This window comes from Paenibacillus sp. 598K, assembly GCF_003851045.1.
Lineage (GTDB): Bacteria > Bacillota > Bacilli > Paenibacillales > Paenibacillaceae > Paenibacillus_D.
Window position 1 is genome coordinate 54,099 of record NZ_BFBX01000003.1, and the last position, 48,781, is coordinate 102,879.

The following is a 48,781-nucleotide window of genomic DNA, read 5'->3' on the forward strand; positions in this document are numbered from 1 at the left end:
GCCGCAGCCGCTGGCGGATCGCGCGGCTGCGCTGGCGGATCGCGCGCCGGGCCTGCCATCGGGCGGCCCGGCTGGCGCCGCTGCTGCGCACGCAGCCGAGGCCGGAAGGCCGGCTGCGGCGCAGGAGACGCTCAAGGGCGCGCTGCTGCAGCTCGCGGCCCGGGACGATGCGCCGCCAGCGCTACGCGAGGCGGCGCAGCAGCTATTGCAGCAGGTGACGGGTCAGCAGCTGCTGCTCTCGGCGGAGCGGGGCGGAGCGATGATGTCGCATCTGTCGATCTTCATCCCGCTCCACGCGCAGGACGGCAATCAGACGGCATCGGTCCATATCCAGACGCGCCGGGGACGCAAGGGCGAGATCGATGCGAGCAACTGCCGACTACTGTTTGACCTGCAGATGAAGCAGCTCGGAGATACGCTCGTCGATGTGCAGGTCGTCGACAAGATCGTCAGTCTGACGATCTGGAACGACCATCCGGCGATTGCTCGACTGCTCGAGACGTCTCGCGGCCAGCTCGCCGAAGCGATGACGCGCAGCGGCTACCAACTGCTTACGCTGCGCAGCACGCCGTTGCCGAGCGCCGAGGAACGGGAGGATGCGCAGGCCAAGAAGGGGGCGCTGGCGGGCAGCGCCCAGCTGCCGGATCGCGGCGGCTATGCCGCCAAGCCCTATCGGGGGGTGGACCTGCGCGCATGAGACAACCAAGGGACAGGGAGCAGGAGCCCAAGCAGGCTGTCGCGCTCAAGTACGACCCGGAGCATCAGGCGACGCCGGTGCTGATCGCCAAGGGGCGAGGACTGCTGGCCGACAAGATCGTCGCCAAAGCAAGCGAGCACGGCGTGCCGATTCAGGAGGATGCCTCGCTGGTGGAGGTGCTCTCGCAGCTGGATATCGACCAGGAGATCCCACCAGAGTTGTATACCCTCGTTGCCGAGGTGCTGAGCTTCATCTATCAATCGGATCAGAAGGCCGGGATGTGGGATGACTGAGCCGCCGCTTTCACGTGTTGCCATAGGCAAGCTGGGCGAGGGGGCGGCGCGCGATTACTTGGAAGCAATCGGCTGGCGCATCCGCGACGCGAACTGGCGATGCCGTTCGGGTGAGCTGGATATGGTCGCCGAGCTGCCGGAGGGTGAAGAGGCGCTCGTCTTTATCGAGGTTCGTACACGGCGGGAGGGCGGTCGCTTCGGCACAGCCGCCGAGTCTGTCGATTATCGCAAGCAGCTGAAGCTCCGTCGCATGGCTCAGATGTACATGTATAGCAAGCGGATGCAAGAGCGAAAGATCCGCTTTGATGTCATCACCGTCATGTTGGACAAGACGCACCAAGTGCAGGATATTCGTCACTACGAAGGCGCGTTTTAGGTGAAGGTCTACAGCACGAACAAGCCTCAGTCTCCCCACAATGTGGATCGAGACTGAGGCTTTGTCTGTTTCTCGACATACTCTTATACATAGATTTGCGATGCATAGTAAGTTGAGGTATAATCATTTTCATAGTCCAGGAACAAAGAAAGGAAGGGCAGCATGAAGATAAGCAAGGAGCTATTGAAGGGCAGCACCTCGATCCTGCTGTTGTCGCAGCTTGCGCGCGGCGATCTGTACGGCTACGAGCTGGTGAAGGAGATCGAGAAGCGATCGGAGGGTGTGTTTGCGCTGAAGGAGGGGACGCTCTATCCGCTGCTGCACGCGCTCGAGGCCGAGCAGTGGGTCGAATCGTACTGGTCCGAGCAGCAGGGACGCAAACGGAAGTATTACCGGATTACGGAGCGGGGACTTAAGGGACTGCAGGAGAAAAAACAGGAATGGCAAGCGTACAAAGTGGCTGTAGAACGGGTCGTCGGGGAGGGCTGGGCATGAAGCGATGGTGGAAGCGGATGACAGCGTCGCAAGCAGTAGTAGCGGAGTCTCGGTCAACGCATACCGTGTTGGATGGAGCAACGATTGGCTCACCGCCAGCTGCTGAGCAAGAGGCGCAAAGCCAGCCCGTCGCGGCATTTCTGCAGACGGTGTGCGAGCAGATCCGTACGAAGAAGGCGCATCGCAGCGTCCGTCGCGAGCTGGAGGGGCATATCGCCGATCTGGTGGAGGAGCTGATGGCAGAGGGCATGGAGCGACAAGAGGCCGAGCGAGTCGCCATTGCCCGGATGGGCGATGCGCGCGATATTGGACGGCAGCTCAATGAGGTACATAAGCCGGTCATCGAGTGGGGACTGATCGGTATCGTGGCTACAATGCTAGGTCTTGGTCTCTTCTATATGTACGTGGCTGAATTACAGTATTTTGTCAGTCAGTCGAATTTATTTGCAAAGCAAGCCGTATTTGCAGTCATTGGTCTTCTTATGGCAGCGATGATCTGGTGGGTGGATTATCGCAAGCTGCAAGCGCTGGGCGAGCCATGTTACGTTATTGCCATCGGCCTCTTGTTGTTACTACAATTCACTTCGCCGGTCAACGGATCAAAAGCCTACATGAATTTCTCTTTCATCTCCTTTAACGGCGCGCTGCTCTCCTTGTTCCTGCTCGTCATCTCGGCGGCAGCGATGGAGCCCGCTCGCGAGTGGACGCTCAGAACAGCGGCGATGCAACTGATCCTTCGATTAGGCGTGCCTTCCGTGTTGTTTATAATGACGAATACGAGGGCGTTGCTTGTTTTGTATGTGGCAGCTTTTTTTGTTCAGGTATGGTTCACCCGCAGATCAGCTCTTCAAGTGACCGCATTGATTACAAGCTCGGGCTTACTGGCATTGCCGGTCCTCTTCATGACGCATACGAGCGTTCACTTTTATTTGGAGCGGTTGACCGCATTCCTGAGACCTGACGATTTCGGGAATTATTTGCAGGTTAATTTTCAATCCGTCACAGAGCAAGCCGGTTGGCTTGGACATGGTCCCGTTGCTATGGAAAGGAGCCTCCCCCTCCTTGAAAGCGAAGGACTGTTTATGCTCATGATCCATACATACGGATGGCTGATGGGGATCGGGTTCGCCGCGCTGGTGTTAACCTTTATCGTCCGTGCTGCTATTATCGCCAGCAAGGTGCGCGATCCATTCGGCAAGCTGCTGATAGCAGGACTTGTCTCGACCATGGGTTTGCAGTTCGTATGGTCGATCCTGATGTCGCTTGGGTGGGCGCCATTCGCAGGTGTCTCGATGCCGCTGGTGAGCTACGGCGGAACCTCGCTGCTGCTACATATGCTGGCTATTGGTCTCATCCTCAGCGTAGCCAAGCAGCAGCGGACGTTATCCAGCGAACGTAGCCGCAGTCTGGTCGGCAAGCGGGTTTGACAAGTATCATAATTAGAAAGCAACACATTTGCTGGCTGTTCTTGGGCACGTTCGCTTCATTTGCAACGCCAGCTCCTTCGTTTTGATGTATGGAAAGAAAGGAAGAACAAGATGAAAATAAGCAAGGAGCTATTGAAAGGCAGCACCTCGATCCTGCTGTTGTCGCAGCTTGCGCGCGGCGATCTGTACGGCTACGAACTGGTGAAGGAGATCGAGAAGCGATCGGAGGGTGTGTTTGCGCTGAAGGAGGGGACGCTCTATCCGCTGCTGCACGCGCTCGAGGCCGAGCAGTGGGTCGAATCGTACTGGTCCGAGCAGCAGGGACGCAAACGGAAGTATTACCGGATTACGGAGCGGGGACTTAAGGGACTGCAGGAGAAAAAACAGGAATGGCAAGCGTACAAAGTGGCTGTAGAACGGGTCGTCGGGGAGGGCTGGGCATGAAGCGATGGTGGAAGCGGCCGGCAGCGAAAGCGTCAGAATCTCCTGCGTTGGCGTCCTTGATGCAGCAAACGGCGGAGGCGTCAGAGTCACGGATGACTGCAAACGCATCACAGACAGCTCCTGAGCAGGAGACGATGAGCCAGCCCATCACAGCATTTCTGCAGACGGTGTGCGAGCAGATCCGTACGAAGAAGGCGCACCGCAGCGTCCGCCGCGAGCTGGAGGGGCATATCGCCGATCTGGTGGAGGAGCTGATGGCCGAGGGCATGGAGCGACAAGAGGCTGAGCGAGTCGCCGTCGCCCGGATGGGCGATGCCCGCGATATTGGACGGCAGCTCAATGAGGTACATAAGCCGGTCATCGAGTGGGGACTGATCGGCATCGTTGCTACAATGCTGGGTCTTGGTTTGTTTTATATGTACGTTCTGGATCTCCGGATGGGCACGAGCTTTACTAACACGGATTTGTTTGCTGATCAAGTCCTGTTCGCCGTAATTGGCATTATTTTAGCTGGCGCAATTTGGCTTTACGACTATCGCAGCTTGGCTCGCAAATCCTGGCTACTCTATGCATTAGCTGTTGTACTTATGCTATACACGGCCTTTTTAGCCCCCGCAATGAATGGTTCGAGAGTGTTTATTGCTTTGCCGTTTGGGAGTATCCATGCGATGATGGCTGTGATGTTCCTTCTGATCGTCTCCAATGCCTCTGTGACGTCGGTTCGCGAGTGGACCTTCCAGAGAACAGGCGCAGAGTTATTGGCGAGGGTAGTCGTTCCAATTGTGTTTTTCGCTGCGACCAATGCTTTTGTGCTGCTTGCGCTCTATCTTAGCTCATCGTTAGTACAGCTGTGGATACTGAGGATCAGTTGGCAACAAAAGCTGGTAACTACTGCATCAGGCTTATCGGCTATGACGCTTCTGGCGCTTCTTAAACCTTATCATTTGGAACGCTTCCTCTCACAAATCTTCCCTTCGGCTGAGGGAGAGAATTTCGTTGTTTCATTGTTATCTGCACATATCAAAGAAGCAGGTTGGTTTGGTAACGGACCGGTGGCGCTTGACGAACGATTAGCAGGATTGCACAGCGAGGGTCTGTTTTCGGTAATGATTCATACGTACGGCTGGCTTATGGGAATCGGGTTTTCCGCGCTGGTGTTAACCTTTATCGTCCGTGCCGCTATTATCGGCAGCAAGGTGCGCGATCCATTCGGCAAGCTGCTGATCGCCGGTCTGGTCTCGATCATGGGTCTGCAGTTCGTCTGGTCAATCCTGATGTCGCTTGGGTGGGCGCCATTCGCAGGTGTCTCGATGCCGCTGGTGAGCTACGGCGGCAACTCGATGCTGCTGCATATGCTGGCTATTGGGCTCATCCTGAGCGTAGCCAAGCAGCAGCGAGTGTCATCCGGCGAACGTAGCAGCAGTCTGGTCGGCAAGCGGGCGTGATAAGCTAGCCTGTCCGTCCTTCTACGATTCTCTAAACGCTCGCCCTGTGGCGAGCGTTTAGAGATGGCGACGGATGGCTCGGCTATTGTTGCACGACTTACGGCATCTTCCACTCTGGAGCACCTTACGCCGCACTCCGCGGCGCTGCGCGTAGAGGTGCTTCTCAGGTCCTGCCGCGTCTGTACGCCTGTTGTCGTCTCACCTCAGCTCGCGTCGCAAGTCACGACACTATGCGTCCAAGCGCCTCTTGCGCCCTGTCGCCGCGCCCGCGCGCTAGTTCCCCTTCTCACCGCAGCTCGCGATCCAGGCAGCGGTACTGGATCGCCTCGGCGAGGTGCTCGGTGCGAATCGCCGAGGCGTCATCGAGATCGGCGATCGTGCGGGCGAGCTTGAGGACGCGGTCGTGCGAGCGCATGCTCAGGCCAAGCGCCTCATAAGCCTCGGCGAGCAGTGCTGTGGAGCCGCTATCCAGCGGGGCGGCCCGGTGCAGCGCCTCGCCCTCCAGCTCGCAGTTCCAGCTCACGCCCGTCATCTGCCGACGGGCGTGTTGGCGTTCGCGGGCGGCGAGCACACGCTCCTGCATCTGCGCCGAGCTCAGCCCCGGCTGGCTGGCCGTTGCGTCGGCTGGCCGGGGCACCTCGACCTGCAGATCGATGCGGTCTAGCAGCGGTCCGGAGATCTTGGCGCGATAGGAGGCGATCTTGAGCGGCGAGCAGACGCAGCGCTCGGGGTAGAGCGGATCGCCGTGATATCCGCAGTGGCAAGGATTCATCGAGGCCGCCAGCATCAGGTGCGAGGGGAAACGCACGACAGCGCGCGTCCGGGCGATCGTGACGCTGCGCTCCTCCAGCGGCTGGCGCAGCACCTCAAGGGCGTTGCGCGAGAACTCGGGCAGCTCATCGAGGAATAGCACGCCATGATGAGCCAGCGTCACCTCGCCGGGCTTGGGGATCGATCCTCCGCCGATGAGGCCGCCCGCCGAGATTGTGTGGTGTGGCGCGCGGAACGGTCGCTCCCGGACGAGCCCGGCTTGCGGCTGCTCGAGCTGTCCGGCGACGCTGCGTATCTTGGTCACCTCCAGCGCCTCCTGCTCCTCGAGCGGAGGCAGGATGCCCGGCAGCCGCCGCACCAGCATCGTCTTGCCGGTGCCTGGCGGGCCCAGCAGGAGGATGTTATGACGACCGGCTGCCGCCGTCATCAACGCTCGCTTGGCCTGGTGCTGGCCGAGCACCTCGTTATAATCGCCTGCCGCCCCTGCACCTGACTGAGCAGGGGCGGCAGGCGCGGCATCCTGGAGCGACGGCTCATATACCGGCAGCTCCTCCTCGGCCCCAGCGTGCAGCAGCTCGCTCAGGTGACTGACCGGATGCAGCGTCAGGCTGCTCAGGAGCGCTGCCTCTGCGGCATTGCCCGCAGGCAACAGCACCCGGCTCAGTCCCTGGCGTCGGGCCTCCTCGAGCATCGGCAGCACGCCGGGCACAGCCCGGATCTCCCCGCTCAAGGCGAGCTCGCCGAGGATCAGCAGCCGCTCGAAGCGCGCTCCCGCAAGCTGCGCGCTGGCTGCCAGGATGCCGATCGCGATCGCCAAATCATAGGCTGTTCCCATCTTGCGCAGATCGGCCGGGGCCAGATTGACTGTGATTCGCTCTAGCGGGAAGCGACAGCCGGCATTGCGGATCGCCGCCCGCACCCGCTCGATCGACTCGCGCACCGACGGGTCGGGCAAGCCGACGAGCGACACCTGCGGCAAGCCGCTCGCGATATCGACCTCTACCTCGATCAGCATTCCCTCGACGCCGAGCACGCTGGCGCTGCATAGCTTCATATACATAGACAAAGCACCCCCATCAGTATCGGATGAAGGTGCTTCCTTACGTTCCCATTTGTATGGCATTATCGTATCGCGCAATGCGTTATCTTGTCAACCGGGTATGCGGCTAGCGGTTTTAAGAGAGTATTTCGGGGGAGGTGGACAGTGTTGACCGGTCAACATCCTGCCTCTGCATTTACTCGTAGACGCGGAACAGCCCGTGCAGGAACCGATAGGTCGCCGGCGCCTTGACCGCGACATCCGCGCGGGTCTCGGGCGAGTAGAACATCATCGCCGACGCTTCGGCGAAATACTCCTCGGGATAACGCTCCTCGTAGCGCGTACCCGCAAACAACGACTGCGCTTCTTGCTCGAAGAGCAGTCGCCAGATGCGCGAGGCGGAGAGACGGCCCAGCACATGCGTATCGACCGCATGGAACGTCTCGTGCAGCTCAAGGTTGACGGAGCCGTGACCGCGCCCATGGTCGCTGTAGCCGATCCGCAGGATGACCAGCTTGCCGCCGATGCCGGGGATATCGTCCCATGTCAGACCGCTGTGCTCCCAGCCTCGCGGCGTCTGGCCGCGCAAGCCAAGCATCTCCGGCTCATCGGTCAGCCGTCCATTGATGAGGCGGATGCGGACATGCGCATCGATCAGTGCATCGAGCAATCCCTGCGGCAGCTCGAGGATCCGCGAGGCCATCCGCTCTGCCTCGGCCGCATCATAGGGTGCCAGCGGCGTCTCGAGCAGCTGCTGTCGGATCGCTGCATTCATGGCAGCGCTATTCGGCTCTCCGCTTGGGAGGTTGCCAGCGAGTAGCGAGGCGCTCGCTGGCAGCAGCGCCATCAGGAGGGCGATCAGCCGCAGCGCTGCGCCCGGGGACCATCTTTTCACGCTTCGTCTCACCTTACCCCGCACAGTATGAAATCCTCCCCAGTTTAAGGCGGTGACAGGAAGTGCACAATAGGTATAAAGGAGGAGAATATGAGCGTTGTCGACGTCATTTGCAACCGTTCTCTGAGAAAATGAATGCGATCTCAAAAAAAACTGACCAATCTTGTTGAAAACTAAGGAAAGCTCGGACGAAAAGTGATATGATAAATAAGGTTTGTGTACATATCAAGGATCCAGCTTCGGATAGGAGGATTTCGTGAATGAATATCCATGAGTATCAAGGCAAAGAAGTCCTGAAGCAATACGGTGTCGTGGTACCCGAGGGCAAAGTTGCCTTTACCGTCGATGAAGCGGTAGCTGCAGCAGAAGCTCTGGGAACGCCGGTTGTTGTGGTAAAGGCGCAAATTCATGCAGGCGGTCGCGGCAAAGCCGGCGGCGTCAAGGTGGCCAAAGGTCTGGATGAGGTACGCGCTTACGCAAGCGAAATTCTGGGCAAGGTGCTGGTCACGCATCAGACCGGACCTGAAGGCAAGGAAGTCAAGCGCTTGCTGATCGAGCAAGGCTGCGACATCAAAAAGGAATACTATGTCGGCGTCGTCGTCGATCGCGCCAGCGGCGCAGTCGTCATGATGGCTTCCGAGGAGGGCGGCACAGAGATCGAGGAGGTCGCTGAGCATTCGCCGGAGAAGATCTTCAAGGAGATCGTCGATCCAGCGGTTGGCCTGCAGCCTTACCAGGCGCGCAAGCTCGCCTATGCCATCAACATTCCTAACGAGCTTGTCAACAAAGCGGTCAAATTCATGATTGCGCTGTACACCGCATTCGTGGAAAAGGACTGCTCGATCGCCGAGATCAATCCGCTTGTCGTCACTGGCGACGGCGACGTGATCGCGCTCGACGCCAAGCTTAACTTTGACTCCAACGCGTTGTACCGTCACAAGGATATCGTGGCGCTGCGCGACCTCGACGAAGAGGACGAAAAAGAAATCGAAGCGTCCAAATTCGACCTCAGCTACATCGCGCTTGACGGCAACATCGGTTGTATGGTCAACGGCGCAGGTCTGGCGATGGCGACAATGGACATTATCAAATATTACGGCGGCGACCCGGCCAACTTCCTCGATGTAGGCGGCGGCGCGACGACAGAGAAAGTAACGGAAGCCTTCAAGATCATCCTCTCGGATGAAAAAGTGAAAGGCATCTTCGTCAATATTTTCGGCGGCATCATGCGCTGCGACGTCATCGCCAACGGCGTCGTCGAAGCGGCCAAGCAGATCGAGCTGGATCGTCCGCTCGTCGTACGTCTGGAAGGCACCAATGTAGAGCTCGGCAAAAAGATTCTGAATGAATCGGGACTCAATATCGTAGCGGCCGATTCGATGGCGGACGGCGCTCAGAAGATTGTAGCCCTCGTTAAATAAACCGCACGTCAACATACGAATTCATTTAGGGGATGTGAGCCTTCGATGAGTATTTTGGTAGATAAGAATACAAAAGTCATAACGCAAGGCATTACCGGAGCAACCGGCTTGTTCCATGCCAAAGGCGCGCTGGATTATGGCACGCAGATGGTCGGCGGCGTCACGCCGGGCAAAGGTGGCACCAAGGTTGAGATTACGCTGGAGAACGGCGAGGTCGTCTCGCTGCCGGTATTCAATACCGTCGCGGAAGCGAAAGCGGCAACCGGCGCAACGGCATCGGTCATCTACGTACCGCCTCCGTTCGCAGCTGACGCGATCATGGAAGCGGTGGACGCTGGCATGGAGCTGGCGATCTGCATCACGGAGGGCATCCCGGTGCTCGACATGGTGAAAGTGAAGCGCTATATGGAAGGCCGCGACACCATCCTGATCGGACCTAACTGTCCGGGCGTTATCACGCCGGATGAGTGCAAGATCGGCATTATGCCGGGCTACATCCATATGAAGGGCCATGTCGGCGTCGTCTCCCGCAGTGGTACGCTGACCTATGAAGCCGTCCACCAGCTCAGCACGCGTGGCATCGGTCAATCGTCGGCAGTCGGTATCGGCGGCGACCCGGTCAAGGGCTCCGAGTTTATCGACATCCTGAGCCGTTTCAACGACGACCCTGAGACGTACGCGGTCATCATGATCGGCGAGATCGGCGGCACAGCCGAGGAAGAAGCGGCCGAGTGGGTCAAAGCCAACATGACCAAGCCGGTCGTCGGCTTTATCGGTGGCGCGACGGCGCCTCCGGGCAAGCGGATGGGACATGCCGGTGCGATCATCTCCGGCGGCAAAGGCACCGCAGCCGAGAAGATCTCTACGCTGGAGGCATGCGGCATCAAAGTTGCTCCTACGCCGTCCGAGATGGGCTCGACGCTTGTGAGCGTCCTCGAGGAGCGCGGTCTGCTGGAGAAGTGCATTACCCGTCAAGGCTAATCGCATACTCATAATATACATGCGTGTGTGCTCGTTTGGCATCGCGCAGCAAAGGCAAGCAGCCTTTCAATTCCCTATATAGGGGCTTGAAAGGCTGTTTTTTTATCCTATAACTTAACAGGTCTCTTGCATTCTGCAACATTGTCAAGCAAAATAGGAAAAGGATGCAGGCTGACGGAGAGGAAAGTGTCCGAGATGAATGCTTCCATCTGGAATGAAAGACAAGTACTGTTTGCCATGCATGAGATGCAGGGCATAGGATGGCATACGATTAATAAGGCTGCGCAGCGCTCCCTCATGGCATGCGTTGCTTATGAAGCAGAAGACTGGGAGCGTCTGGATATCCGACCCGCGCAAGCGAGGGAGCTGGCCGCTCGCCTCCGACCGGGCTATGCGGCGGAGCGGGAGGCGCTGTATCGCAAGCTGGGCGTACAAATCATCACGCGTCTAGACCCGACGTACCCCGAGTGGCTGCGGGATATCCCACAGCCGCCGTGGGTGCTGTATGCGCTAGGGCGGACCGAGCTGCTGCAGGGACCGATGATGGCGGTCGTAGGGACGCGCGGACCGACAGCCTATGGCAAGCATATGGCCCGGGAGCTGTCGGGACAACTGGCAACACGCGGCATAACCGTCGTCAGCGGCCTGGCGCGCGGGATCGACCGTTGTGCGCACGAGGCTGCGCTGACGGAGCCTGGCGGCACGATCGCCGTGCTCGGTACGCCGATCGATACTGCCTACCCCAGGGAGCATACCGCGTTGCAGCGTCGGATCGGCGAAGAGGGACTCGTCCTCTCGGAGTATCCCATCGGCACGAAGTGCCATCCCGGCTTGTTTCCCATACGCAACCGGATTATCTCGGGCTTGTCGCTCGGCACGCTTGTGATCGAGGCTGCTGCCCGCAGCGGCTCGCTCATTACAGCCGATCAGGCGCTTGATATGAATCGCGAGGTGTTTGCCGTGCCCGGACCGGCCAACTCTCCCAAGAGCGCTGGCACCAATGCCTATATTCGCGATCTGAAGGCCAAGCTGACGCTCGGGGTGGATGATATTCTGTGCGAGCTTGAGGTGCCGCTGACAGCGTTCGGAGGGCTGCAGACGGCCTCTGAGGAGCCGGATGAAGAGGCGTCGTCTCTGACGGCCGAGGAGCGTCGAATCTACCGGTTGCTACAGGAGGAGCCGGCTTCGACGGACGCGTTGCATGCCAAGACGGGGATGCCGTTTGGACTTTTGCACGCAGTTCTGATAAATTTAACTATAAAACGTAAGATTGAGCAACATCCCGGTTCCATTTACTGTGCCTTGTAGAAGGCAACTAGGAGAGAGAGGAGGACGCTTGATGGCGGATTCACTAGTCATTGTCGAATCACCGGCAAAAGCAAAAACGATCGGTAAGTACCTCGGCAGCAAATATATCGTCAAAGCCTCTATGGGCCATATTCGAGATTTGCCGAAAAGCCAGATTGGCGTCGAGGTCGAAAATCAATTTCAACCCAAATATATAACCATTCGAGGAAAAGGAAGCATCCTCAAAGAGCTGAAGGATGCCAGCAAAAAGGTCAAGCGCGTCTATCTGGCGGCTGACCCGGATCGCGAAGGCGAAGCGATCGCTTGGCATCTGGCGCACTACCTGGAGCTCGACGAGACCGAGAGCTGTCGCGTCGTCTTCAACGAGATTACGAAGCAGGCGGTCAAGGACGCATTCAAAACGCCGCGCAAGATCAACATGGATCTGGTCAACGCGCAACAGGCGAGGCGTATCCTCGACCGACTCGTCGGCTACAAGATCAGCCCTTTATTATGGAAGAAAGTGAAGAAGGGGCTCTCTGCCGGTCGGGTCCAATCGGTATCGGTGAAGCTGATTATCGACCGGGAGAACGAGATCGATGCGTTCGTACCCGAGGAATATTGGTCGATCACAGCCAAGCTGAAGCACGGCAAAGCGGCTTTCGAGGCGAAGTACTATTCCATCGACGGCGAAAAGCGGGAGCTCGGCAGTGAAGCGGAGATGCAGCAAGTGCTTGAGGCGATGAAGGATGGCGCTTTTGAAGTGGCCGAGGTCAAGGAGAAGGAGCGCCTGCGCAACCCTGCGCCGCCGTTCATCACGAGCTCGCTGCAGCAGGAGGCTGCCCGCAAGCTCGGCTATCGGGCGGCCAAGACGATGTCCGTCGCCCAGCAGCTGTACGAGGGCGTCGATCTGGGCAAGGAAGGCACCGTCGGTCTGATCACCTATATGCGTACCGACTCCACGCGCCTCTCGCCGATCGCTCAGGAAGAGGCCAAAGTCTACATTACCGATAAGTATGGCGCCGACTATGTGCCAGAGCAGCCGCGCGTCTACACGAAGAAAAACGCCGGCGCTCAGGATGCGCATGAGGCGATCCGTCCGACGTCGCCGTTACGCGAGCCGGAGGAGATGAAGCCATTCCTCTCGAGAGATCAGTTTCGGCTCTACAAGCTGGTCTGGGAGCGGTTCCTGGCCAGCCAGATGTCTTCGGCCGTGCTGGACACGATGACCGTCGATCTGAACATCGGCTCCGTCGTCTTTCGGGCGACGGGCTCCAAGCTCAAGTTCCCCGGCTTCATGAAGGTGTACGTCGAGGGCAATGACGACGGCACGACCGAGGAAGACAAATTCCTGCCGCCGCTCGCCGTAGGCGATAAGGTGGAGCGGGAAGAGATCGAGCCGAAGCAGCACTTCACTCAGCCGCCGCCACGTTATACAGAAGCTCGGCTAGTACGCACGCTTGAGGAGCTGGGCATCGGACGCCCGAGTACGTACGCGCCGACCCTGGAGACGATCCAGAAGCGCGGCTACGTGGCGATCGAGGAGAAAAAATTCGTACCGACCGAGCTGGGCGACCTCGTCATCCAGTTGATGGAGGAGTTTTTCCCCGAGATCCTCGATGCGGAGTTCACCGCCCATATGGAGGACGACCTCGACCATGTCGAGGAAGGCAGCGAGGATTGGGTGAAGGTGCTGGCTTCGTTCTACTCGTCCTTCGAGAAGCGGCTGGAGGTCGCTGAGGAAGAGATGAAGGAGATCGAGATCCAGGATGAAGTGTCCGATGAGATCTGCGAGAAGTGCGGACGTCATCTCGTCTACAAGATGGGACGCTTCGGCAAGTTCCTCGCATGCTCCGGATTCCCGGAATGCCGCAATACGAAGCCGATCATCAAAGAGGTCGGCGTCGCTTGTCCGCAGTGCAAGGAAGGCAAGGTCATCGAGCGGCGCAGCAAGAAAGGTCGGATCTTCTACGGCTGCGATCGTTATCCCGAATGCGACTATGTGTCCTGGGACAAACCAGTCAGCAAGCCTTGTCCTTCCTGCGGCTCAGCGATGGTGGAGAAGCGCAACCGGAGCGGCGGAAAGCTCAAATGCACGTCGTGCGACCATACCGAGGAGCTGCCGGAAGAGCAGGAAGCGTGAGGCAATAGAAATCAAAAGCGTACTTTTTGAACCACCTCTCCATAAATTCAAGTTCAAAAAGTTCGGTTTTCAGCACCGAGAAGGTTGAAGGCAGGAGGAAATGAGGAGCGGAGCGTAGTGGCAGCTACGTGAGCACCTAAGCAGAGGCTTACGAAGCTAGTTTCCCTTGGAAACTCTCATCCGACTGCCTTCAAGATTCGATGCCGATTAAGCTTCAAGAGTTGCTTCGTGATCAAAAGCGTACTTTTTGAACCACCTTTAGGAAGTAGGGAAATGCATTGACATTGAGTGAAAATAAACCACACGTAACCGTCGTAGGCGCAGGACTCGCAGGCAGCGAGGCGGCGTGGCAGATCGCCTCGCAGGGCGTCCCGGTTACGCTATACGAGATGCGCCCGGTGAAGCGAACGCCGGCGCATCATACTGACAAATTCGCCGAGCTCGTCTGCAGCAACAGCCTCCGCGCCAATGGCCTGGCCAACGCCGTAGGCGTGCTGAAGGAGGAGATGCGGCGACTCGACTCGCTCATCCTCGCCAGCGCCGACCGCCATGCCGTGCCGGCGGGCGGGGCGCTCGCGGTTGACCGCGAGGGCTTCTCGGCGGCCGTCACCGGCGCGCTGCGCGAGCATCCGCTTATCGAGGTGCGCACGGAGGAGCTGACCGAGATCCCGAGCGAGGGGATCGTTGTCATCGCTACCGGTCCGCTCACGTCGCCTGATCTCTCGCAGCAGATCCAGCAGCTGATGGGCGAGGAGTACTTTTACTTCTACGACGCGGCAGCGCCGATCGTCGAGAAGGACTCGCTCGATATGAGCAAGGTATATCTGGCCTCCCGTTATGACAAGGGTGAGGCTGCTTACCTCAACTGCCCAATGACCGAGGAGGAGTTCGAGCGCTTTTACGAGGCGTTGGTCGAGGCCGAGACGGCAGAGCTCAAGGAGTTCGAGAAGGAGATCTACTTTGAAGGCTGCATGCCGATCGAGGTGATCGCGGGGCGCGGCAAGCAGACGCTGCTGTTCGGCCCGATGAAGCCGGTCGGGCTCGTCAATCCGCATACCGGCAAGCTGCCGCACGCGGTCGTCCAACTGCGCCAGGACAATGCGGCGGGCACGTTGTATAACCTGGTGGGCTTCCAGACCCATCTGAAGTGGGGCGAGCAGAAGCGCGTGCTCTCGCTGATCCCCGGGCTGGAGCAGGCAGAGTTCGTGCGGTACGGTGTGATGCATCGCAATACATTTATCAATTCTCCCCGGCTGCTGAAGCCGACCTACCAATTCAAGTCCAGAGACACGCTGTTCTTCGCAGGTCAGATGACGGGCGTCGAAGGGTATGTCGAATCGGCAGCCTCCGGGCTGCTAGCCGGCATGAACGCCGGACGGCTGGCCCAAGGGCTCGATCCGCTCGTGCTGCCGTCGGAGACGGCGCTCGGCAGCATGGCTGAGTACATCACGACCGCCGACTTCAAGCACTTCCAGCCGATGAACGCCAACTTCGGTTTGTTCCCGCCGCTCGGGCAGCGGATCCGCAACAAAAAGGAGAAAAACGAGCAGATCGCCAATCGCGCGTTAGAGGCGCTCGCTCGGTATCAGGAAGCTAATCTGCAAAGGGGGTAAAGCGGATGGAGATGCAGTTTCATGCGACGACAATATGCGCGGTGCGCCACGGCGGCAAAGCCGCAATTGCCGGAGACGGCCAGGTTACCTTCGGCAACAGTATGGTGATGAAGGGCACTGCTAAGAAGGTTCGGCGGCTGTATCGCGGTCAGGTTGTGGCCGGATTCGCCGGTTCGGTCGCGGATGCGATCACCTTGTTCGAGAAGTTCGAGGCCAAGCTGGAGGAGCATCACGGCAATCTGCAGCGGGCGGCGGTCGAGCTGGCCAAGGACTGGCGCTCGGACCGGGTGCTGCGCAAGCTCGAAGCGATGATGATCGTCATGGACGCAGGCGGCATGCTGCTCGTCTCGGGCAATGGAGAGATCATCGAGCCAGATGACGACGTGCTGGCGATCGGCTCCGGGGGCAGCTTTGCGATGGCGGCTGCGCGGGCGCTCAAGCGTCATGCGACCGAGCTGGATGCCAAGGAGATGGCCCGCTCTGCTCTGGAGATCGCTGCTGACATCTGCGTATTTACCAACCATAACATCATCGTCGAAGAAATCTAAAGAAGCGTCGGACAGGGCCTGAGATAGCGGAATCGACCTGCAGAAGATGGAGGGATAGCTAAGATGAGCAACGGATCATTGACACCGCGTCAGATCGTCGCGGAGCTGGATAAATATATCGTCGGTCAAAAACAGGCGAAACGTTCGGTCGCTATAGCGTTGCGGAACCGTTACAGACGCAGCCGGCTCGACGAGGCGATTCGGGATGAGATCGTGCCGAAGAACATCCTCATGATCGGACCGACCGGCGTCGGCAAGACCGAGATCGCTCGCAGATTGGCGAAGCTGGTGCAAGCGCCGTTCGTCAAGGTCGAGGCAACCAAATTTACCGAAGTCGGCTATGTCGGCCGCGATGTCGAGTCGATGGTGCGGGATCTGGTGGAGACGGCAATCCGTATGGTCAAGGTCGAGCGAACCGAGCAGGTCAAGGACAAAGCCGAGCAACAGGCCAACGAACGGCTCGTCGAGCTGCTGGTGCCTTCGACGAGCAAGGCGAAGCCGCAGCGCAATCCGTTCGAGATGATCTTCGGCAACCAGCAAAATCAGGAAGCAGAGCAGCCAAGCGAGACGGACACGTCGATCCTCGACCGCCGCAAACAGGCGAAAGCGCGACTCGATGCGGGCGAGCTGGAGCAGGAGATCGTCGAGATCGAGGTCGAGGACAATGCGCCGAATATGCTCGACATGCTCGCCGGCCAGGGCAACGAGGGCATGGGGATGAACATGCAGGAAATGTTCGGACAGTTCCTGCCCAAAAAGATGCGCAAGCGGAAGCTGCCTGTCAAGGATGCGCGCACCGTGCTCACCCAGCAGGAGGCGAACAAGCTGATCGACATGGATGACGTCATCCAGGAGTCGGTTACTCGCGCCGAGCAGTCGGGTATCATCTTCATCGATGAGATCGACAAGATCGCCGCGCCGTCTCGCGGCTCTGGACCCGATGTATCGCGGGAAGGCGTGCAGCGCGATATTTTGCCGATCGTCGAAGGCTCGACCGTGATGACCAAATACGGTCCGGTTCGTACCGACTATGTGCTGTTCGTAGCGGCGGGGGCTTTTCATGTCGCCAAGCCTGCGGACCTGATCCCGGAGCTGCAGGGGCGTTTTCCGATTCGCGTCGAGCTGAGCAGCCTGACGTTGGAGGATTTCGTCAGCATCCTGACCGAGCCCAAAAACGCGCTTACGAAGCAATACACCGCGTTATTGGAGACGGAAGGCATCGAGGTGCAGTTTTCCGAATCGGCGATCCGGGAGATCGCTTCGATCGCAGCCGACGTCAATCGCAATACTGAAAATATCGGCGCCCGCAGACTGCACACGATTCTGGAGAAGCTGCTTGAAGACCTGTCCTTCGAGGCACCGGATCTCAATCTGGAGCAGATGGTGATTACGCCGGAGTATGTGCGGGACAAAGTCGGAGATATTGCACAGAATCGCGATTTGAGTCAATATATACTGTAAGAGTGTTCACAGCGGCAACAGTGGCAAGACGTTGCTTAGATCGTAGGAGGCCAGGGCATGACTTTACTTGCAAAAACAAGAACGCTGAACCGGTTGCTGCAACGAGCGGCCGGCAAGGCGCTGAACTTCCGGGAGATGGCAGAGGTGCTATGCAGCACGATCCAGGCCGATGTGTTCGTCGTCAGTCGACGCGGCAAGGTGCTGGGCAGCGCGGCGGTCGGGGTGTGGGAGCATGAGCTGCTGCGCTCCTCGGGCGATGAGCTGCGGTTCCCGGAGGAGAGCAATGACCAACTGCTTCAGGTGCAGGAAACCGCAACGAACGTGCAGGCGGACGAACGGCTCAGTCTGTCGACGCCTGATGTTCGGATGAAGGGCATCCTGACGATTATTCCGATCCAGGGCGGAGGCGACCGCTTAGGTACGGTCGTGCTTGCACGCCAAACCGATTCGTTCGACGACGATGACCTGATCCTGGCAGAGTATGGCTCGACGCTGATCGGCATGGAGATATTGCGCGAGCGTGCCGAAGAAGTCGAGCTGGAAGCGAGAAGCCGCGCCGTCGTATCGGTCGCGGTTAGTTCCTTGTCCTTCAGCGAGCTTGAAGCCGTCGAGCATATTTTCGAGGAGTTGGGCAGCCGGGAAGGGCTGTTGGTCGCGTCCAAGGTAGCCGACCGGGTAGGCATTACCCGCTCGGTGATCGTTAATGCGCTACGCAAGCTCGAAAGCGCCGGCGTCATCGAGAGCCGTTCGCTCGGCATGAAAGGAACGTATATCAAAATCCTTAACGAGCAGTTGATCCATGAATTGAACAAAATAAAAATATGAGAGCTTCCTCATTCAACTCTCATTTCAAGAGTTGGAAGCGAGCGGCAAGTTGCTATGGAATTGGGATGTAATTAGGCACATAGCCCGAAGGGGCACCTTGCGGCAACTGATGATTATTTTGCGATAGTCATCATTATTTTTTTCAATATTATGCGAATCGTCATAAAAAAACAGGTATTTGTACCCTTGAACGCCCTATCCGAGATAAAAGATAGGGCTTTTTTCTTATTGTTATATAAATGGGAATTATGGAATATTATCTATGTGGCAAGGATCGACAAACATTTCTCATTATTTTAATAAAGATTTGTCGAAGAAAGAAGGAAAGATGTGGACGGTGTTGAATAGTATTAGTTACCGCATTATGGAGAAATGGGGGGTTCGTCATTGAAAGTGTTGAACGGCGCGGCATTTGACCGATTGCAGCAAGCGATCAAGGCTGCCGAACTCAGACAAGGCGTCATATCGAATAATGTCGCCAATGTCGACACGCCTTTTTTCAAACGATCGGAGCTTGTTTTTGAGGACTATCTCGAAAAAGCGATGGAACAGCCGCAAGGCAACGGGCTGCCGGTAAAAAGGACCCATGCCAGGCACATGATTCCTGGGCAATTGAGTCGATCGGCAGAGATGCAGGTCGTCACGGATCATTCCACAGCGATGAACAATAACGTCAATAACGTCGACGTTGACCGGGAGATGTCGCTGCTCGCCAAAAATCAGCTGCGCTACAATCTGTTGATCAGCCAGATGGGCCACGATGTAAAAATGATGCGAACCGCGATCGAAGGGAGAGTATAACGGATGAAGCTGTCGAACGGGTTTGATGCAAGCAGCTCGGCGCTGACCGCGCAGCGGTTCCGGATGGACATCATCTCCTCCAATATTGCCAATGCCGAAACGACCAGAGGTCGTCTGGTCAACGGAGTGTTCGAGCCGTATACACGCAAAATGGCAGTGATGTCACCGATCCAGCCGAAGTTCGCCGACATCCTCGGCAAGGAGATGTCGTCCGGCGGACAGGCCGGAGGCGTAAAGGTGACTCAGGTCATGGAGGATCGGACACCACCCAAGCTGGTCTATAATCCCAGTCATCCCGATGCAGATCCGCAAGGATATGTCAAAATGCCCAATGTCGACGTCCTCAAGGAGATGGTGGATATGATCTCCGCGACCCGCTCCTATGAAGCAAATGTCACAGCCTTGAATGCGACAAAAGCCATGTTTACCAAAGCATTAGAGATCGGCAGAGCCTAATATTACCCCGGGAGGAACGAGATCATGATAGGCAACCTTTTGCTGCAACCGGCAGCCGCTGCGGCCACGACGCAGCCGCACAACCTCCAGACCAAGACGACACCGGCCCAGATGTCCCAGGACTTCAGTCAGTACCTGAAGGAAGCCATCGACGGTGTTGCCGCCCAAGAGAAAGGGGTACATAACGTAACAGATCGTTTCATCGTCGGCCAAGCCGACGTATCGGAAGTCATGGTCGCTGCCAATCAGGCGCACCTCACGCTGCAATTGACCGCCCAGGTCCGCAACAAAGTCATCGAGTCCTACCAGGAAATCATGCGTATGCAGCTCTAATCCGGCATAGTCGAAGCAAAGAGAGGTGAAATCGTGAACGAGAGGATCGCCCAATATCGAGAGCGGGTGGCTAGGTATTGGATGAATTTTACGGGGAAACAAAAAATCATGTTGGGCGTTGCCGTTGGATTGTTGATCTTGTCGGTCATCGTGCTGACGTACCTGTTCTCCCGGACAGAATACGAGATGGTGTTCAAGGACCTCGACGCTGCCGATACGGCCGCGATTACAGAATATCTCCAAAGCAACAACGTTCTGTATGAGCTCGGGCCGGATGGCTCCAGCATCCTGGTGCCCAGCGCTGTCGCCTCCAAGATCAGAATGGAGGTTGGCGCGCAAGGGTTGATCCAGAACGGATCCATCGGCTTCGAATCCTTTGGGACCAGCTCCTCGACCTTTGGTCGGACCGACAATGAGTTCAACGTCATGTATCGAAACGCGCTTAACGGCGAGATTCAGCGACTCCTCAACGGGATGAAGGGTGTACAAAGCTCGCGCGTACTGATCAATCTCCCGGAAGAAACGGTGTTCATGACCCCCGGCGAGCCGGAGCGCGCATCGGCATCAATCAATATGCAATTCAAGCTTGGACATACGCCTAGCCAAGCAGAGATCGACGGCTACTTTAATCTCGTCAAGACGGCGGTGCGCAATCTGAGCGTCGAGGACATCACGATTACAAGTCCAGAAGGGGAGCTGTTCCCAAGCGAGCTGTCGGCGGGCAGCAGTCTGACGACCCAGCCGGTAGACGCCCAGTTCCAGATCCAGCGCAAGTTCGAAGGCGAACTGCGGAAGACGATCCAGAGCTACCTCGGCCGCATCTACGGTGTGGATCGCGTCAACGTAAGCATCATCAGCAGTCTGAACTTCGATCAAAAAAACTCGACGGAATCGCTCGTCGTGCCATTGCCAGAAAACAACAACAACGGCATCATCATCTCCCAGGCGGAGACGAACGCCTCGGCTACCGGATCGGATGCTGCGACAGGCGGCGTAGTCGGAACAGGCGAGACGGATGTGCCAGGCTATCAAGCGGCGGATGGAGCCGGGACTTCCAGCTCAGAGGAATCGTCCAGGACGACCAATTATGAAGTAAGTCGGATCACGAATCAAATCGTGTCGGCTCCTTATCAGGTCAAAGATTTGTCGATTAGTGTCGGATTGGCGACAGACACCATCTCGGAGGAGAGTCGCACCGAGCTTAATCGTTATCTCACCTCGATCGTCGTCGCGCAGCTGCGCGACTCGGGACAAAATGTCGATGACGCCAATCTGATGGCCCAGAAAGTATCGCTCTTCGCCCAGCCGTTCGTAAGTCTGGAGGAGGAGGGAGGATCGTCCGGACTATCGACGCCATGGATGATTGGTCTTGGTGCCCTGGCCCTGGTGCTGGTAGGCGGCGCGGCCTATATGATCGCAGCCCGCAGACGCAATCGTGCGCTCGCCGAAGAGCAAGCGCAGGAAGAGGAACTGCTGGAGACAGCGCAGGTCGAGTATCCGACGATCGATCTGGAGAACGTCGGCAACGAAAGTCAGGTTCGCAAGCAGTTGGAACAGCTCGCCAAGCGCAAGCCGGATGAATTCGTCAATCTGCTCCGCACTTGGCTCGTAGACGAATAGAGGTGACCACGATGGCCAAAACAATGCAAGGATTGACCGGACGCCAGAAGGCGGCCATCCTGCTGATCACGCTGGGACCGGAGGTCTCGGCCCAGATCTTCAAGCATCTGCGGGAGGACGAGATCGAGCAACTGACGCTTGAGATCGCCAATGTTCGCAAGGTGGACAGTCTCGACAAGGAGACGATCCTCGGCGAGTTCCATCAGATCTGCATGGCGCAGGAATACATCTCCCAGGGCGGCATCGCCTACGCGAAGACGATCCTCGAGAAGGCACTCGGCGAGCAAAAGGCGCTTGATGTCATCAACCGCCTGACGGCGACGCTGCAGGTGCGGCCGTTCGACTTTGCGAGAAAAGCCGATCCAAGCCAAATTCTGAACTTTATCCAGAACGAAAACTCGCAGACGATCGCGCTCGTGTTGTCTTATCTGCAGTCCGAGCAATCCTCGGCGATCCTTTCGTCGCTGCCGCAGGAAAAGCAAGCCGATGTCGCGCGTCGGATCGCGCTCATGGACAGCACGTCGCCTGAGGTCATCTCGCAGGTGGAACGTATCCTCGAGCAGAAGCTGTCTGCGACTGTTACTCAAGATTACACCACTGCAGGCGGTATTGAATCAATTGTTCAAATATTAAATGGCGTCGATCGCGGCACCGAGCGGACGATCCTCGACTCGCTGGAGATTCAGGACCCGGAGCTGGCGGAGGAGATCAAGAAGCGGATGTTTGTCTTCGAGGATATCGTCAACATCGACAACCGCTCGATCCAGCGGATCATTCGCGACATCGAAAATGCCGATCTGCAGCTGGCGCTCAAGGTGGCCAGCGAGGAGGTGCGCGATGCCGTATTCCGCAACATGTCGAAGCGGATGTCCGAAACCTTCAAGGAAGAGATGGAGTTTATGGGACCGGTCAGGCTGCGTGACGTCGAGGAGGCGCAGACGCGCATCGTAGCGACGATCCGCAGACTGGAGGAATCCGGCGAGATCATTATCGCTCGCGGCGGAGGAGATGATATCATTGTCTAATTTGATTAAATCCTCGCATGTCGTCCCGCTCGAGGAGCTGCGGCGGCTGCAATGGGAAGACCGCTATGCTGCGCTGTATCAGCCCCCAGTAGAGGAAGCGGCGGATACGGCGCCTGCGGGTCCGGACGCGGAGACGATCTCGCTCCGGGATCAAATTATCAGTGATGCGGAAGCCTTCGCAGCCGAGCGAATCCAGGAGGGCAGGGCAACCGCAGACCGCCAGCTGGCCGAAGCGCAGGAGACGATCGAGCAGTGGTGGGAAGCCCGCCGCAGCTCGGATCTCCAGGTAGTCGAGGAGGCGCGCCAGTCGGGTGCCGAGCAAGGCTATCGCGAGGGCTACGAGCAGGCACAGGCAGATATCGAGCAGCAGTGGCAAGGCATCATGGCCGAGGCCAGGCAGATGCTCGAGGATGCGTACAAGATGCGCGAGTCGATCATCCAGGAGGCGGAGCCGTTCGTCGTCGATCTGAGCTGTGCGATCGCCGAGAAGGTGATCGGCAAGCAACTCGCCGATATGCCCGAGCTGGCGCTCGAGCTGATCCGCAAGTCGCTGGCGCGGCGGCGGGAGCAAGGCGTCATTACGCTCTGCGTAGCTCCGGGCCAGCTTGCATTCGTGCAAGCAGCGCGCGAGGAGCTGGCGCTGGTCATCGATTCGCAAGCCGAGCTCCGTATTCTTCCGGATGCTTCGGTCAAGGATCGGGGCTGCGTCATTCGTTCGTCATTTGGCAGCATCGACGCTCGCATCGATACGCAGCTCGAGGAGATCAAGCGCGAGCTGACACAGCTGGCGCTGCAGGGCGAGGAGCGTGAAGCCGATGAATCGCCAAGCCTTTGATCTGTCGCGTTATACCGAGCATCTGCGGACGATCGATCCGGTGCGGGTCAACGGCAAGGTAACCCAGGTCATCGGACTGACGGTGGAGTCGGAGGGACCAGATGCCAGCGTCGGTGACGTCTGCCTCATCTATCCCGCCAAGGCAGCCAAGCCGATCAAGGCCGAGGTCGTAGGCTTTCGTGACAACAAGGTTATCTTGATGCCGCTCGGCGATCTGCAGTCGATCGGACCGGGCTGCGATGTCGTCGGTACCGGCAAGCCGCTCACCGTACAGGTTGGGTCGGAGCTGCTCGGCAAGGTGCTGGACGGTTTGGGGCAACCGCTCGACGGCTCATTCATCCCGAAGCGGATGCCGCATTACTCGACCAACAATCTGCCAGGCAATCCATTGGCGCGTCCTCGCGTACAGGAGCCGCTCAGCATCGGCGTGCGGGCGATCGACGGACTGCTCACGGTTGGCCGCGGACAGCGGGTCGGCATCTTTGCTGGCTCAGGCGTCGGCAAGAGCACGCTGCTCGGCATGATCGCACGCAACACCTCGGCTGACGTCAATGTGATCGCCCTGATCGGCGAACGGGGGCGCGAGGTGCTGGAGTTTATGGAGAAAGACCTTGGTCCTGAAGGCTTGGCGCGATCCGTGGTCGTCGTCGCGACCTCTGATCAGCCGGCCTTGATCCGGATGAAGGGAGCGCTCATCGCTACGTCGATCGCCGAATATTTCAGGGACCGCGGCTTGAACGTGATGTTGATGATGGATTCTGTCACACGTTATGCGATGGCGTTGCGGGAGGTTGGACTGGCGATCGGCGAACCGCCGGCGACGAGAGGGTATACGCCGTCGGTTTTCGCAGCGTTGCCCAAGCTGCTCGAGCGGGCCGGGACCGGACCAAGCGGCTCGATCACCGCCTTTTATACCGTATTGGTCGATGGCGACGATATGAACGAGCCGATCGCCGACGCGGTGCGGGGCATCCTGGACGGCCACATCGTGCTCAGCCGGGCGATCGCGCACAAGGGCCACTACCCGGCGATCGATATTTTGCAGTCGGTCAGCCGCGTCATGAAGGAGATCGTCACCGAGGAGCACCAGGACGCGGCCAACGAGCTGAAGCGGCTGCTCGCGGTCTATCGGGATTCCGAGGATCTGATCAATATCGGCGCTTACCAGAGCGGCTCCAATCGCGAGATCGACAGAGCGATTGAGTATATCGACCGGATTAATGGCTACACGCAGCAAAAGACGACGGAGAACGTCGGGTTGGATGATTCGATCCGTCGTTTGCTAAACGATTTTTACAGGAGCTGATCACGGACGATGGCGAAGTTTCACTACCCGTACCAAAAAATCGTCGATCTGAAATCGAGCGAGCGCACGCAGGCCGAATGGATCCTGTCCACGGCGCTAGGCAAGCTGCAGGACGAGGAGCGGACGCTCGATGAGCTGCGCCGGGAAAAGGCGCAAAGACAGGAAGAGATGATGCATTCGGCCAGTCGTGTCGTATCGTTATCTCAGCTGCGCATCAGTCAGGACTATATCCGTTTCCTCGATGAGTGCATCGAGCGCAAGCTTGATGACGTATGCAGCGCCAGACGCGATGTCGAGATCAGTCAGGGCAAGCTGACCGACAAGATGATGGACGAGAAGGTATGGTTGAAGGCCAGGGAGAAGTCAGCGTTCCGGTTCCGGCAGGAGCTGCTGCTTCGGGAGCAGAATGAGCTGGACGAGATGGCGTCGGTCCGCTACGTATCGCCGGCCCATTCCTAGCTGAGCCGCATCTGGCGGGTGTTGAGCATTTCCCGAGGAGGGGTGAAAGTGACGGAAGTAGAGGCTGAGAAAGGGTACAGCGGATGGGAACGGTTTTTATTTTTTATCGTGCCGATCCTGTTCACGGTGCTGCTCCTCGGCGCATTGGTAATTGTATTCAACGACGATCTTCGCAACAAAGCGCTCGCCTTGGGCAGCGAAATCCCGTTCGTCGGTTCCCTGCTGCCAAGCCCTCCGCAGACCGAGGAACAGATCGCCGCAGAGAAGGAAAAGGCGGCAGCGAAAAAGGACGACGATCAGCTAGGGGACCTGCAAGCATTGCTGCTCGCCAAGGAAGCCGAACTGACAGCAGCAACGGCGGCGGCGGCCAAGGCCGAGGAGCTGGCGAGCAACCTCCAGCGCGAGGTCGATCAGCTCAAGCGGGTCAGCGAAGAGCAGCAGCTCGACGACCAAGCCTATACGGACAATATTAAAAGCCTGGCTACCATGTATGCGCAAATGACGCCAAGCAAGGCGGCGCCGATCCTGCAGAGCATGACCACCGACGAAGCGGTGCTTATCCTTGGCGCGTTGCGGCCGGAGGATCGGGTACGGATCATGGAGAAGCTGTCGCCGACGTTTGCGGCCGATGTCACTGCCAAGATGAAGGACGCGATTCCGGCGAAGGACCAGCAGATCGCCGCGTTGCAGGCGCGGCTGGAGCAGCAAGACAAAGCATCGTCGCCGCCAACGACCCAGCTCGATGAGGCGCAACTGAGCGCTACCTTCTCCACCATGGATGCGAAAAGCGCTGCCGAGCTGCTGCTGAAGATGGCGGATCTGAGCCCGAGCAAGGTGTTGCGGATCTTGAATGCGGTCAATGCGAATGCCAGATCGTCGATCGTCGCAGAGATGTCTTCGCAGAACAAGGAGATTACGGCGCAACTGGTAGCGAAGCTGATGCCGGGCTAGATGGGACGCCGAGAAAGAGGATGAAAGGAGGTGAAACATAATGAATATGAGTGCAATACCAGCACCAATGGTCATCTCCACCGAAGCGGGAGCGCAAGGTCAGGCAACAGGTCAGGGCGCGGCGAGCGGCAATAGCGGCTTCGCAGGCGTGCTCACGCAGGTCGGCTCGGCCACACCCTCTACGGTCTCAGCAACCGCGACGACCGGGAGCAACATTGGCTTGCTGAATCTGCCCCATTGGCAGATGCCCCTCACGGAGGGCGAGGTAGGCGGATTGCTGCAGCTGCTGGTCCAGCAAATGCGCTACAGCGACAAGGATGCCGCCGATCTGGCTCCAGCGGAGGAAGCGCAATATGAAGCGGTCATGGAGCAAATCCAGGCGCTGCTCATCGCGATGGGGATGATGTCCCCGGCGCAGACGGGCACGTCAGGCGTAGCGACTCAGTCGCCAGACGCTGCGGACGCGCTCGGACAGACGGCTACTGAAGCGTTGCCGACCGATCGTCACCAAGCGGTGTTGAAGGCGGTAGCGGCGCTCCTCGATCAGGGCGATCCTGCTACGCGTCAATGGTTCAGAACGGCTGTCGAGCCGCAGCTGACGAAGCTGCAGGAGCTGCTCTCCAGACCAATCCAAGTCGCTCCGTCCCAAGACACATCCGAGGTACCGATAGAACAGAAGAGCCAACAGGCGTCGCTGCAGCCGACCTCGGTCATCCATGCCGGCTCTCATCTGCAGCGCTTGAACCAGTGGTCTGCGCCTGCCGCAGCACTGGCCGCATCCCAACAAGCGGAAGCCGCTCCTGCTGAAGAGCAGACAGAGCTGACTGCCAAAGCCGACAATGGCCACGCGATGACGGCGACGCTGCAGGATCAGGTGCGCTGGCAGCCGCAGCAGCTGAGACCGCTGGTCGCACAGCCGGTGCCTGTAGCGCAGTTCGCGGACACGATGAGCGGGATGGTCATGAAGCAATTCGATGTGACAACCGTCAATGGCATCTCCGAGGCGCGCATCTCGCTGTTCCCTGAGCATCTGGGACAAGTCGATGTGAAGATTACGATCGTCGGCGGCCAGCTGACGGCGATGTTCACGGCTGAGAACGGGATAGCGCGCGAACTGCTGGAGAACAGCATGCATCAGCTTCGCGGCGCCTTGCAGCAGCAAGGACTGCAGGTCGAGCGGCTGCAGGTGACGCAGAGCGAACAACCGCAGCAGCAGACGTTCCAGGAGCAGCGTCAGCCTGGCTCCGGTCAGCAGCATGCCTCCTCCGAGCAGCACAAGTCGCCGCGCGCCAGCGCAGCCGAAGACAGCTTTGAGGAAGAGCTGAGCCATGAAGCGGTACGGCAGGAGCTCGATTACGGCAGCGCGATTAACGTCACGGCTTAGAACGGAGGTGGAGCGTCAATGGCAGACATTCAAGGAACGAAAAACATTTGGCCCATATACAGCAAAAACAATGTGTCGCTGACGAAGCCGAAGGACGATACGCTGGGCAAGGACGATTTCCTGAAAATCCTCATCACCCAGTTGAAGTATCAGGACCCGATGCAGCCGATGCAGGACCGCGACTTCATCGCCCAAATGGCACAGTTCTCCTCTGTAGAGCAGATGATGAACATGGCCAAGGAGATGACTTACCTGCGGCATAACATGGGGACGGCCTCCAGCATGATCGGCAAGACGATCGAATGGAGCGAAATCGCAGAAACCGGTCAAAGCGTCCGCTACACCGGAGAGGTGAGCGCGATCGTCATGAAGGAAGGCATCCAGTACGCACAGGTTGGCGATTGGTTCGTGCCTGTCGAGGAGATCGAAACAATTACCGTCGCTAGCTCCAGCTCGAGCGAAGGGGTTGAGCCCGATGCATGAGTCGATCCGGATCGGCCAGTTGTTCCCCGCGCAGTCCGCTCCGCTTGGCGTTAAGTCAGCGACTGCCAAACCAGCGTCTGGAGCGACCGAATTCCAAAAGCTGCTGGATGAGACGGAGCTGCGCTTCAGTCACCATGCGGAGACGAGGATGAAGCAACGCGGCATTACGCTAAAGCCCGAGCAGCTCGAGAGCATCAAGACGGCGATCGATCAGGCAGAGGCCAAGGGTGCCAGAGACTCGCTTGTTATGATGAAGGATCTGGCGATGATCGTCAATGTGCCGAGTCGCACCGTCGTGACGGCGATGTCCGGTCAATCGATGCAGCATCATGTGTTTACCCAGATCGACAGCGCAGTTGTCATTCCATAAAAGAAAACGGGCTGGACCTAACGAGGGGGCCCGGGACTGTGGACCGATAGAAGCAGTCCATGAGCAACACTAACTATCTTTAATCCATAGGAGGCAGATTCCTTTATGTTGAGATCGATGTACTCCGGCGTGTCCGGCATGCGCGGCTTTCAGACGAAGCTTGATGTGATCGGCAACAATATCGCTAATGTCAATACGGTTGGCTTTAAGGCCGGACGGGTGATGTTCAAGGATATCCTAAGCCAGACGGTAGCTGGCGTGACAGCGCCGGTAGAGGGAGAGACCGGCGGCGTCAATGCCAAGCAGATCGGTCTGGGCGTGACGATCTCCGCGATCGATACGGTGCATACGCCGGGCAGCGCCATGACGACCAATGTGCCGACCGACCTGCGGATCGATGGCGACGGCTTCTTCGGCGTCAAAGTGAACGAGGATCAAGAGACGCCGTTCCTGACGCGCGCCGGCGACTTCAAGCTCGATGCCAACCGGCAGCTGGTCAATAGCGACGGACTGTTCGTCGTCGATGCGGAAGGCGGCATCATTACACTCGATGAAGCGGTGACGAGCTTCTCGATCTCCAGCAATGGCAATATTATCGCGGTCAATGCCGATGGTACGACCGAGCCGACAGACATCTTCATTGGCGTAGCGGTCGTGACCAATCCAGGCGGGCTCGAGAAAATCGGCGGCAATCTGTACCGAGTGACTCCAAACGCCACAGCGGGCGGAGAGTTCGAAATGGGCGCTGCCAACGACGTCGAGGCCGGCTCCGGCGCCATCGTCCCTGGCCAGCTGGAGATGTCCAACGTCGATCTGACCAGCGAATTCACAGAGATGATCGTCGCTCAGCGCGGGTTCCAGGCGAACTCCCGCATCATTACGACATCGGATGAGGTGCTGCAGGAGGTCGTTAATCTGAAACGTTAATCGTGAAAGCTCGATCAAAGGCTGAGGCGGCTCGCCGCCTCGCCTGATTTTACAGGGGGAAGATCATGATAACTGTAACGCGTCTGAATCACTCCAAGCTGACCGTCAATGCGCTGCTGATCGAGCTCGTCGAGGAAGTGCCGGATACGCTCATCACGCTGACGACGGGCAAGAAGTTTCTGGTTCTTGAGAGCGCCGAGCAAGTCATCGAACAGGTACAGGCTTACCTCCGCGCCATTGGTGTAAATGCAGCTTCAATAAAAAGCAATCTCACGGAGGAGTAGACGCGATGAAACGAATGTTGCCTTGGCTCATTACCATTTTGCTATCCATCACCCTCATTGCCATCGTTGCTGTTTTTCTGTACAACCAGTTTCTCAATCCAAGCTCGGCCTCCCCTGCGGAGCAGGCGGCAAACAGCGTGCAGGATGTCAAGCCGAATCAACTGAGCGCAGACAAGCGAGTGGAGCTGACGTCAGAGATTACCGGCATTCGGACGAATCTGTCCGAGCTGAATTTCCTTGTACAGATGAGCTTTGCGTTCCAGTTGGATTCAAAGAAAACAAAAGAAGGCTTCGACAAAATTAAAGAGATCGAAATTAAACCGATCATCGTGCGCACGCTGGCAGATATGACGTCAGAGCAGATGCAAGGCTCCAAAGGCAAGGATGAGCTGGCTGCCCGTCTGCTGAACACGATTAATCCGATCCTGCCAGAAGGCGGCAAGCTGACCAAAGTCGAGATTACGGAATTTTTCATGCAGCGTATCTAGCGTATCTAATGAAAGGAAAGCCCGTTTTCTTAACGTAAGAGGAGGAGAGAAAATGGTTGATGTCTTATCGCAAAATGAAATAGATGCGCTTTTGGCGGCTCTCTCTTCCGGCGAGATGGATGCGGAGGAGCTCAAAAAAGAAGAGACGCAAAAGAAGATCAGAGCTTACGACTTCAAACGCGCCGTTCGCTTCTCCAAGGATCATATTCGCAGCCTGACGCGCATTCACGAGAACTACGCCCGGTTTTTGACGACCTATTTCTCGGCTCAGCTGCGCACCTTCGTTCAGATCAACGTGGTGCAGGTGGAGCAGCTGCCTTATGACGAGTTTATCCGCTCGATCCCGAAGATGACGATACTGAATATCTTTGAGGCGGAGCCGCTCGAGGGCAGAATGGTGCTCGAGGTGCATCCCAATGTCGCCTTCGCGATGCTGGATCGGCTGCTCGGCGGTCAAGGCTCCGCGCCGTCGAAGATTACGGCGCTGACCGAGATCGAGACGATGGTCATGGAGCGCATCTTCAGCCGCGCCTTCGAGAGTCTCCAGGAGGCATGGCGTACGATCATCGATCTGTCGCCGCGTCTCGAGGCGCTAGAGACCAATCCGCAGTTTATGCAGATCGTCTCTCCCAACGAGACGATCGCCCTGATCTCGCTTAGTACCAAAATCGGCGAAACGACGGGGATGATCAATCTGTGTATCCCGCATGTCGTCATCGAGCCGATCATGTCGCGTCTCTCGGTGCACCACTGGTTCGTCTCGCAGAAAAAAGCGAGAGCGCCCGAGGAAGTCGAGATGCTGCAGGCGCGGGTGCACAAAGCGAAGCTGCCCGTCGTCGCCGAGCTTGGCATGTCGTCGCTGTCTGTGCAGGAGTTTCTGGGGCTAGCGGTCGGCGATGTCATCTCCTTGAAGAAGCATGTGGATGAAGGACTGCATATTAAAGTCGGCGACAAGTTGAAGTTTATCGGCAGTCCGGGGTCGGTCAAGGACAGACTGGCTGTGCAGATAGACGAGATTGTGAGCGAAGGAGTGGAAGAGGATTATGACGAGTAAGGACTATCTCTCTCAGGAAGAGATCGATGCTCTGCTGCGCCAGTCTGCCGGTGAATCGGAAGAGACGTCGGTCAGCTCGGAATCCAATGAAATCGACGCCTACATAAGCGAGATGGAACAGGATGCGCTTGGCGAGATCGGCAACATCACCTTCGGCAGCGCGGCTACGGCGTTATCGACGCTGCTCGGCCGCAAGGTCGATATTACAACGCCTAAGGTGTCGATCATCAAACGCGAGGATCTCGACACGGAATTCCCCAAGCCGCATGTGGCGGTGCATGTCCATTATGTCGATGGCTTCCAGGGCATCAACTCTCTCGTCATCAAGACGCGCGACGCGCAAGTGATCGCCGATCTGATGCTGGGCGGGGAAGGCGATGTGACCGCGCAAGAGCTGAACGAGATCCACATCAGCGCCGTCCAGGAAGCGATGAACCAGATGATGGGCTCGTCGGCGACGTCGATGTCGACCATCTTCAACCGGTTCGTCAATATCTCGCCGCCGGGCATTGATATTCTCGATGTGAATAGCGGGGAAGGGGTCAACAATCTGCCGCCGGTCGACGTGTTCGTCAAGATTTCATTCTCGCTGAAGATCGGCGATCTGATCGATTCGACGATTATGCAGCTGTTGCCGGTTTCCTTTGCCAAGGAGCTGGTATCGACGTTGATGGGAAGCGCGGGAATGACGGAGGAGGCCGTCCCGGCCGCCTACAGCGAGCCTGCCGCCGCTTCGGTGGAACAGCCGGCTGACTACGCGCCGCCAGCGCCAAGTGCGCCGCCTGCCGCAGCTGCGCATCAGCCGCCGCCGGCGATGCCGCCGCAGCAAGCGCAGACGCCGCCGTATTATCCGGAGGGGCAGCCTTACGGGGCGCCGATGATGCCGCCGCCGGGACCGCACACCTACGGTGGAGGACTCAATCGCAACACCAATGTGCAGCCGGTGCAGTTCGCCAATTTCCAAGGCCCGTCGTACGCGCAAGGGGATGAGACGAACCTAAATTTATTGCTCGACATTCCTCTCAAAGTAACGGTAGAATTAGGAAGGACACAAAAGCAGATCAAGGATATACTTGAGCTGTCCCAAGGCTCCATCATTGAGCTGGACAAGCTGGCCGGCGAACCGGTTGACATTCTCGTCAATAACAAGCTGATTGCCAAAGGGGAGGTCGTTGTTATCGATGAGAATTTCGGTGTTCGAGTTACGGACATTGTCAGCCAGTGGGATCGCATACAAAAATTACAATAACATCTAGGAGGAAGAAGAACGATGGCAAACCGCATTTTGATCGTAGACGACGCTGCATTTATGAGAATGATGATCCGGGACATTCTGACGAAAAACGGCTACGAGGTCGTCGGCGAAGCGCAAGACGGCGCACAGGCGGTGGAGAAATACAAAGAGCTGAAGCCGGATCTGATCACGATGGATATTACGATGCCTGAGATGGACGGCATCTCGGCATTGAAGGAAATCAAAAAAATGGATGGCAACGCCAAGGTCATCATGTGCTCGGCGATGGGCCAGCAAGCGATGGTTATCGATGCGATCCAGGCGGGCGCCAAAGACTTTATCGTCAAGCCGTTCCAGGCTGACCGCGTAATCGAAGCCATCAAGAAGACGCTCGGCGGCTAGGCCGTACGCTTATGCGCGCACCGGCGCTTCTGACCGGACTGTGGGCGGGCGGAGCCTGGACCGTCTTGCCGTCCTATGCAGCCTCGGCTTCTGTCCCGGACGGAGGCGGCGAGGAGCTGCCTGCGGAGCTGCTCACAGATACCAGTATGGCAGGCAGCTTGCTGTGGGTCATTGTCTCCCTGTTATTAGTTATCGGATTAATTATACTGTTTGTGAAGTTTTTGGCCCAGCGCAGCCGAACTTTCGGCAGCAACCGCGCCATGCGCACGCTTGGCGGCGTCGGACTTGGTCCGAACAAGTCCTTGCAGGTTGTCGAGCTCGGCGGCAAAGTGTACATACTCGGCGTAGGCGAGAACATCTCGCTGCTGGACAAGGTTGAGGACCCTGAGGAGGCGGAGGCATTGCTCGCCCAGTTGGAGCAGTCTCCGCCCGGAGCAGTCTCGCTAGGCGGTCTGCTCGGCCGCTTGCGTGGCCGGGCCGAGCAGCCTCAGCCCGGCGAGGAGCTGTGGCAGACGCCGGCTTCCTTCCAGGATGTGCTGGATGAGAAGCTGCAGCGTCAAGCTGAGCGCAAGCAGCAGGTCAGGACGCTGCTGGATGACTCTAAGCAAAGGGATCGGTTGGATGAATGAAGATTAAGCTGCTCTATACGACTGTTGCACTGCTGTTGCTGACACTCGCGATACCGACGATAAGCTTCGCCGAGCCTTTGCCCGACATTAGCATCCAGATCGGGGAGGGCGATGGCCAGCCCGGCACTTCGGCGCTGTCGATCCTGCTCTTGCTGACCGTGCTCAGCGTGGCTCCGGCGATCCTGCTCATGATGACGTGCTTCACACGGATCGTTATCGTGCTTGGCTTCGTCCGGACCTCGCTAGGCACCCAGCAGATGCCGCCCAACCAGGTGCTGATCGGTCTGGCGCTGTTCCTGACCCTGTTCGTGATGGCGCCGACGCTATCCCAGGTGAACGAGGTCGCTTTGCAGCCCTATTTGAAGGGTGAAGTGACGCAGACGGAGGCGCTGACGCAAGCCGCTGTGCCGATGAAGGACTTTATGGTCAAGCATACGCGAGAGAAGGATCTGATGCTGTTTCTGAATTATACCGGCACGGAGCGCCCTTCAAGCGTCGATGATATTCCGATTACGGTGTTGATTCCATCGTATGTGCTCAGCGAGCTGAAGACGGCCTTTCAGATGGGCTTCATGATTTTCATCCCGTTTTTGATCATCGATATGGTTGTCGCCAGCGTACTGATGGCGATGGGGATGATGATGCTTCCGCCGATCATGATTTCGTTGCCGTTCAAGATTTTGTTGTTCGTACTGGTAGATGGCTGGTACCTAGTTGTCCGGTCGCTATTGCTTAGTTATAGCCCTTAAATTCAGTCCTTTCAGGGAGGGAACGCGTGATGAGTCCGGATTTTATCGTCGGTCTCGCGGGCCAAGCCGTCTACACGGTACTGAAAGCCTCTGCGCCGATGTTGATACTCGGGTTGGCCGTTGGCTTGATCGTCAGCGTCTTCCAGGCGACGACGCAGATTCAGGAGCAGACGCTTGCTTTTGTGCCGAAGATTGTAGCGGTCCTGTTGGCGGTACTGCTGTTTGGGCCTTGGATTCTCAATGTGCTGGTCGATTTTACTTATAATCTTCTGAACAACTTGCACAACTATATCGGATAGGCTGTGGATCGATGGATCTCTTCCTACAGGCAGTGCCTATTTTTTTACTTGTTTTTTGTCGAATCACCTCATTTTTCGTCGTCGCGCCGATCTTTTCGACGCGTGGGGTGCCGGCGATGGCCAAGATTGGCCTCGGGTTTTTCGTCTCCTTGATGGTATTTCTGGCGATGGGGCAGGAGCAGATGCCCGCGCTTAATGCGGAATACCTGCTTGTCGTCATTCGGGAGATCCTGATTGGCTTGCTGCTAGGCTTTGTGGCCTATTTGTTTTTTACGATCGTGCAGACGGCAGGTAGCTTCATCGATCTGCAGATGGGATTCGGGATGGCCAATGTCATCGATCCGATGACCGGCGTGTCGACGCCGATGCTGGGCAATTTCAAGTTTATTTTGTTAATCCTGATCTTCCTGTCGATGAACGGCCATCATTATCTGCTCATGGCCATCATGCAGAGCTACGAATGGATCCCGCTCGGCAATGAGCTGTATGCCAAGATCAGTCAGGGCAATATCAGTACCTTCCTGGTCGAGACATTTGCCTATACATTTATGCTGTCGCTGCAGATGTCGGCGCCGCTCGTCGTGGCGATGTTTCTGACGGACGTCGGTCTCGGCTTTCTCGCCCGTACAGCGCCGCAGTTCAACGTATTCGTCATCGGCATTCCGCTCAAAATTTTGGTTGGCTTCCTCATCCTCGCCATGCTGATGCCAGGGATGGTCGCCTTGTTCGGCCAGATCTTCGAGCAGATGTTCAGAGCGATGGAACAATTGCTTCATCTCATCAGCGCAGATTCAGGGGGGACGACATGAGCAGGTATCGCTGGCAGTTGGACTTGCAGTTGTTCTCGCAGGAGAAGACGGAGAAAGCGACCCCCAAAAAGAAGCAGGAGTCCCGCAAAAAAGGCCAGGTTGCCAAAAGCATGGAAATTCCTGCTGCATTGATCCTGCTGCTCACCGTACTAAGTTTCGTTATGTTAGGAGGTTATTATAAAGAACGGTTGCTCGGCATGCTTGGCTATGTGCTGGAGCATCAGCTGGTTATGCAAGTGACGCCGCAAAATGTGATGCCGCTTTTCTCAAGCCTAATTGTGAATGGATTAATCCTGCTCGCGCCATTGTTCCTGATCGTCATGGTCATTGCTTTGGCAGGCAATTACGCGCAGATCGGTTTTTTGTTCACTGGCGATCCGCTGAAAATGAAGTTTTCCAAGATTAACCCGATTGAAGGGTTCAAAAAAATTTTCTCGATGCGATCGGTGGTAGAATTCCTCAAAAGCGTATTGAAGATGACCGTTATTGGCGTACTGGTCTATATTACGATATCGGGCGAGCTGGAAAATATTTTGCGATTGTCACAGGTGTCGGTAGATGCCATCTTTTCCTTTGCCGCATCGCTGACCTTGTCGCTGGGTCTGAAGATCGGCGGCGTCCTGCTCGGATTGGCCATCCTGGACTATATCTATCAACGCTATGATTACGAAAAAAACCTTCGCATGTCGAAGCAGGACATCAAGGATGAATACAAAAAAACCGAAGGCAATCCGGTCATTAAGGGCCGGATTCGCGAAAAGCAACGCCGCATGGCGATGCAGCGGATGATGCAAGAGGTGCCCAAAGCCGATGTCATCATCACCAACCCGACACACTTCGCGATCGCTCTGAAGTATGACTCGGGCGAGATGGAGGCGCCAGTCGTCATCGCCAAGGGGATGGACTATGTGGCACAGCGCATCAAGGAGGTTGGACGCGAGCATGGCATTGTGACGATGGAGAACAAGCCGCTGGCCAGAGCGCTCTATGACCGGACCGAGATCGGCGACGTCGTCCCAGCCGACCTGTTCCAGGCGGTAGCGGAAGTGCTCGCTTATGTATACAAGCTGAAACGCAAAACCAAATAGCGATGCCATCGTGAAGGGGAGGAGGAGAAGAGGATGAAGATCAAAGATCTGACCATCCTGATCGGCATCATCGGCATCGTCCTGATGATGGTTATCCCGGTCAACGTGCATCTGCTTGATGTGCTGCTCATTATCAACATTTCGGCGGCGCTGATGATTTTGCTGATCGCCATGAACACGCAAAGCGCGCTGGAGTTTTCGATCTTTCCGGCGATTTTGTTGATTACAACCTTGTTTCGGCTGGCGCTGACCGTCTCGACGACGCGCAACATTCTGGCTGAGGCCAATGGCGGCAAAGTGGTCGCAACGTTCGGCAAATTTGTCGCTGGCGGCCAGGTGGCGATCGGCTTCATCGTCTTCCTGATCCTCGTCGTCGTCCAGTTCATCGTCATTACCAAAGGCTCGGAGCGTGTCGCCGAGGTGGCGGCGAGGTTTACCCTCGATGCGATGCCGGGCAAGCAGATGAGTATCGACGCCGACTTGAACGCTGGCCTCATCAATGAGCAGCAAGCGCGCGAGCGGCGTCAGAAGATCGAACGCGAAGCGGATTTCTACGGTGCGATGGACGGCGCCTCCAAGTTCGTCAAAGGCGATGCGATCGCCTCGATCATCATTATGTTTATTAACCTGCTCGGCGGGTTTGTAATCGGTATGATGATCCATGGCATGGGATTCCAGGAAGCGCTGGAGGAATACTCGATCATGACGATCGGCGACGGTCTCGTCAGCCAGATCCCGGCGCTCCTCATCTCTACGGCTGCTGGTCTGATCGTCACTCGCGCCGCCTCCGAAGGCAATCTGGCGTATGATCTGACCAGCCAGGTGATGCGGTATCCGAAGCTGCTCTACATCGTAGCCGGTACGATCACGCTGCTCGGACTTGCAACTCCGATCGGCCCGGTGGCGACGTTGCCGCTGGCTGGCGTGCTTGTGTTCGCCGGATGGAAGATGTCCGGCAATCTCAACAAGCGCCAGCAGGAGGAGGAGCTCATGGAGGAGGAGCAGCAGATCGAGGAGGTCCGCAGTCCCGAGAGTGTCATCAGCCTGCTGCAGGTCGATCCGATCGAGTTCGAGTTCGGGTATGGCCTCATCCCGCTAGCCGATACGCAGCAGGGCGGCGATCTGCTCGACCGGATCATCATGATCCGCAGACAGTGCGCGCTGGAGCTCGGCATCGTCGTTCCGGTCATCCGGATCCGCGACAATATCCAGCTCCGGCCCAATGAGTATGTAATCAAGGTGAAGGGCAATACCGTCGCCAAGGGCGAACTGCTGCTTGGACATTATCTGGCGATGAGTCCAGGCTTCGACGACGACTCGATCATTGGCATCGAGACCAAGGAACCGGCATTTGGCTTGCCGGCGCTCTGGATCGACGAGGTGACCAAGGAACGCGCCGAGCTGTCGGGCTATACCGTCGTCGATCCGCCGTCCGTCGTCGCTACCCATCTGACGGAAGTGATCAAGAAGCATGCACACGAGCTGCTGGGCCGTCAAGAGACAAAGGCACTTGTGGACAATCTCCGCGAGTCCTATCCGGCGCTCGTCGAGGAGCTGATCCCGTCGGTGCTGGCGATCGGCGACGTGCAGAAGGTGCTGGTGAAGCTGCTGAAGGAGAAGATCTCGATCCGGGATCTCGTGACGATCTTCGAAAGTCTCGCCGATCACGGCCATTACACGAAGGACCCGGATATCCTGACGGAATATGCGCGCCAGGCGCTGTCCCGCCAGATTACCAACCAATACTCGGCATCTGGCGACACGCTGCGAGTCATCACGGTCGGCCCTTCGCTGGAGAAGAAAATCGCCGAGTCAGTGCAGCAGTCAGAGCAAGGCAGCTATCTCGCGCTCGACCCGCTGTCTTCGCAGCAGATCTACTCCAAGCTCAATGAGCAGGTGAGCCGTCAGCTGCAGTCGGGACAGCAGCCGATCGTGCTCGCATCGCCGACGATCCGAATGTACCTCCGTCAGATCATCGAACGGACGATGCAGGATATCCCGGTGTTGTCTTACAGCGAGCTGGAGCCGAGCGTTGAAGTCCAAAGCGTCGGGGTGGTGAATCTATGAGAGTGAAACGTTATATCGTCAACACTGTGCCCGAAGCGCTCCCGGTTATCCGCAGCGAGCTGGGCAAGGACGCAGTTATCCTCGGCACCAAGGAAATCTACGTCGGCGGCTTTATGGGGATGTTCCGCAAGAAGAAGATGGAGGTTATCGCCGCCGTCGAGAGCGAGTCTCCGGCAAATCCGCCGCCGCGCACAACGGCCAAAGGAACGGCAACCGCCGCCTATACGAGCGGAAAAGCGGCGACAGCCGCCGCGCCTGTCCCGACGATCCGTCCGGAGCCGCCGATCAAGCCGGCGCCGGACGAGACGCTCCCGTCTTCTGTCACGCCTCCCGCTGCGGCGATGGAGCCGCTCGAACGGCCAGCGCTATCCAAAGCGTCTGTCGCTCGACCGTCGATCGCAGATGACGTCGGACAACGTCTATTAATGGAAGAGATCCGCGAGATGAAGCAGATGGTCAGTCAGTGGTCCAAGCAACAGACGACCGAGCCGCTGTCCGAGCCGCTCCGCCTGCTGCGGCAGCGACTGCAGGATCAGGAGGTGGCAGAGACGTGGATCGACAGGCTAATCGCCGAGGTGCAGGCCGATCCGGCCTATGCTGAAGATGCTACGCTCTCGTCTTGCTGGGCAGTCGCTTCGCGGCTGCTGCGCGAATGGCTCATACCGCATGTCGATGCGGGGATCAATGAGCAGGTGCGCATTATCCAGTTCGTCGGACCGACCGGCGTCGGCAAGACGACGACCATCGCCAAGCTCGCCGCCGACCAGACGTTGCGCTACAAGCGCAAAGCCGGGTTCATTACCTCGGACACGTACCGGATCGCCGCTGTCGATCAGCTTCGCACCTATGCCAATATTCTCAATGTGCCGATGGAGGTCGTCTTCTCCCCGGCCGAGCTGAGCAAGGCGTTCAATCAGCTTACGGATCGCGATCTGATCATGGTCGATACGGCGGGACGCAACTTCCGCAACACGCTGTATGTATCCGAGGTGAACAGCCTGCTGCAGGCAGGAGAGGATTGTCTGACCTATCTGGTCCTTAGTCTGACCAGCAAGTCGAGGGACATGGCTGCGGTCGCCGAGCAATTCGCCACCTTTGGCGTCGAGCGGGTTATCTTTACGAAGCGGGACGAGACGGATACGATCGGGACCATCCTGAATGTCGTGCTGGCGTATAGCTACAAGGTCGCTTTTATCGCCAACGGCCAGACGGTGCCGGACGATATCGATCCATTCCGACCGGACAACTTTGTTCAACAGCTATTGGGGGAGATTCCCGATGAATGACCAGGCCCAAACCTTACGCAATATGGTGCTCGTCCAGGAGGATCCGGCTGCGCAGCGGCCGACACGGATCGTCACGGTGACGAGCGGCAAGGGCGGTGTCGGCAAGTCGAACTTCAGCCTGAACTTTGCGCTGGCGTTGCAGCAGGCGGGCAAACGCGTGCTCGTCTTCGACGCCGACATCGGCATGGCTAACATTGATGTGCTGATGGGCCGCAGCTCCACCTATAGCCTGTACCACCTGCTGAAACGGGAGAAGACGATCTGGGAAATCGTCCAGGAGGGGCCGCAGGGGTTGCATTATATCGCCGGCGGCTCGGGCTTCCGCGATCTGCTGGAGCTCGGATCCGAAGAGCTGGATTACTTCAGCGAGCAGATCGGCAAGCTGCATGGCCATTACGACCTGATCCTGTTCGATACGGGGGCCGGGCTCTCCAAGGAAACAGTACGCTTCATCACCTCGGCCCAGGAGACGCTCGTCGTGACTACGCCGGAGCCGACCTCGATTACCGATGCGTACGCGCTCATCAAGATGGTCCACAGCATGGAGGAGCCGGTCGCGTTCAAGCTCGTCATCAATCGCGCTGCGGATCGCAAGGAGGGCAAGCATACCGCAGACAAGATCGCGCTGGTCGCCAAGCAGTTTCTGCAGACGGATATTCCGCTGCTCGGGATTATTCCTGACGATAGCCAGGTGCCCAAAGCGGTCAAACGGCAGGTGCCGTTCTCAATCGCCTTTCCGGACGCCGCCGCCTCCAAGGCGATCCACGATCTGGCGCGTCATTTTGTCCATGGCTCGGCAGCGAACGTCGACGATTCGTCGCCTGGCGGAGGCGTCAAAGGATTTTTACTTCGTATGTTCAGTCGCAAAACTTGATCCTTTGAGAAGAATGGAGGGAGCCGCGAATGACACCACACCGTGTGCTCGTCGTCGATGACTCGCCTTTTATGCGCAAGATTATTACCGATCTGATCGTCCGCAACCGCGACTATGCGGTCGTCGCCACCGCCAAGACGGGAGCGGAGGCGGTAGAGGCGGCCAGACTGTGGAAGCCGGATATCATCACGATGGATCTCGAAATGCCGGAGATGAACGGGCTCGACGCCTTAAGAAGGATTATGGCGATCCAGCCGACGCCGATCATTATGCTCGCGGGCATCAGCGAGGACAACACAACCGAGACGATCAAAGCGCTGCAGCTCGGCGCCTTTGACTTTATCCGCAAGCCGTCCGGCGATGGAGCGACGAGCATCGAGAAGGTCGCCCAGCAGCTCCAGGACAAGCTGCGAGCAGCGATGTCCGTCAAGGCCAAGGCGACTCGACTGGCTGCCCCGACCGTGCGTCTGCCAGAGCCGCCGTCTCGTCCCGCACCGCCGCAAGCGAAGCCGGCGCCGCCTCAAGTTCCGTTTCGTCCGATAACGCCAGTGCCGCCAGCGCCGCCCGAATCGCCATCGCTCGAGAAGCCCGGTCAGGGCGGAGCGAGGAGGCAGACGGACAAGCCAACCTACAGCGTGTTCAGTCATGTCGTAGCGATCGGCACCTCGACAGGAGGTCCGCGGGCGCTTCATGAGGTCATCTCTTCGTTGCCCGCAGGGTTCGCCGCTCCGGTGCTGGTCGTCCAGCATATGCCGCCGCGCTTCACCCGTTCGCTGGCAGATCGTCTCGATTCATTCAGCGAGGTGCTGGTCGTCGAAGCGGAGCAAGGGATGCGCGTCAGAGGCGGGACCGTCTATATCGCTCCTGGCGGGTATCATATGGAGCTGGCCAAGGACCTGAGCGGCTATTACATACATTTGCATGAACAAGCGCCAAGGCACGGACATCGTCCCTCCGTGGATACGATGTTCGAGTCGCTGATCCCCCGCACCGAGTTAAAACGTCATGCCGTATTGATGACGGGCATGGGCAGCGACGGCGCAATCGGCATGAAGCAGTTGCTGGAGCACGGCGCTGTATCGGCAGTGGCCGAGGCTGAGGAAACGTGCGTCGTCTACGGGATGCCGCGATCGGCGATCGAGCGGGGCGCCGTGACGAAGGTATTGCCGCTGACGCAGATTGCCCGGCATCTGGTAGGGCTTGTCGACTGAGCGGCCGCCTGACCGCTAGTCCGTAGCAAGATCATCCCAACAGGAGGTGTACTGGAATGGATATGAATGCGTATCTGTCGATGTTTATCGACGAGTCCAACGATCATCTGCAGTCGCTCAACGAGAATTTGCTTCGCCTCGAGAACGAGCCGGAGGACCTTAGCATCGTGCAGGTCATCTTCCGCTCGGCTCATACCCTCAAAGGCATGTCGGCCACTATGGGATTTGAGGACCTGGCCTCGCTTACGCATGAGATGGAAAATGTGCTCGACCTGGTGCGCAACAGCAAGCTGAAGATGGATAACTTCATCTTCGATACGTTGTTCAAAGGGCTGGACGCGTTGGAATCGATGGTGCAGGACATCGTCGGCGGCGGCACCGGCAAAGCCGACGTAACCGCTATCGTCCAAGCGCTGCAATCGATCGTCAAGGGCGACTACAGCAAGCCAGCCGAATCTGCGGGAGCTGCCGGCAATACTGCGGCAGGCGGAGGCTCGGGAGGGCTCGACGAGTTCCAGACGTCGATCATGCAGCAGTCGATGGAGAGCGGCCACAACGTGTACCATATCCAGGTCACAGTCCGCGAGGATTGCGTGCTGAAGGCGGCGCGGGCGTATATGGTGTTTGATGTGCTGGAGCGCGGCGGCGAGGTGATCAAGTCGGAGCCTTCCGTCGAGCAGCTGGAGCAGGAGAAGTTCGATCGGGAGTTCATCGTCTTCTACATCTCCCAGCTCTCGGCAGAGGAGCTGCAGACCCAGATTCAGACCGTCTCGGAGATCGAGAGCGCCTCGGTGACATTGCTCGATGCCGAATCGCTCTCGCTGCTGGCCAAGCCGTCGCTGCCAGCCTCGCCGCAGCCGCAAGAGATCGAGGCGAGCGCAGAGGCGGTCGGCCAGGTTGCTGCCGCCCGATCGCAGAGCGCAGCGACGGCTGCGCCGGCAGCGGTTAGCCGGACGATCCGCGTCGATATCGATCGGCTCGATACATTGATGAACCTGTTCAGCGAGCTGCTGATCGACCGGGTCCGCCTGGAGCAGCTGGCCGGAGAGATCCGGCGCAACGATCTGATCGAGACGGTGGAGCATATGGCCCGCGTGAGCGGCGACCTGCAGAACATCGTCCTCAAGCTGCGCATGGTGCCGGTCGACTCGGTGTTCAACCGGTTTCCCCGGATGGTTCGCGATCTGGCCAAGTCGCTCGACAAAAAGATCGATCTCGTCATTGCAGGAGCCGAGACCGAGCTGGATCGTACGGTCATCGACGAGATCGGCGATCCGCTCGTCCATCTCATCCGCAACTCGCTTGATCACGGCATCGAGCAAGTCGCGGATCGCACAGCCGCAGGCAAGCCGGAGACAGGGACCGTACATCTGCGCGCGTACCATAGCGGCAACCATGTCTTCATCGAGATCGAGGATGACGGCAAGGGCATCAACCGCGACACGGTGCTGAAGATTGCTATCAAAAACGGCGTCATCGCGCCGGAGCAGGCAGACAGCATGAGCGACGAGGAAGTGTATATGCTGCTCTTCGCGGCGGGCTTCAGCACAGCGGACAAAATATCGGACATCTCCGGGCGCGGCGTCGGTCTCGATGTCGTGAAGTCCAAGATCTCCTCGCTGGGCGGTCATGTGAGCGTCACGTCGACCTTGGGCAAGGGAACACGGTTCTCGATCCAGCTGCCGCTGACGCTGTCGATCATCTCGGCGATGCTGATCAAGCTCGGCTCGGAAAAATATGCGGTGCCGCTGTCGTCGATTGTCGAGACCGCGATCATCAAGCGCGAGTCGATCCGCAATATTCACGGCAACCGGATGATCGAGTTCCGCGGCGCAATTATCCCGATCTTGTCCTTGAGCCGAATTCTCGAATCGCCGGACTTCTCCGAGGATCAGGAGGAGGAGTCCGAGGTGGTCATTATTCGCAAAGGCGAGAAATGGGCCGCCGTCATCGTCGACGACTTTATCGGTCAGAGCGAAATTGTGCTCAAATCGCTCGGCAATTACTTGACAGGCATCGAGGCTGTCTCCGGCGCCACGATCCTGGGCGACGGTCAAGTCGCACTCATTATCGATCCGAACGCACTTATCAAATAGGAGGCTATGCACATGGGCGAGGAATTGAAGGTCATCGTTTTTGCACTGGCGACCGAGGAATACGGCATCGAGGTGGATAAAGTCCGGACGATCGAGCGGATGATGCCGATTACGCGTGTTCCCAAAACGGTTGATTTCATCAAGGGCGTCATCAATCTGAGAGGCGTGGTCATTCCGGTCATCGATCTGCGCGGCCGCTTCGGACTGGGCGAGACCGAGCCAACCGAAAATTCGCGGATCATCATCGTCGCTGTCAATGATCTGGAGGTTGGCTTTATCGTCGATGCGGCCAACGATGTCATCGACATCGACTCGGATGCGATCGATACGCCGCCTGAGGTCGTCGGCGGCATCAAGGCCAAGTATCTCCGAGGCGTTGCCAAGCTCGGCGACGGTCGTCTGCTGGTCATGCTCAATCTGTCCGAGGTGCTGAACAAGAGCGAGATCATTCGTCTCGAGCATCTTGAGGAATAGGCCGTGAATCTCTTCCATAAGCTTCATGACTTCAAGTTGGATGTGCTCAAGGAAGTAGGCAATATCGGCGCAGGCAATGCCGCCACCGCGCTGTCCCGGCTGCTCGACAGGCCGATCGATATGTCGGTGCCGCGTGTCAGTCTGATCCAGTTTGACGAGATCGCCGAGCGGGTCGGCGGATCGGAGCAGGTCGTTGTCGCCGTGTTTTTGCGAGTGGAGGGCGAGGCGCCGGGCAATCTGTTTTTCATCATCGAGCAAAAGTCGGCCAAGGCGATGCTGAATACGCTGCTCTCCATTCAGGTGGAGAGCGAGGACGAGTACACGGAGATGGAATATTCGGCGCTCTCGGAGATCGGCAATATATTGGCGGGCTCCTACTTGTCATCGCTAGCTGATTTTACCAAGCTCACGATGATGCCGACCGTGCCTTCGATCGCCGTCGACATGGCTGGCGCCATCCTCAGCTTCGGATTGCTGCAGTATGGACAGATGGGCGATAGCGCGCTGCTTATCGATACGGCATTTCTGGAAGGCGGAGAAGCGATGGAGGGTCATTTTTTCCTCATCCCCGATCCCGAATCGTTCGAGAAAATCTTCCAGTCACTGGGCGTGCCGAACGAATGACGATCGAACAAAAATTGATCAAGGTAGGGATGGCCGATCTGGGAACGGCAGTAGAGGGAGAGGTCATCCGTACGACCGGACTCGGCTCCTGCGTCGGCCTGACCTTGTATGACCCGAGGACCCGTCTGGCCGGTCTTGCCCACATCATGCTGCCGACGTCCTCGATTGCCCGCGAGTCCACGGTCAATATCGCTAAATATGCAGACACCGCTGTTCCCGAGCTGATCCGAAGATTGGTCTATGCGGGAGCTGCTGCGGATCGTCTGGTTGCCAAGATGGCTGGCGGGGCGCAGATGTTTGCCTTCACCGGCCAATCCGAGACGATGCGGATCGGACCTCGCAACGTAGAGTCCTGCAAGCTTGCTTTGTTGTCCTATGCCATCCCGATCATCGGCGAGGACACAGGCGGCAATTACGGCCGCACGATCGAGCTCGACTGCAGGAGCGGCGTCCTGTCGATTCGCAGCGTTCAATACGGCTCAAAGGAGTTGTGAATGTGGTTGGCTCGATGCGATGGAATATTGTACTGTCGGCGATCGGCGCTATCCTGACGATGCTGTTCTCGAGCGGAGTCAACGGGCTGGCCGTAACGATGCTGCGTGGCTTGTATGCGGCGATCGCATTTTTTATATTGGCTTTTCTGTTGCGGCTGGCGCTGGGGTTGATCATCGGGCCGCAGTCGTCGGCAGCGCAGACGGAGCTGGCAGATGGCCGAGGCACGGTGCTGGATATGGCTACGCCGGATGATGAGGACGATCTGAACCGCTTGTTACGCGCCCAGATGGAGGAGAGCGATTCGGACGAGGCGAGCGCGGCGCCGGAGCAAGTCGAAGCGTTCCGGCCCTTGTCGCCGCCAAAGCTGGTGTCGAAGCAACAGAATCCCGAGCAGTTGGCCGATGCGCTGCGCAAGCTCCAGGATTCGGACGGGGACAAGTGACGACGAGCTTGCGCAGACCCCCAACGACGGATATCGTCCATACAATGACAAGCTGATCTCCGGAGAGGCTTCAGGAGGGTGAGACGATGAATGAACAAAAATCAAAACCGCCGCATTTGTCCAACATCGACGTGTGGCAGCGATTCAAGAAGAACAATAATCTCGAGGCCAAAAAACAATTGATCGAGCAATACCTTCCTTTGGTGGATTATGTCACGAACCGGATGGCCATTGGCTTGCCCAAAAATGTATCCAAAGACGACCTCGCGAGCAACGGCGTTATGGGTTTGATTGACGCGATCGAGAAATTCGATTATGAGCGGGGCTTACAATTCGAAACCTACGCATCCTGGCGAATCCGAGGCGCAATGATCGATGGCCTGAGACAAGGCGATTGGGTGCCGCGTTCGGTTCGCGAGAAAGCGAAAAAAATAGAAGAAGCCTATCAGCATCTCGAACAGCATTATCTTCGCTCGGTGACGGATGCCGAGATTAGCAGCTATCTGCAAGTAAGCGAAAAAGAATTTGTACATATGCTGCAAGAAATCGCGGTGACAACGGTATGCTCGCTCGAGGATCCGATCCGCGAGGAGGATGCGGAGACGCGCTTGTCGCTGCTGGTCGACGAGAAAGCCAAAAATCCGGACTACAAAGTGCATGAGCAGTATATGAAGGATTCCATCGTAAAGGGGATTGAACGGCTTACCGAAAAAGAGCGGATCGTCATCTCACTATTTTATTACGAGGAGTTGTCTTTAAGCGAAATTGCCGAGGTCATGTCGCTTTCTCCCTCACGAATCTCACAACTTCATTCCAAGGCGATTCTCCGCTTGCGCGGGGCAATGGACAAGTATAGAAACCAATTGATGGAGTATTAGGAGGGAGATAGCGATGGTAATGAAGGGGGACCAGGGACTGGATTCCTGTCTGGCAGTTGAAATCGCGCAAGACAAATTGTCGGCCTATCTGCTCGTGCATCGTCTGGAAGAGGGGACGGAATGCACCTTCCCGGAGTTGGAGAAGTGGCTGAGATCGCATGGCATCGTGTTCGGCGTCGATCTGGCGAGGATAACGGAGCTGTCGGCCAACCTGCGTAGCCACCAGGGCAAAAAATATGTGATCGCAAGAGGCGAGTCGCCGCGGAACGGCGAGGACGGCGTCATCCAGTTCGCTTATGATCTCGACGCTAGCCAGTCGCGTCCAAAGCAGCAAGCCGACGGCAAGGTGGATTATCGCGAGGTGAATCAGCTGCGCAATGTGCAGCGCGGCCAGCTAATCGCGCGCAAGACGGCAGCGACGCCGGCGGTGCCGGGTACGGCCGTGACCGGCGAGAAGCTGTTCGGCAAGGACGGCAGGGAAGCGCGCTTCAAAATCGGCAAAAACGTCGTCCTCGGGCCCGACGAAATGTCGCTATATGCAGCGATCGAGGGCATGGTCACGCGTACGGAGCGGGACAAAATCAATGTCTTCCCCGTCTACGAGGTGAACGGCGACGTCGATTACAAAATCGGGAACATCGATTTTGTCGGCACGGTCGTCATCCGGGGCAATGTGCTGAGCGGCTTCCGCGTGCGGGCGGCAGGCGATATCCGAGTGATCGGCGGCATCGAAGGGGCCGAGCTGGAGTCGGACGGCTCAATCGAGATTACCGGCGGCATCCTCGCAGGCAACAAGGGATACGTCAAGGCAGGGCGCAACGTGAAGATGTCCTTCGTCCAGGATGGCAACATCATCGCAGGCGAAGACGTGCTCGTCTCGCAGAGCATCATGCACTCCCATATCCGAGCAGGACGGAATATCGTCTGCTCCGGGGCAAAAGCGCTGCTCGTCGGCGGTCTGGCCCAAGCGGGCGAGTTGGTCAGCGCGCGGACGATCGGCAATACGATGTCTACGGCAACCGTCATCGAGGTCGGCGTGCGGCCCGAGCTGCGCGAAGAGCTGACGGACCTGCGGCAGCAGCTGCGCAGCAGCGCGACCAATCTCGACAAAACCGAGAAGGCGCTCGTCCTGCTCGACCAACTGGCGGCGCTCGGCAAGCTGTCTCCTGAAAAGCTCGCAATGCGCACCAAGCTGACGGCGACCAAGCGCCAGGCGCTGGAGGAGCAGCAGGGCTTAAAGGAACAGATCCTCGAGCTTGAAAAGACGTTGGAGGACACTGGGAAAGCCCGGGTCGATGCGATCAACATCGTCTATGGCGGCACCAAAATCGTCATCGGTCACTATACCCGATTCATCAAGGACCCCTCTCAGCGCGTCACGTTCCGATACGCAGACGGGGATATCGCCATGTTGCCGTATCAATAGGAGGGAGCTTCGATGACCTACCGATCGTTGGACTTGCAGATGTCGATACCGCGCACCCCGGAGGCGGGCGGTATCCAGAGTCAGATGATGAACCGGCCCAGTCTCGAGCAGCAGCAGCTGGCCTCAGAGACGACGAAGACCGCAGAGCAGCTGCGGCACAAGAGCGGCGAAGTGGGCGAAGCGGCGGAGACGGCGATCCAGGACGAGCAGCACGGGCACCCGGGTGGCCGGGACATGAAGCAGAACCACAGCGAAGCAGAGCAGGAAGAGGCCAAGGACGCCCCGCCGGCGCCGCATCCATACAAAGGCAAGCATATCGACATTTCATTATAAGAGGTAGTGCAAAAGAACACGAACTAAAAAGCAACGGCAGGTGAGCACGATGTTGGATACGTGGCAGTATGTGGTGCTGCTCGGCGGCTTTGCGCTGGTGATGGGGCTGCTGATCCCCCGCAAAAAACAGCAGACGACAGATAACAGCGCGCAGCTGGTGGAGCAGGCGCTCGACCAGTTTATGGCTTCCTCGGAGACGGATCACCGCGAGCTGGTGTCGGTCGTATCGAAGGCGCAGAGGGAATGGCAGCAGGCAGCTGCGGCGAGAGACCATCGGATCGCCGAGCTTGAGCGCCGCTGCGCCTTGCTGGAGCAGCAGCTGCATCATCAGCAGGCGCTGCTCGAGGAGCGCTTGCAGACGTTGCAGACGCAAGGTCGGCAAGCCAACGCGCCTGTCTCTCCTGGAACGGCCGGCGCTGCATCGGCTG

52 protein-coding genes and 1 pseudogene are annotated in these 48,781 nt (G+C 57.8%); 51 read left to right on the top strand and 2 right to left on the bottom strand.

What is annotated here, in order from left to right:
- The 7 genes from fliK to PA598K_RS01065 form a co-directional block, all read left to right on the top strand.
- Window positions 1-697: flagellar hook-length control protein FliK (fliK, locus tag PA598K_RS01035; protein ID WP_148091911.1), on the top strand; the 697-nt coding region annotated here is incomplete at its 5' end.
- A complete protein-coding gene (locus tag PA598K_RS01040) occupies window positions 694-990 on the top strand; it encodes an EscU/YscU/HrcU family type III secretion system export apparatus switch protein (RefSeq protein ID WP_128655053.1) in 297 nt (98 codons plus the stop codon). The genes fliK and PA598K_RS01040, both read left to right, overlap by 4 nt.
- The gene (locus PA598K_RS01045) at window positions 983-1,366 is read left to right on the top strand and encodes a YraN family protein (protein ID WP_128655054.1); all 384 of its coding nucleotides are present in this window, start codon (window positions 983-985) and stop codon (window positions 1,364-1,366) included. Before PA598K_RS01040 ends, PA598K_RS01045 begins: the two co-directional genes overlap by 8 nt.
- A gap of 162 nt (window positions 1,367-1,528) precedes the next feature.
- The gene (locus PA598K_RS01050; protein ID WP_128655055.1) at window positions 1,529-1,861 is read left to right on the top strand and encodes a PadR family transcriptional regulator; all 333 of its coding nucleotides are present in this window, start codon (window positions 1,529-1,531) and stop codon (window positions 1,859-1,861) included.
- Window positions 1,858-3,288, top strand: a complete 1,431-nt coding sequence (locus tag PA598K_RS01055; protein WP_185601404.1) for an FtsW/RodA/SpoVE family cell cycle protein — start codon at window positions 1,858-1,860, stop codon at window positions 3,286-3,288. Before PA598K_RS01050 ends, PA598K_RS01055 begins: the two co-directional genes overlap by 4 nt.
- A gap of 111 nt (window positions 3,289-3,399) precedes the next feature.
- Window positions 3,400-3,732: a PadR family transcriptional regulator gene (locus PA598K_RS01060; RefSeq protein ID WP_128655055.1), complete on the top strand. Its 333-nt coding sequence runs from the start codon at window positions 3,400-3,402 to the stop codon at window positions 3,730-3,732.
- Window positions 3,729-5,177 carry an FtsW/RodA/SpoVE family cell cycle protein gene (locus tag PA598K_RS01065; RefSeq protein WP_185601406.1) on the top strand — a complete coding sequence of 483 codons (1,449 nt, stop codon included), beginning with the start codon at window positions 3,729-3,731 and terminating at the stop codon, window positions 5,175-5,177. The genes PA598K_RS01060 and PA598K_RS01065 overlap by 4 nt, the downstream gene beginning before the upstream one ends.
- A 286-nt stretch (window positions 5,178-5,463) precedes the next feature.
- Here the strand turns inward: PA598K_RS01065 and PA598K_RS01070 are convergent, their stop codons facing one another.
- On the bottom strand, window positions 5,464-7,008 hold the full coding sequence (locus PA598K_RS01070; RefSeq protein WP_128655058.1) for a YifB family Mg chelatase-like AAA ATPase: 1,545 nt from the start codon (window positions 7,006-7,008) through the stop codon (window positions 5,464-5,466).
- A 175-nt stretch (window positions 7,009-7,183) separates the two neighbouring features.
- Window positions 7,184-7,882, bottom strand: a complete 699-nt coding sequence (locus tag PA598K_RS01075) for an anthrax toxin lethal factor-related metalloendopeptidase (RefSeq protein WP_128655059.1) — start codon at window positions 7,880-7,882, stop codon at window positions 7,184-7,186.
- A gap of 260 nt (window positions 7,883-8,142) precedes the next feature.
- On the opposite strand from PA598K_RS01075, the gene sucC reads away from it, so the two are divergent.
- The 44 genes and pseudogenes from sucC to PA598K_RS35870 form a co-directional block, all read left to right on the top strand.
- Window positions 8,143-9,303 (top strand): ADP-forming succinate--CoA ligase subunit beta, encoded by a 1,161-nt coding sequence (gene sucC / locus PA598K_RS01080; RefSeq protein ID WP_128655060.1) that lies wholly within the window; start codon window positions 8,143-8,145, stop codon window positions 9,301-9,303.
- 45 nt (window positions 9,304-9,348) lie between these two features.
- Entirely contained in the window at window positions 9,349-10,284 is a 936-nt protein-coding gene (gene sucD, locus PA598K_RS01085; protein WP_128655061.1) for a succinate--CoA ligase subunit alpha, read from the top strand.
- Between the two features lie 195 nt (window positions 10,285-10,479).
- Window positions 10,480-11,592, top strand: coding sequence for a DNA-processing protein DprA (gene dprA / locus PA598K_RS01090; protein ID WP_128655062.1), 1,113 nt, complete (start codon window positions 10,480-10,482; stop codon window positions 11,590-11,592).
- A gap of 31 nt (window positions 11,593-11,623) precedes the next feature.
- A complete protein-coding gene (gene topA / locus PA598K_RS01095) occupies window positions 11,624-13,714 on the top strand; it encodes a type I DNA topoisomerase (RefSeq protein ID WP_128655063.1) in 2,091 nt (696 codons plus the stop codon).
- Between the two features lie 278 nt (window positions 13,715-13,992).
- Entirely contained in the window at window positions 13,993-15,327 is a 1,335-nt protein-coding gene (gene trmFO / locus PA598K_RS01100; protein WP_376739027.1) for an FADH(2)-oxidizing methylenetetrahydrofolate--tRNA-(uracil(54)-C(5))-methyltransferase TrmFO, read from the top strand.
- Window positions 15,328-15,332: 5 nt separating this feature from the next.
- Window positions 15,333-15,875: an ATP-dependent protease subunit HslV gene (hslV, locus tag PA598K_RS01105; RefSeq protein ID WP_128655064.1), complete on the top strand. Its 543-nt coding sequence runs from the start codon at window positions 15,333-15,335 to the stop codon at window positions 15,873-15,875.
- A gap of 63 nt (window positions 15,876-15,938) precedes the next feature.
- A complete protein-coding gene (gene hslU / locus PA598K_RS01110) occupies window positions 15,939-17,336 on the top strand; it encodes an ATP-dependent protease ATPase subunit HslU (protein WP_128655065.1) in 1,398 nt (465 codons plus the stop codon).
- 57 nt (window positions 17,337-17,393) lie between these two features.
- On the top strand, window positions 17,394-18,161 hold the full coding sequence (gene codY / locus PA598K_RS01115; RefSeq protein ID WP_128655066.1) for a GTP-sensing pleiotropic transcriptional regulator CodY: 768 nt from the start codon (window positions 17,394-17,396) through the stop codon (window positions 18,159-18,161).
- A 387-nt stretch (window positions 18,162-18,548) separates the two neighbouring features.
- Window positions 18,549-18,962 carry a flagellar basal body rod protein FlgB gene (gene flgB / locus PA598K_RS01120; RefSeq protein WP_128655067.1) on the top strand — a complete coding sequence of 138 codons (414 nt, stop codon included), beginning with the start codon at window positions 18,549-18,551 and terminating at the stop codon, window positions 18,960-18,962.
- Window positions 18,963-18,965: 3 nt separating this feature from the next.
- Window positions 18,966-19,418, top strand: a complete 453-nt coding sequence (gene flgC / locus PA598K_RS01125; protein ID WP_128655068.1) for a flagellar basal body rod protein FlgC — start codon at window positions 18,966-18,968, stop codon at window positions 19,416-19,418.
- 24 nt (window positions 19,419-19,442) lie between these two features.
- The gene (gene fliE, locus PA598K_RS01130; protein WP_128655069.1) at window positions 19,443-19,751 is read left to right on the top strand and encodes a flagellar hook-basal body complex protein FliE; all 309 of its coding nucleotides are present in this window, start codon (window positions 19,443-19,445) and stop codon (window positions 19,749-19,751) included.
- A 33-nt stretch (window positions 19,752-19,784) separates the two neighbouring features.
- Window positions 19,785-21,371, top strand: coding sequence for a flagellar basal-body MS-ring/collar protein FliF (gene fliF, locus PA598K_RS01135; RefSeq protein ID WP_128655070.1), 1,587 nt, complete (start codon window positions 19,785-19,787; stop codon window positions 21,369-21,371).
- Between the two features lie 11 nt (window positions 21,372-21,382).
- Window positions 21,383-22,396 (top strand): flagellar motor switch protein FliG, encoded by a 1,014-nt coding sequence (fliG, locus tag PA598K_RS01140; protein ID WP_128655071.1) that lies wholly within the window; start codon window positions 21,383-21,385, stop codon window positions 22,394-22,396.
- Window positions 22,389-23,231, top strand: a complete 843-nt coding sequence (locus PA598K_RS01145; protein WP_128655072.1) for a FliH/SctL family protein — start codon at window positions 22,389-22,391, stop codon at window positions 23,229-23,231. The genes fliG and PA598K_RS01145 overlap by 8 nt, the downstream gene beginning before the upstream one ends.
- Window positions 23,212-24,537: a flagellar protein export ATPase FliI gene (gene fliI, locus PA598K_RS01150; RefSeq protein ID WP_128655073.1), complete on the top strand. Its 1,326-nt coding sequence runs from the start codon at window positions 23,212-23,214 to the stop codon at window positions 24,535-24,537. Before PA598K_RS01145 ends, fliI begins: the two co-directional genes overlap by 20 nt.
- A 9-nt stretch (window positions 24,538-24,546) precedes the next feature.
- On the top strand, window positions 24,547-24,996 hold the full coding sequence (gene fliJ / locus PA598K_RS01155) for a flagellar export protein FliJ (protein ID WP_128655074.1): 450 nt from the start codon (window positions 24,547-24,549) through the stop codon (window positions 24,994-24,996).
- Window positions 24,997-25,044: 48 nt separating this feature from the next.
- Complete coding sequence (locus PA598K_RS01160) at window positions 25,045-25,947, top strand: magnesium transporter MgtE N-terminal domain-containing protein (RefSeq protein WP_128655075.1); 903 nt, start codon at window positions 25,045-25,047, stop codon at window positions 25,945-25,947.
- Window positions 25,948-25,987: 40 nt separating this feature from the next.
- Window positions 25,988-27,331, top strand: a complete 1,344-nt coding sequence (locus PA598K_RS01165) for a flagellar hook-length control protein FliK (protein WP_128655076.1) — start codon at window positions 25,988-25,990, stop codon at window positions 27,329-27,331.
- 18 nt (window positions 27,332-27,349) lie between these two features.
- Window positions 27,350-27,814 carry a flagellar hook capping FlgD N-terminal domain-containing protein gene (locus tag PA598K_RS01170; protein WP_128655077.1) on the top strand — a complete coding sequence of 155 codons (465 nt, stop codon included), beginning with the start codon at window positions 27,350-27,352 and terminating at the stop codon, window positions 27,812-27,814.
- Window positions 27,807-28,184, top strand: coding sequence for a TIGR02530 family flagellar biosynthesis protein (locus tag PA598K_RS01175; RefSeq protein WP_128655078.1), 378 nt, complete (start codon window positions 27,807-27,809; stop codon window positions 28,182-28,184). Before PA598K_RS01170 ends, PA598K_RS01175 begins: the two co-directional genes overlap by 8 nt.
- A gap of 105 nt (window positions 28,185-28,289) precedes the next feature.
- Window positions 28,290-29,111 carry a flagellar basal body rod protein FlgG gene (gene flgG / locus PA598K_RS01180; protein ID WP_128655079.1) on the top strand — a complete coding sequence of 274 codons (822 nt, stop codon included), beginning with the start codon at window positions 28,290-28,292 and terminating at the stop codon, window positions 29,109-29,111.
- A 65-nt stretch (window positions 29,112-29,176) separates the two neighbouring features.
- Entirely contained in the window at window positions 29,177-29,395 is a 219-nt protein-coding gene (locus PA598K_RS01185; protein WP_128655080.1) for a flagellar FlbD family protein, read from the top strand.
- Window positions 29,396-29,400: 5 nt separating this feature from the next.
- Entirely contained in the window at window positions 29,401-29,883 is a 483-nt protein-coding gene (locus PA598K_RS01190; RefSeq protein WP_128655081.1) for a flagellar basal body-associated FliL family protein, read from the top strand.
- A gap of 52 nt (window positions 29,884-29,935) precedes the next feature.
- Window positions 29,936-30,937: a flagellar motor switch protein FliM gene (fliM, locus tag PA598K_RS01195; RefSeq protein ID WP_128655082.1), complete on the top strand. Its 1,002-nt coding sequence runs from the start codon at window positions 29,936-29,938 to the stop codon at window positions 30,935-30,937.
- Window positions 30,927-32,186, top strand: coding sequence for a flagellar motor switch phosphatase FliY (gene fliY / locus PA598K_RS01200; protein ID WP_128655083.1), 1,260 nt, complete (start codon window positions 30,927-30,929; stop codon window positions 32,184-32,186). Before fliM ends, fliY begins: the two co-directional genes overlap by 11 nt.
- 21 nt (window positions 32,187-32,207) lie before the next feature.
- A complete protein-coding gene (locus PA598K_RS01205; protein WP_128655084.1) occupies window positions 32,208-32,573 on the top strand; it encodes a response regulator in 366 nt (121 codons plus the stop codon).
- A gap of 11 nt (window positions 32,574-32,584) precedes the next feature.
- Window positions 32,585-33,202 carry a flagellar biosynthetic protein FliO gene (locus PA598K_RS01210; protein WP_128655085.1) on the top strand — a complete coding sequence of 206 codons (618 nt, stop codon included), beginning with the start codon at window positions 32,585-32,587 and terminating at the stop codon, window positions 33,200-33,202.
- The gene (gene fliP, locus PA598K_RS01215) at window positions 33,199-33,951 is read left to right on the top strand and encodes a flagellar type III secretion system pore protein FliP (RefSeq protein WP_128655086.1); all 753 of its coding nucleotides are present in this window, start codon (window positions 33,199-33,201) and stop codon (window positions 33,949-33,951) included. The genes PA598K_RS01210 and fliP overlap by 4 nt, the downstream gene beginning before the upstream one ends.
- 29 nt (window positions 33,952-33,980) lie before the next feature.
- A complete protein-coding gene (gene fliQ, locus PA598K_RS01220; protein WP_128655087.1) occupies window positions 33,981-34,250 on the top strand; it encodes a flagellar biosynthesis protein FliQ in 270 nt (89 codons plus the stop codon).
- A gap of 11 nt (window positions 34,251-34,261) precedes the next feature.
- A complete protein-coding gene (fliR, locus tag PA598K_RS01225) occupies window positions 34,262-35,059 on the top strand; it encodes a flagellar biosynthetic protein FliR (RefSeq protein ID WP_128655088.1) in 798 nt (265 codons plus the stop codon).
- Window positions 35,056-36,147, top strand: a complete 1,092-nt coding sequence (gene flhB / locus PA598K_RS01230; RefSeq protein WP_128655089.1) for a flagellar biosynthesis protein FlhB — start codon at window positions 35,056-35,058, stop codon at window positions 36,145-36,147. Before fliR ends, flhB begins: the two co-directional genes overlap by 4 nt.
- A 33-nt stretch (window positions 36,148-36,180) precedes the next feature.
- On the top strand, window positions 36,181-38,214 hold the full coding sequence (flhA, locus tag PA598K_RS01235; protein WP_128655090.1) for a flagellar biosynthesis protein FlhA: 2,034 nt from the start codon (window positions 36,181-36,183) through the stop codon (window positions 38,212-38,214).
- Entirely contained in the window at window positions 38,211-39,500 is a 1,290-nt protein-coding gene (gene flhF, locus PA598K_RS01240; RefSeq protein WP_128655091.1) for a flagellar biosynthesis protein FlhF, read from the top strand. The genes flhA and flhF overlap by 4 nt, the downstream gene beginning before the upstream one ends.
- Complete coding sequence (locus PA598K_RS01245; protein WP_128655092.1) at window positions 39,493-40,374, top strand: MinD/ParA family protein; 882 nt, start codon at window positions 39,493-39,495, stop codon at window positions 40,372-40,374. The genes flhF and PA598K_RS01245 overlap by 8 nt, the downstream gene beginning before the upstream one ends.
- Window positions 40,375-40,403: 29 nt before the next feature.
- Window positions 40,404-41,585, top strand: a complete 1,182-nt coding sequence (locus tag PA598K_RS01250; RefSeq protein ID WP_128655093.1) for a protein-glutamate methylesterase/protein-glutamine glutaminase — start codon at window positions 40,404-40,406, stop codon at window positions 41,583-41,585.
- A gap of 56 nt (window positions 41,586-41,641) precedes the next feature.
- Window positions 41,642-43,681 carry a chemotaxis protein CheA gene (locus tag PA598K_RS01255; RefSeq protein WP_128655094.1) on the top strand — a complete coding sequence of 680 codons (2,040 nt, stop codon included), beginning with the start codon at window positions 41,642-41,644 and terminating at the stop codon, window positions 43,679-43,681.
- 12 nt (window positions 43,682-43,693) lie between these two features.
- On the top strand, window positions 43,694-44,155 hold the full coding sequence (locus PA598K_RS01260; RefSeq protein WP_128655095.1) for a chemotaxis protein CheW: 462 nt from the start codon (window positions 43,694-43,696) through the stop codon (window positions 44,153-44,155).
- Window positions 44,156-44,158: 3 nt separating this feature from the next.
- On the top strand, window positions 44,159-44,779 hold the full coding sequence (locus PA598K_RS01265; protein ID WP_128655096.1) for a chemotaxis protein CheC: 621 nt from the start codon (window positions 44,159-44,161) through the stop codon (window positions 44,777-44,779).
- Window positions 44,776-45,273, top strand: coding sequence for a chemotaxis protein CheD (locus tag PA598K_RS01270; protein ID WP_128655097.1), 498 nt, complete (start codon window positions 44,776-44,778; stop codon window positions 45,271-45,273). The genes PA598K_RS01265 and PA598K_RS01270 overlap by 4 nt, the downstream gene beginning before the upstream one ends.
- A 2-nt stretch (window positions 45,274-45,275) precedes the next feature.
- A complete protein-coding gene (locus PA598K_RS01275) occupies window positions 45,276-45,716 on the top strand; it encodes a hypothetical protein (protein WP_128655098.1) in 441 nt (146 codons plus the stop codon).
- 86 nt (window positions 45,717-45,802) lie between these two features.
- Window positions 45,803-46,594 carry a FliA/WhiG family RNA polymerase sigma factor gene (locus PA598K_RS01280; RefSeq protein ID WP_128655099.1) on the top strand — a complete coding sequence of 264 codons (792 nt, stop codon included), beginning with the start codon at window positions 45,803-45,805 and terminating at the stop codon, window positions 46,592-46,594.
- Window positions 46,595-46,613: 19 nt separating this feature from the next.
- A complete protein-coding gene (locus tag PA598K_RS01285; RefSeq protein WP_128655163.1) occupies window positions 46,614-48,020 on the top strand; it encodes a FapA family protein in 1,407 nt (468 codons plus the stop codon).
- Between the two features lie 12 nt (window positions 48,021-48,032).
- On the top strand, window positions 48,033-48,353 hold the full coding sequence (locus PA598K_RS01290; protein ID WP_128655100.1) for a hypothetical protein: 321 nt from the start codon (window positions 48,033-48,035) through the stop codon (window positions 48,351-48,353).
- A 49-nt stretch (window positions 48,354-48,402) separates the two neighbouring features.
- Window positions 48,403-48,781, top strand: a pseudogene (locus tag PA598K_RS35870) (hypothetical protein); the annotation flags it as partial.

Excerpts from the sequence above, each read along its gene's own strand:
- flgC (WP_128655068.1), top strand. The coding sequence starts at position 18,966 with ATGAAGCTGTCGAACGGGTTTGATGCAAGCAGCTCGGCGCTGACCGCG.
- flhB (WP_128655089.1), top strand. The coding sequence starts at position 35,056 with ATGAGCAGGTATCGCTGGCAGTTGGACTTGCAGTTGTTCTCGCAGGAG.
- PA598K_RS01245 (WP_128655092.1), top strand. The coding sequence starts at position 39,493 with ATGAATGACCAGGCCCAAACCTTACGCAATATGGTGCTCGTCCAGGAG.
- PA598K_RS01170 (WP_128655077.1), top strand. The coding sequence starts at position 27,350 with ATGGCAGACATTCAAGGAACGAAAAACATTTGGCCCATATACAGCAAA.
- topA (WP_128655063.1), top strand. The coding sequence starts at position 11,624 with ATGGCGGATTCACTAGTCATTGTCGAATCACCGGCAAAAGCAAAAACG.
- fliQ (WP_128655087.1), top strand. The coding sequence starts at position 33,981 with ATGAGTCCGGATTTTATCGTCGGTCTCGCGGGCCAAGCCGTCTACACG.
- flgG (WP_128655079.1), top strand. The coding sequence starts at position 28,290 with ATGTTGAGATCGATGTACTCCGGCGTGTCCGGCATGCGCGGCTTTCAG.
- PA598K_RS01250 (WP_128655093.1), top strand. The coding sequence starts at position 40,404 with ATGACACCACACCGTGTGCTCGTCGTCGATGACTCGCCTTTTATGCGC.
- dprA (WP_128655062.1), top strand. The coding sequence starts at position 10,480 with ATGAATGCTTCCATCTGGAATGAAAGACAAGTACTGTTTGCCATGCAT.
- PA598K_RS01185 (WP_128655080.1), top strand. The coding sequence starts at position 29,177 with ATGATAACTGTAACGCGTCTGAATCACTCCAAGCTGACCGTCAATGCG.
- fliR (WP_128655088.1), top strand. The coding sequence starts at position 34,262 with ATGGATCTCTTCCTACAGGCAGTGCCTATTTTTTTACTTGTTTTTTGT.
- PA598K_RS01055 (WP_185601404.1), top strand. The coding sequence starts at position 1,858 with ATGAAGCGATGGTGGAAGCGGATGACAGCGTCGCAAGCAGTAGTAGCG.
- hslU (WP_128655065.1), top strand. The coding sequence starts at position 15,939 with ATGAGCAACGGATCATTGACACCGCGTCAGATCGTCGCGGAGCTGGAT.
- PA598K_RS01070 (WP_128655058.1), bottom strand. The coding sequence starts at position 7,008 with ATGTATATGAAGCTATGCAGCGCCAGCGTGCTCGGCGTCGAGGGAATG.
- codY (WP_128655066.1), top strand. The coding sequence starts at position 17,394 with ATGACTTTACTTGCAAAAACAAGAACGCTGAACCGGTTGCTGCAACGA.
- PA598K_RS01210 (WP_128655085.1), top strand. The coding sequence starts at position 32,585 with ATGCGCGCACCGGCGCTTCTGACCGGACTGTGGGCGGGCGGAGCCTGG.
- fliE (WP_128655069.1), top strand. The coding sequence starts at position 19,443 with ATGATAGGCAACCTTTTGCTGCAACCGGCAGCCGCTGCGGCCACGACG.
- PA598K_RS01205 (WP_128655084.1), top strand. The coding sequence starts at position 32,208 with ATGGCAAACCGCATTTTGATCGTAGACGACGCTGCATTTATGAGAATG.
- PA598K_RS01045 (WP_128655054.1), top strand. The coding sequence starts at position 983 with ATGACTGAGCCGCCGCTTTCACGTGTTGCCATAGGCAAGCTGGGCGAG.
- PA598K_RS01040 (WP_128655053.1), top strand. The coding sequence starts at position 694 with ATGAGACAACCAAGGGACAGGGAGCAGGAGCCCAAGCAGGCTGTCGCG.
- fliM (WP_128655082.1), top strand. The coding sequence starts at position 29,936 with ATGGTTGATGTCTTATCGCAAAATGAAATAGATGCGCTTTTGGCGGCT.
- PA598K_RS01255 (WP_128655094.1), top strand. The coding sequence starts at position 41,642 with ATGGATATGAATGCGTATCTGTCGATGTTTATCGACGAGTCCAACGAT.
- sucD (WP_128655061.1), top strand. The coding sequence starts at position 9,349 with ATGAGTATTTTGGTAGATAAGAATACAAAAGTCATAACGCAAGGCATT.
- PA598K_RS01165 (WP_128655076.1), top strand. The coding sequence starts at position 25,988 with ATGAATATGAGTGCAATACCAGCACCAATGGTCATCTCCACCGAAGCG.
- PA598K_RS01050 (WP_128655055.1), top strand. The coding sequence starts at position 1,529 with ATGAAGATAAGCAAGGAGCTATTGAAGGGCAGCACCTCGATCCTGCTG.
- hslV (WP_128655064.1), top strand. The coding sequence starts at position 15,333 with ATGGAGATGCAGTTTCATGCGACGACAATATGCGCGGTGCGCCACGGC.
- fliP (WP_128655086.1), top strand. The coding sequence starts at position 33,199 with ATGAAGATTAAGCTGCTCTATACGACTGTTGCACTGCTGTTGCTGACA.
- PA598K_RS01065 (WP_185601406.1), top strand. The coding sequence starts at position 3,729 with ATGAAGCGATGGTGGAAGCGGCCGGCAGCGAAAGCGTCAGAATCTCCT.
- PA598K_RS01175 (WP_128655078.1), top strand. The coding sequence starts at position 27,807 with ATGCATGAGTCGATCCGGATCGGCCAGTTGTTCCCCGCGCAGTCCGCT.
- fliJ (WP_128655074.1), top strand. The coding sequence starts at position 24,547 with ATGGCGAAGTTTCACTACCCGTACCAAAAAATCGTCGATCTGAAATCG.
- flhA (WP_128655090.1), top strand. The coding sequence starts at position 36,181 with ATGAAGATCAAAGATCTGACCATCCTGATCGGCATCATCGGCATCGTC.
- fliG (WP_128655071.1), top strand. The coding sequence starts at position 21,383 with ATGGCCAAAACAATGCAAGGATTGACCGGACGCCAGAAGGCGGCCATC.
- PA598K_RS01270 (WP_128655097.1), top strand. The coding sequence starts at position 44,776 with ATGACGATCGAACAAAAATTGATCAAGGTAGGGATGGCCGATCTGGGA.
- PA598K_RS01280 (WP_128655099.1), top strand. The coding sequence starts at position 45,803 with ATGAATGAACAAAAATCAAAACCGCCGCATTTGTCCAACATCGACGTG.
- PA598K_RS01190 (WP_128655081.1), top strand. The coding sequence starts at position 29,401 with ATGAAACGAATGTTGCCTTGGCTCATTACCATTTTGCTATCCATCACC.
- PA598K_RS01290 (WP_128655100.1), top strand. The coding sequence starts at position 48,033 with ATGACCTACCGATCGTTGGACTTGCAGATGTCGATACCGCGCACCCCG.
- PA598K_RS01285 (WP_128655163.1), top strand. The coding sequence starts at position 46,614 with ATGAAGGGGGACCAGGGACTGGATTCCTGTCTGGCAGTTGAAATCGCG.
- PA598K_RS01060 (WP_128655055.1), top strand. The coding sequence starts at position 3,400 with ATGAAAATAAGCAAGGAGCTATTGAAAGGCAGCACCTCGATCCTGCTG.
- PA598K_RS01260 (WP_128655095.1), top strand. The coding sequence starts at position 43,694 with ATGGGCGAGGAATTGAAGGTCATCGTTTTTGCACTGGCGACCGAGGAA.
- flhF (WP_128655091.1), top strand. The coding sequence starts at position 38,211 with ATGAGAGTGAAACGTTATATCGTCAACACTGTGCCCGAAGCGCTCCCG.
- sucC (WP_128655060.1), top strand. The coding sequence starts at position 8,143 with ATGAATATCCATGAGTATCAAGGCAAAGAAGTCCTGAAGCAATACGGT.
- fliY (WP_128655083.1), top strand. The coding sequence starts at position 30,927 with ATGACGAGTAAGGACTATCTCTCTCAGGAAGAGATCGATGCTCTGCTG.
- fliI (WP_128655073.1), top strand. The coding sequence starts at position 23,212 with ATGAATCGCCAAGCCTTTGATCTGTCGCGTTATACCGAGCATCTGCGG.